Origin of the sequence: Sphingobacterium sp. Lzh-3 (genome assembly GCF_046764375.1) — a bacterium.
Classification (GTDB): Bacteria; Bacteroidota; Bacteroidia; order Sphingobacteriales; family Sphingobacteriaceae; genus Sphingobacterium.
The window spans coordinates 3,457,487-3,515,157 of record NZ_CP177226.1; the positions used below are offsets into that span (position 1 = coordinate 3,457,487).

The following is a 57,671-nucleotide window of genomic DNA, read 5'->3' on the forward strand; positions in this document are numbered from 1 at the left end:
CAATGCGCAACAGCAGCAACAGTAAGCCCATTCCACCACCGACAAAGTAGGCCGTCCGCCAGTCAAATTCTTCCGAGACAAAATAGGCCAATATAGCGCCTAAAACACCGACACCGGCAACCAACATAGTCCCATAACCGCGTTTTGACTTATGCATACTTTCAGAAACCAAGGTAATTCCCGCCCCCAGTTCTCCGGCCAAACCAACGCCCGCTATAAAACGAATAATACCATACATAAGCACATCATGTACAAAACCATTTGCAATATTCGCTACAGAGTATAAAAGAATCGATCCAAAAAGTACTTTTAAACGTCCAAATTTATCCCCTATAATCCCCCAAAGAATTCCACCCAACAACAAACCGCCCATTTGCATATTGAGCACAAATTCACCTTTTACCCGCATTTCTTCCGCAGGGACGCCAATATCAGTGAAGGACTGAATACGAACTATGGAGAAAATAATCAAATCGTAGATATCGACGAAATAGCCCAGTGACGCAATCATAACCAGTAACCATACTTTTCTGCTGGATTGTTTTTCTTTTATTGTTGACATTTTAGGTTTTTTGATCTGTAAAAATACCATAGTGAAGCTATAAAACCAAGATTTCGAAAAATAATCCGACACATTGTTTTATTTTTGCATCATGAGATATAGTCCACTTGCCTTAACATGGCTATTACGTATTTACCCACCATTTCTATTTCAGGGAATCTGGGTTAAAAAAATTAGCCCCGGCTTCCAAGGCGCCAAAGTAAAAATTTATAAGACACCATTCAATATCAATACCAACAAAACATTATTTGGAGGAACGATCTTTTCTGCGGCAGATCCAATATTCCCCATCCTCATTGATCAGTATCTTCAAAAGATTGGTTTTAAGAAAACGGTGGCCTGGTTAAAATCATCACAGATCACCTTTAAGAAACCCGGTAAAACCAGCGTGGAATATTCTGTGCAACTCTCCGAGGAAATCCTTGAAGAATGTGCCCATATTATCCGCACAAAAGGCAAAGTAGTAAAGGATTTTACGCTGGAAATTAAAGATAAGTCTGGCGATCTCTGTGCCACGGTACGTTGTGAAACCTATATTCGTGACTTGAATTTTACATTCCCTTCCAGAAATCGAAATATTGAGCCATAAGAAATTAATATATTTGTCCGATTACCAAAAAACAAAAAACATGAATAAAATCGCGTTTGTAGCTATCGCATCCTTGGCAATAGCAGCATGTGGAACTCAGGGAAATGGTGCAACAGGTGTAAAAGCCCTGCAAGATTCAACTATTAAGATACATGATGAAATTATGCCTCAAATCGCTCATTTCGACCGCGATGCTGTTAAGATAGATTCTATTTTGGCAAATTTAAAAAACCTAAAAACAACCAAGGCTGATTTAGACACCAATTTAACAAGAAAAGAGCTAAGCACATTGAAAGCTAATTTAGAAAGCGCTACAGACCATATGATGGACTGGATGAAAGGATATAACCCGGATTCAACAGATGTTAAATATTTTGAAACAGAGCTTCAAAAAGTAAGTGATATGAAAAAGATATTTGATAGTGTTTCCAAAGAAAGCCAAGACAAATTAAAGAATTTTTAAATCCAAAAATTCAAATAACGCAGTCCGCCCAGCTTTAGATTAACATTAAATTGTTCGTGTAAAGATGGAATCAAGCTTTAACAAACAAAACTATTGAACATATGAGATCCATAACTAAATTTTACTGCGCAGCTGGCCTTATACTCGGTTTATTTTCCTGTAAAAACAACAGCCAGACAAGCTTACCCATCTATGGCGAAAGAGAAGCTGTAGAAAAAACAGTTGATGGAAAACAAATCGTAGATACAGTCTATCATACTATTCCGCCTTTTAAACTGCTCAATCAGGATAGTACAATGATTTCAGCTAAAGATTTTGAGGGTAAAGTATATATCGCCAACTTCTTCTTTACCCATTGTCCAAGTATCTGTCCGACGATGAATCGCAACCTATTAAAGATATACCAGCAATACAAGGATAATGAAGAAGTTCGTTTCCTGTCCCATAGTATAGACTTTAAATACGATCAGCCCTATGTACTGAAAGATTATGCCAATAAATTGGGCGTAACCAATAATCACTGGCAGTTTGTTTCGGGGACTAAAGCAGAAATATATGGTCTAGCCAATCAATACCTGGTTTATACCGCTGAAGATAAAAATGCACCTGGAGGTTACGATCATCAAGGATACCTTGTCTTAATAGATAAGGATAAAAGAATTCGGGGTGCCTACGACGGCACAAACGATGAGCAGGTAAAAAAATTGATGAACGATTTACCTTTACTCTTGAGTGGAGCTAAAAAATAACATGCGCATTCTCTTAACAACAGGTATAACGATCGGGGTTATTTTATCGATCTTAATTGGCTGTCAACAGGAAGTTGATATCAAAACGGCACAATATGCGGTTAATGGTCAAAAGGTATACCGGGCACATTGTCAAAATTGTCATGGAGAGAAAGGCGAAGGATTGGGAAATCTCTATCCTCCCCTAACCGATACCACCTTTCTGCAAACGCACCGTCAGGAGCTTGCTTGTATCATCAAGCACGGAACTTCCGGAGAACTTGAAGTAGCAGGCAAAAAGTTTAATAATACCATGCCCGCTTCAAATCTTTCTGCAATTGATATCGCTTATGTATTAACATATATCAACACCAAGATCAACAAAGGAAAGAATCTTTATCCTTTGGAAGAAGTGGAGAAAAGTTTAAAAAATTGCAAATAGAAAAAAGCGGTGGTTTTATAAAACCACCGCTTTTTTCTATTTGCAACCGCTTCACCTCCTTTAATAAAGATCTTCAGGCCAATTTACAAGCGAAACTCATGCTACAACCTTGATCTCATTGATGGTACCTCCCCTCTATGCATCAAAAAAAATAAAAAGTTGAAAACAATTTCATCTTTTTTTCCTTATTGTATTATTGATTCAAATCGTTTTATATTTATTGATTTATAACAATATTCTGACATTTTGGATCCAAATTAATCGTTAATTTTGCAACCGAATGAACGTTCGATTGATGAATTCCAATGAAAAAATTGCGGCAGTACTTGCCAGCACACTAAAACTTATACAAACAAACGGCTTCCATGGAACGCCGATGAGCAAAATCGCACAAGATTCTGATGTAGCAATAGGAACTATCTACCATTATTTTCCATCGAAAGATGACCTAATCTTTGCACTGTTCAAACATTGTAGAACATTACTGAATGATTACATTTTTGATGGTATAAAAGATGATTTCGATTATAAAGATTCCTTTGTTCATATCTGGCGCAACTTTGTCAAGTTCTATTTAGAAAATGGGCATATCTTCAGTTTTTTTGAACAGTTTTTTTCGTCTCCTTATTATGAGAAAAACAAAGCTGAGATACAAGAACCTGTAGGTGGACAAAATAAAGTTGTTGATTTTTTACAAGAAGGCATTGACCGAAAAATATTGAAACAGGTAGACGTCCATCTTTTGGTGGCCAGTTATATTGGTGTAGCCTTATCGACTGTTCACAGTATCAAATTTAAAGATCTCAAATTCTCTGAACAGAATGTAGAAGATTTAATTGGGATTATTTGGGATGGAGCTATTAATAGAGAAAAAAATAATTAATTACATATATGAAGTTTAATAGAATCGTTTATTCCTTGGCGGCCCTGTCGCTTTTGAGTAATACAGGATTTGCACAACAGCAATCTGAAAACTTGCCGGCAAATGCAACACTTCAGCAGCTGATTGATTACGCCTTACGTAATCAAATCTCTGTAAAACAAGCACAATTGGACGAGGCCATCGGTGAAAAAGATATTGACATCTCCCTTTCAGGTTGGTACCCACAATTGGGTCTAAAAGGAAGTTATAATTATAATGTCATTGTTCCATTAGCAAATATTGGCGGAAATAATATCAAAATGGGGCAGAACAATGCGAGTGCCTTAACGCTTCAAGCAGACCAACAGATCCTTAATCCAGAGCTAATGCAGGCGAAAAAAGCCGCTGAGCTGGTACGTCTCGGTAATAAACAAAATACGGAGAACAAAAAAATAACAGCTGTTGTGGAGGTCAGTAAGGCCTATTATGACATCCTGACGTCTGAAGAGCAGATCAAGATTGTTCGCGAAAATATTGCTCGCCTTCAAAAACAATTGAAAGATGCAAAGTCACAATATGATGTGGGTTTAGTTGATAAAACTGACTATAAGAGAGCGCAAATTGCTTTGGCAAATTCGAATGCTGACGAGAAAAGAACAGTTGAGCTTCGTAAATATAAATACGAATATCTTAAACAATTACTAGCTTTGGATAAAAGCAAAAATTTGACACTTTCATTTGATAATAGCAGTATGGAATCAGAGATTCTACTTGATACAACTGCAGGAATAAGTGTCTCTAATCGAATTGAATTCCAACAATTGGAAACATCGAAAAAGATTCAACAGTTGAGCACACAGTATTATAAATGGACATATTTACCAAGCGTAAGTGCTTTTTATAATTACGCATTCAACTATAGAAATGATAAATTCAGTAAGCTTTATTCCGACAATTTCCCGGGTTCAGTAGCTGGCCTAAATGTTTCTTTTTCAATTTTCGACGGATTTAAACGTAAAAAACAAATCAATAAATCCAGATTGCAGGAAGAAAGAATTGACTGGGATATCAAAAATTTAGAAAACAGCATTAACACAGAATATTCGTTGGCAAAGGCAACCTATAATGCGAATTTAAATGACTGGAAAACAGCTAAAGAAAATGTGGATCTCTCCAAAGAAGTATACGAGACAATCAAACTTCAATATGACGAAGGTATCAAAACTTACCTCGATTTAATGACAGCAGAGACTGATCTCAAAACAACACAGCTCAATTATTTGAATTCCCTTTATGCGCTATTGTCAAGTAAATTGGATGTTCAGAAAGCAGTTGGGGCAATCCACACAAATTAATCAATAAACGGAAACTAATACAAATCATGAATAAAAGACAATTATTATTCGCTTTCTTCCTTGGGACGGCATTAGTATGGACCTCTTGTGGAAATAAAGATGCAAAAAAGCAAGGTGCAGCACAGGCTCAGGCTGAAAAAGTTGTCCCTGTCAGCTTTGGTGTCGCATCACATGAGACTGTTACAGGTACAATCAGCTATCCAGCAACAGTCAAACCGTTGAACGAAGCAGATCTATATGCGGAAGTAAGCGGCTATATCACAAAAATATATGTTTCTGACGGTGCAGTAGTTTCCGCGGGACAAGCTCTTTATGAAATTGATGGAACACGCTACAACGCAGCTGTCCAACAAGCTAAAGCAAGCTTACAGGTCGCACAGACTGATTTGGACCGACAAAAAAGAGATTTAGCACGTTACCAGACATTGGCCGATAAAGACGCGATTGCGAAGCAGGTTTTTGACAATGCAGTATCAAATGTAGCGGCTTCTCAGGCACAGGTAGAGTCGGCTCGTGCGGCATTGGTCACTGCAAATACAAACTTATCACGGTCGACGATCCGCGCTCCTTTCAGTGGTACTGTAGGGATATCACAGGTACGTTTGGGAGCCTTGGTTAACCCAGGCACAACCCTATTGAATACCTTGTCTTCAACCAGCCCAATTGCTGTTGAGTTTCAGGTAAACGAAAAGGATATTGCCAAATTTACCCAATTGCAAAGCAGCCATTCCTCTTCGGACCTTTCTCTTTTATTGCCAAATGGAAGCACTTATGAAGGCAAAGGAACGATCACAACCATTGACCGCGCAGTTGACCCTGCTACCGGAACAATCAAAGTGCGGGCTACTTTCCCGAACAATGCCAACGAATTGCGGGCTGGTATGAATATTACGATGAATGTATCAACAACCTCGGCTACAGAAGAAGTTGTTGTACCTTACAAAGCGGTCTTTGAACAGCTCGGGGTATTTAACCTTTATGCTGTGAATGATAGCAGCAAAGCCGAAATACGTCAAGTAAAATTAGGTATTAAAGCTGGTGATAAAATTGTGATTAAAGAAGGTGTCAAAGACGGTGAAAAGATTATCGTCGACGGTACCATGAATGTCCAAAATGGCGTTAAAGTAGTTGATGCTGCCGTCGCTGCCCAACAGGCTGCCAAAGGAGCACCTCAAGGAAAATAACACCATTAATTTTTAAAGAGAATCTAAAAGATATAGAATGATTTCAGAAGTATTTATTAAGAGGCCAGTTACCGCAATCGTTATTTCGATATTGATTTCAATTATCGGGATCATTGCAGTATCCACGTTGCCAATTAGCCAGTATCCTTCTATTGCACCTCCAACAGTAACGGTTACGGCCAATTACACCGGAGCTGATGCACAGACGGTTGAACAAACCGTGACAACTCTTATCGAGAGTCAGATCAATGGTACACCTGGCATGATTTATATGTCGTCCAATAGTACGTCAAATGGTCAAGCAACAATTACGGTGACATTTGAAGTAGGTACGGATATCGATATTGCGACCTTAGACGTACAAAACCGTGTGGGAATCGCCGAACCAGCCCTTCCCGAAGCTGTGAGACGTCTGGGAATTACAACCCGTAAAGCCAATAACGATATCCTGATGTTGGTTGCTTTAACTTCACCAAAAGGAACAAGATCCGAAAATTTCTTAGCCAACTACAACAACTTATATGTTAAAGATGCACTATTACGTGTGAAAGGAGTCGGTGATGTAACCGCTTTTGGGCAACCATTTTCGATGCGTGTATGGCTAGATGCAAATAAATTGGCTAATCTAAGCATGACTCCGGCCGATGTATCAACAGCAATTGCGGAACAAAACTCCCGCATACCTGGTGGTAGTGTTGGCGGACGTCCACAAGAGTCTTCGACAGTATTTGAATACCCAGTCATTACCGATAGTGACCTTTCAAATCCGGAAGACTTTGAAAACATCGTTGTAAAAACCAACAAAGATGGATCTATCGTACTTTTAAAGGATGTCGCACGTGTTGAACTGGGTCAATTTAATTATGGTACATCATCTACCGTAAATGGTATGACCTCATCTGCGATGATGATTAACCAAACCCCGGGAGGAAATGCCGTAGAATCTGCAGAAGGCATTGTGACAGCATTGGAAAAATTAAAGAAATCTTTTCCAACGGACGTAGATTATACCATCAGTTACGAGACCGTTTCGGTAGTAAATGCCTCAATTTCTTCGGTTATCCATACCCTAGTTGAAGCATTGATCCTGGTAACAGTGGTGGTGTTTTTCTTCCTTCAAAGCTGGAGGGCAACATTAATCCCCGTATTGGCAATTCCGGTATCCATCATCGGTACATTCATCTTCTTCCTGATGTTTGGCTTTTCGGTCAACAACCTGACCATGCTCGCCTTTGTATTGGCCATCGGTATTGTGGTGGATGATGCCATTGTTGTGGTGGAAGCTGTCCAGCACTATATCGACCATTATAAGCTGGATGCAAAAGAAGCGACACGTCGCGCCATGGGCGACATCACCGCGCCGGTTATTGCAATTGCGTTAATTTTGGCAGCCGTATTCGTTCCTGTAGGTTTCATCCCTGGAATGGTCGGTAAATTGTACCAACAATTTGCCATCACGATCGCTGTGTCCGTTATGTTATCTGCATTTATTGCACTTTCGTTAACACCCGCATTATGTTCAATTTTATTAAAGCCTACAGCCGTACATGAAGGTGCAAAAGGATTGAACAAGTTTTTCTATAAGTTTAATATCTGGTTCGAAAAAGTCACCATCAGATATTCGAATGGTGTAAAACAAGCAATCAAAAAAGCACCACTGGTGTTGATTATTCTGTTGTGTATTTTTATCGGAACCGGCTGGATGTTTACAACCAAACCGACAGGGTTTATTCCTTCTGAAGATGGCGGTGCATTTTTTGCAGGTATTACTTTGCCGGAAGGTTCTTCTTCTGCGCGTACAAATGAAGTTCTTAAAGAGATTGAAGCCGATCTACATAAGACTTTCCCTGAAATTAAGTATGTTACTGCGATCTCAGGTATCAATATTCTAAACCGCGCGTTTAAATCCAATGGTGCAACAGTGTTCGTTTCTCTAAAACCTTGGGAAACCCGTACGCGCACAGCAAACGATATCGCCGGTATGATTATGGGAAAATATCAGGGCTATACCAAAGCTCGGGTATTGGCTGTTACACCGCCGGCAATTCCAGGTTTAGGTACATCTGGAGGTTTCTCTTTGCAAGTACAGGATTTACAGACTGTAAATATCAAAGATTTCGAAGCAACGGTCGGCAAATTCTTGATGGCAGCCAACCAACGTCCGGAAATTGGAATGGCTTATACCCTATTTAACACCAACTCTCCAAACTACAAATTGGAAGTAAACCGTGAACAGGCAAAACGCATGGGCGTGCCTATCTCAAGTATTTATTCGACAATATCATCCTATTTGGGTAGTAGCTATGTCAATGATTTTACGAAGTATGGCCGTAGTTACCGTGTCGTGACTCAAGCTGACATTCCGTACCGCATGAATATTGAAGACATCAACAAACTGTATGTCAACAATGTTTCAGGAAACCCGGTACCGATGGGTACGCTGGTCAAGTATGAATTGATGACAATGCCGTCAATCATCAATCACTACAATATTTTTAGAAGTGTAGAGATCAATGGTAGTTCGGCTCCTGGCTACTCATCAGGGGATGCTTTAAAAGCATTACAAGAAGTGGCTGCACAAACATTACCAGAAGGTTTTGATTATCAGTTCTCTGGCCTATCTCTTCAAGAGATGCAATCCGGATCAAAGACCGTTCAAATTTTTGCCTTATGTATCCTGTTTGTGTTCTTGTTGTTAGCTGCCTTATACGAAAGTTGGTCTGTACCTTTCTCCATTTTGTTATCTGTACCATTGGGTGTATTTGGGGCTATATTAACCCTAACATTAATCCCTACATTGGATAATAACATCTATGCACAGATTGGTCTGGTCACCATTATTGGACTTGCTGCTAAGAATGCGATTCTAATCGTAGAGTTTGCTAAGGAGCGGGTTGATATTGGGATGAACCTTTATGAAGCGACATTAGATGCTGTAAAATTGCGTTTACGCCCAATTATCATGACGTCCTTTGCCTTCATCCTGGGGATTATTCCATTGATGCTATCCCATGGAGCTGGAGCTATTTCTCGCCAAACAATCGGTTGGACGGTATTTGGTGGTATGACAGCTGCGACACTCCTGGCAATCTTTATCGTTCCGGTGCTATTCGTCGTGATCACGCGTATGGCATACGGTAAGAAAAAATTGGCTGAATTAGAAGCTAATTTCGATGAAGAGAAAGCGAAAAATTTAAGTTCACACTAATTATACGCTGCCTCTGTGAATATTCAACACGGAGCTAACAGCAAGAAGCCTTTCCTTGTAACAAGGGAAAGGCTTCTTTTTTGCTCGTCCAATTATATTTTTTTATTTTTACCGCTCACTATTAAATATATGTCACCTGAATCACAACGAAAATTTGAATTACTAAACCTTCTTGCCGAATCCTACGACGCACTATTATTTGACGTCGATGGTACCCTGGCAGATAATATGGACGCACATAAACAAGCCTATAAAGCTGCAGCCAAACAATACGGAGTCGAGTTGGACGTCAATTTGATTGATGAAACTGCCGGATGGCCCACTGTGGCTGTTGCTGAGGAAATCAGCAAACGCTATGAGGTAGATTTCGATTATCAAGAATTTTCCACACTAAAGTCTACCATTTTTCGAGACGAGTATGTTTTCAAGACTAAGCCTGTAGATTACGTTGTTGAACATCTAAAATATCAGAAAGGTAAAAAACACATCGCTGCCGTTTCAGGAGGAACCAGAACAACCTTATCCATGACATTAACCACCATCGGTGTATGGGATGATTTGGAAACACTGGTTTGTGCTGGAGATACGGCTGAGGGAAAACCTTCACCACAACCCTTTCTTTTGGCAGCGGCTCAATTGAATATTGCTCCGGAAAGATGTCTGGTCTACGAAGACGGGATTCCAGGAGTTGAAGGTGCGAAAGCCGCAGGAATGGGTTGGGTTCGCGTTGATGAACTTTAATAAATCCCGATTTGCAGACTATAAAAAAAGCCGCAGTAAACTTCAAGCTTACTGCGGCTTTTTTTATAGCATTATGCTATTTAAAAACTAGTAATTATTTTCACTCCCCCGTTGCTATAGTTCAAATCGGATGATTTCAAATTTCCGATTGGAGCTTTATAATAAGGCTCTACAGAAATGGATAATTTTCCAACTTTCTGTTTCCGGCCAACTGAAAAATTAATAAAGCCGTTCACACCTTTATCATCAACATTTTTGTCTTGGGATTTTTGTCTGTACTCCGTATTATTTGTTTCATAGATCGTTGCACGTTCCTGATCTAATACACCGACATAAGACACACCGACAGACGTATAAAAATTCTTATTAATCGCATATCTCACATCTACAGGAATATCAACCGTTAGGATTTTACCTGAAACCCGTTCATTACTTTTCGCATCTTTTGCATCTGCAGTCCGCATAACAAACAAATTGTTGACACTTGATTGAGAAATATAATTCGGCGCATCTGCATTAAAGGAATTTGATCCCATCGCTGGGGTAATAGGTGTATTTCCAGAAACAGCACCATAGTGTTGAATAGATGCCCCCGAACGTAGACTTACTTTGCTTGAAATATTATAGGCAAGTGCAAGCCCACCACCAAGTGTTATACTCTCTGAGGTAGAGGCCGGAGAAACAAAAGCTCCCATCTCCCATTTTTTCTCTTGACTGGCTTTATTTAGGATAACACTATTTCTTGTGCTCCCCTGCTGCATAGCATAGAGTTGCGACAGTTTTGCCGCATCGCGTTGTGTTTGATTACCAGAACTCACAGCGGAATTAGCATGAGCTATCGCTGAACTATTGGACTGAGTGGCGTTATGATCGACCTCGTTTTCATCCAAAATTATATTTGCAGAGAGCTTATTATTTTTCAATTGCATCGACTGCAAATTTGCAATGTCATTGGAAACAGTTAATTCAGTCCCTTGCATCCCCTGTCCTGAATTCAGTCCCGAAAAGTGGTTAGCGATCTGTTGATCCGAATGATCTTTTACTATTGAATAGGTAAAGGGCCTATTTTGTGATAATTGCTGTGACGATAAGCCTTTATCTTGTGTAATGGAAGATAGTGAGCGTTGAATGGATTCTTTCAAATCCTTATTATTTCCTACCACATCTTCATTATCTTGATGGCTTACCGAAGCCACAGCAGGCGAATCCGTAGGTGTATTATTCTTTAAGCCCCAGTACCCCACACCAAAACACAATAATACAGCCGCAGCTGCACTCCAATATTTCCAATTCGAGTGACTACGTGGTGCAACGCCATAGTTTGAGGCAAATTTTTCCCAGGAACCTTCTTTATAAGGTAGTTCATGGTCTTTTAATTGTCCAACGATCTCTTCTATCAATTCCTTTTTCTTATTGTCTTTCATCGTAACAACAATATTTATCTTATTTCTTGAACTACGCCTGTATAATCCAAGTATAATTTTCTAAGTTTTTGTTTCGCTCGTGTCAGATAAGTACGTGAAGTACTGTCTGGTATATTGAGCATTTGCGCTATTTCATCATGTGAATACCCCTCAATTTCATAGAGATTAAAAATAGTTTTTTGAATTTCGGGAAGCTGATCCAATAGACGCATAATCTCATTGACTTCCAAACGGCTGTCCAATTGAACTGCTGGCGTGTGCATATCCCCTTCTCCGAGATCTTCAACCGAATAAAACTGCTTCTTACCTCGCAAAAAATCAATCGAAATATTGGCAGCAATTCTCCCTATCCAAGCTCTAAATGATTTTTCAAGATTTTCATCATCAATATCCCTATTAAATGATTCCAATTTTCGAAATATCCGAACAAAGCTTTCATTAACAAGCTCTTCCGCATCTACATCCTGTTTTACATAACGAATAATAATAGCCATGAGGTAACCATAATACTTTTTATAAACGAAGGCCTTTCCGTCCTCACGATCGCGCAAGCAACGTTCTAAGGCATCATGTAAAGATGATAGCTTCTTGTTATAAAAATATGATTGAATTATACCCACTTAAACCATTTAATTATTAAGTTTCAAACTTAGACAAATTGCCTTTCATATGCAATCAATAGCGCATACTATGTAAACAATTTATCGAATACTCCCCTTCATTATGAACGTTTTTTTCGAGGAGATAGCGAAATTAAAATTATAAAACTCAAAATCAAATAGCCGAATGTCCCCTGTAATAATATCACTATTTAACTATTTTTATCCCATATAACGGAAAGCAATTTCCTTTCGCTACAGCGTTTTCAAAAAAAATCCATAAAAAGAATTGAAAAAAATGGCTATTTTTGCGTGATTTTCACATTTTAAATATTATTCATACCGAATGAGTACTGTATTATCCGAACAGGAACAACTTAGAAGACAAGCGATGCAATCGTTGATGGATATGGGAATTGATCCATTTCCAGCAAACGAATTTGTCGTCAATGCACATGCTGCTGATATTTTAGAAAATTACGATAGAGATAAATTGAATTACAAGAACATTACCATTGCTGGACGTATCATGAGTCGTCGTGTGATGGGTAGTGCTTCATTTTTTGAAATTCAAGACTCTACCGGACGTATTCAAGCTTATATTAAGCGTGACGATGTCTGTCCTGATGAGAATAAAGACCTATACAATGTCGTTTTCAAAAAGCTATTGGATATCGGAGATATCGTTGGTATCAAAGGCTATGTCTTTACAACACAAACCGAGGCTATTGCAGTACACGTAGAAGAACTTACCGTTTTATCCAAATCGCTACGTCCCCTACCTGTCGTTAAATCTGCAGAAGGTAAAACTTTTGATGCCTTTACAGACCCAGAGCAACGCTATAGAATGCGTTACGTGGATTTGATCGTAAATCCAGGTAACAAAGACATATTTATCAAACGTACGAAGCTTTTCAATGCGATGCGTCAGTTCTTTAACGACGCGGGGTATATGGAAGTAGAAACACCTGTCCTACAGTCCATTCCAGGCGGTGCTGCAGCACGTCCGTTTATTACACACCATAATGCTTTAGATATTCCATTATATCTTCGTATCGCCAACGAGCTTTATTTAAAAAGACTAATCGTTGGTGGATTTGATGGTGTATACGAATTTTCTAAAAACTTCCGTAATGAAGGAATGGATCGTACCCACAATCCAGAGTTCACCGCAATGGAAATTTATGTAGCCTATAAAGACTACAACTGGATGATGGACTTTACAGAACGTCTATTAGAACATTGTGCGTTGGCTGTAAACGGAACGACTGAAGCTACCTTCGGCGAACATAAAATTGACTTCAAAGCACCGTATAAACGGATATCGATGACAGATTCCATAAAGGAATTTACTGGATTTGATATTACTGGAAAATCTGAAGAGGAGATCCGTATTGCCGCCAAAGCAATGGGCATCGATGTAAACGAAACCATGGGTAAAGGCAAATTGATCGATGAAATTTTTGGTGCAAAATGTGAAGGAAACTACATACAGCCAACATTCATTACAGATTATCCAAAAGAAATGTCTCCTTTAACGAAGAAGCACAGAGATAATCCTGATTTAACCGAGCGTTTTGAGCTGATGGTTTGTGGAAAAGAGATTGCCAATGCTTATTCAGAGCTTAATGATCCAATTGATCAACGTGAACGATTTGAAGATCAATTGCGCCTTTCTGAGAAAGGTGATGATGAAGCCATGTTTATTGATCAGGATTTCCTTCGTTCATTGGAATATGGAATGCCACCGACCTCTGGACTTGGAATCGGTATGGACCGTTTAATCATGTTCTTGACCGATAATGCATCAATCCAAGAAGTTCTTTTCTTCCCACAAATGCGACCTGAAAAAGTAGCCAAAGTAGCAGAAGTGAAAGATTATGAGGAACAAGGCATTCCTGCAGCCTGGGTTCCCGCCTTACAAAAAATGGGCTTTACAACCATTGAAGCTTTAAAAGAAGCGAATCCGAACAAGGTTTTTAATGATCTTGGTGGTATGCGTAAAAAACTGAAACTAGATATCAATATGCCAACGAAAGACGAAGTATTTGCTTGGTTCAATTAAATCGGTATCTATACTCGCTAAAAAAGCTGCCTCAATAAAATTTGAGGCAGCTTTTTTTTGTTTAGGTCGAACTTATAAAAGCGTTTACAACGGTCCAATACACCCACAAACCACGAGATTCCTCTCTGTCGTATCTCCAATCTTATCAGATCTGTATAATCTTTTCATTATCTTTTATATTATCAGGGGTTTTACAGGGGGTTAACAGGGGGTTAACAGGGGTATAACAGGGGTAAACCCTTGTTAACCCCCTGTTATATCCCTATAAACTTCCTAGTAAATCCCTGTTAACCAAGAAACTGTTAAGCGGGTAGCACGACGCTGTCGAAGGTGATATGACTAAAAAGATTCGCTATGCATTTAAACACAGGATGTAGGATACAATTGTCACCAATATATGACTCCTGCCAATTGTAGACATTTATTATATTTACATATCGTTAACTAAATCAGTTCTTAGCATATGAAGAATATTCTCGCGCTTGATGGTGGTGGTATCCGGGGTATTATTCCTGCAATGGTTCTCGTGGCTCTGGAAGAGAAGTTACAAAAACAGACCATGGATCCCAATGCACGGATTGCCTCCTACTTTGACTTTATTGCAGGTACAAGTAGCGGCGGAATTCTGACAAGTATTCTTTTGTATCCGGAAGAAGGCAATCCCACCCATCCGAAATTTTCTGCGCGGGATGCCTTAAACTTATTTGTTAATCATGGCACTGAAATTTTCAACGCTTCCAAATGGAGACGTTTTCTCGGTGGATTTGGCCTTGTCAGCGAACTCTACTCGTCCAACACATTATCAGACGTTTTGGATGAGTATTTTCAAAATGCAAGGTTGAGCCATCTTATCAAGCCTTGTATCATCACGGCCTATAACATTGAATTACGGAAGAATCATTTTTTCAGACAACAAAAGGCAATTACGCACGGCGAAGCGCGGGATTTCTACCTTAAAGATGTCTGCAAGGCTACATCTGCTGCACCCACATTTTTTCCTGTTGCAGAGATCTATTCCCTTTCAAAAACAAGATATCCTTTGATTGATGGCGGTGTGTTTGCTCAAAACCCCTCCATATGTGGCTTACTTGAAGTTTTAAAGGCTTTTAACAGCACACAGATAAACGACATGTTTATGGTATCCTTAGGAACTGGAATGTCAAAAACAGCTTATAATTACGAACATTTTAAGAAGAAACTTGCTATACAAATCGGTCCCGCTTTAGTTGACATTATGACGAGTGCATCTTCAGAGAGTACCGAATTTTTTATCCGGCAACTCTTTCAGAGTAACGGTAAGCAACAAAATTATCTCCGGATAGAACCGGCCAATCTATCGAGTATCAATGCATCATTAGATGCAGCTTCGCCCAATAATATACAGAAATTGATCTCCTTATCCGATAAAATGATCAGCGAACATGAAGACACATTGGATTATATCGTTGCGCATCTCATTAAAGAAAAGAGTCAAAATAAGAAGAAAAATCCATGGAGCAAGTTGATGGATAAGTTCTAAAAGATTACTTTTACGCATATTTTAAATCTATATGGCATTAAACTACGTTTGGGTTGCATTTTTCTTAATCACATTTGCCGTAGCCCTTGTAAAACTCATCTTTTTCGGAGATACAGAAATCTTCCAACAAATTGTAAACTCCATCTTTGACAGTGCAAAAACAGGTGCAGAAATATCCTTGGGATTGATTGGTATGATGAGCTTTGCACTTGGGATTATGAAAATTGGGGAAAAAGGTGGTATGATCAATATTTTTGCAAAAATCGTAGGCCCTTTTTTCCACAAACTATTTCCTGAAATACCAAAAAATCACCCTGCACTGGGTTCGATTCTTATGAATTTTTCGGCCAATGCACTCGGTTTAGACAACGCGGCGACGCCATTGGGGCTTAAAGCCATGAAAGAACTCCAGGAGCTCAATCCAAATAAGGAAACAGCGACCAATGCTCAGATCATGTTTATTGTGCTCAATGCTTCGAGCTTAACGCTTTTGCCGATTTCAATTATGGCCTATCGGAAGGAAGCCGGAGCGCCAGATCCTTCGGATGTATTTCTGCCGATTCTGATTGCGACCTTCTTTTCCACGCTAGTTGCATTGATTCTCGTTTCCATTTACCAAAAAATTAATTTATTCAACCGTGTTGTACTTGGCTACCTGGGCGCAATGGGATTGTTTATCGGCGGCTTGCTTTATTACTTTTCGGGATTACAACAAGCAGAAATAGAGATATTTAGCAAGGTGTTTGGGAACGTTATCTTATTTAGCTTATTCACTTCTTTCATTGGCTTGGCACTTTTCCGTAAGGTAAATGTTTACGATTCCTTTATTGAAGGAGCCAAAGAAGGCTTTGAGGTTTCTGTTAAAATAATCCCCTACCTCGTTGCAATGCTGGTTGGGATTGCTGTTTTTAGAGCATCCGGAACAATGGATTATATGGTAGCAGGAATTTCCAAGGGGATCGCCCTGTGCGGTTTGGACACATCATTTGTTGACGCCCTACCGGTCGCCTTTATGAAACCTTTGAGCGGCTCCGGCGCGCGTGGACTTATGGTCGATCTGATGAACGCCAAAGGACCAATGGATTTTGCAGCTCGGGTTGCCTGTGTTATTCAGGGATCAACAGAAACCACTTTTTATGTCCTCGCTGTTTATTTTGGAGCAGTAGGTATTAAACGTACGCGACATGCACTACCCTGCGCTCTACTAGCTGAATTGGCCGGTGTGATAGCCGCTATTATTATATCCTATATATTCTTTAAATAACATACAAAACCGATCGAGAAAGGTTCTGTTTTCAGATTTGAGCCGATTCTTTTACATTTAATTATATACTGATGAAAAAAACAATTGCATTAATAGCCCACGACGGCAAAAAACCTGAAATGGTCGCATTTGTCAAAGACCACCAGGAATTATTGGAACGCGCCAATATCATTGCCACAGGTACTACGGGTTCTTATGTTAGACAGACAGGCTTGCCTGTGGAATTGAAATTGAGTGGCCCCATGGGTGGTGATGCACAAATCGCAGCTTTAGCGGCCGAAAGAAAAGTTGATGGTATTATTTTCTTTCGCGATCCACTAGGAAAACACGCCCATGAACCAGATATTCAAATGCTCATGCGTGTATGTGATCTTTATAATGTCCCGTTGGCAACAAACCCTGCAACAGGAAGCCTCATTATTGAAGGGCTACTAGAAGACGTTGAATCATAATTTTAATCGCTTATGGACAATGAAGTAATCGTTTCAATAGGGAAAATCCCCTATACAACGACAGTACAATATGGAAAACATCAACTAACGGTTGATGAACCGACAGACGTAGGCGGTGAAGATCAGGGTATAAACCCAACTCCGCTCTTGCTATCCTCTTTGGGTAGCTGCAAAGCGATTACGGTCAAAATGTATGCTGATCGCAAGAACTGGCTTCTGGAAGAAGTCTTGGTGCGCTTATCCTATGAAGTACAAACAAGTGAGCAGCAGCAAACTACCTATATACAATGCTATATCAGCTTTAAAGGAGATTTAGATGAGGTTCAAAAACAGCGGTTGTTTAAAATTGCTGAAAAGTGTCCTGTCCACAAAATATTATCAAATCCCATTGTCATAACTTCAAATCATTTGTAATGTTTCTTGGGATAACGGGGAACACTATTTATATTTGTCCGCGCAAAAATGATCTTTAAAAACGCGTGTTAGCGGAAAAAGGTGAATTTGCTTCTGACTAGAGATACTTGGAATAAAAATAAAGCAACAATGCAATTGGATCCACAAATAGCAATAGACTCACCTTTTAGATCGATCAAACGTGAAGACTGGAAAAATTTAAATGGAAAAGTATTGCACAACTTCAGTGTCGAAGACCTGGAAAATCTACATGCGCTGAATGAACCTTTGACAAACCAGGAAATAGAAGAAGTCTACTTTCCCTTGAGTCATCTGCTTGAGATTCATATCGATCGTTTCCAAAGTCTCCATCAACGGACAAACCGTTTCTTTGGCAAGGAAGAAAGCAAACTACCTTACATCATTGGTATCGCGGGTTCGGTTGCAGTTGGAAAAAGTACTACAGCTAGGGTTTTACAACGTGTGCTCAGTTTACTACCCTCCAAACCAAAAGTAGATCTGGTGACTACAGATGGCTTTCTTTATCCAAATAAACAACTTATCGACCGCGGCATTCTAAATCGAAAAGGCTTTCCGGAAAGCTATGATGCCAAAAGGTTGATCCATTTTCTTTCTGCGGTGAAGTCAGGTGCCCCAAAAATTGCCGTTCCCGTCTACAGCCACTTGGTCTATGATGTATTGCCCGACGAGCAGCAACAAATCATCGAACAACCCGATATTCTAATTGTGGAAGGAATCAATGTTTTACAAGTGAACTCCCAGCGCCCGCGAAAGGGACACAGCGTGTTCGTTTCCGATTTTTTTGATTATTCAATTTATGTACACGCCAGTGAAAAAAACTTGATTGAATGGTACACCAACCGTTTTGAGTCGCTTCGGGCAACAGCGTTCCAAAATCCAGCATCATTTTTCCATAAATATGCGAATATGACAGCTGACGAAAGCCAGTCCATGGCTGTAAATATCTGGAATGAGATTAATAAACCCAATCTAATCAAGAATATCTTACCTACGCGATATCGTGCAGATCTCATTCTGGAGAAAGGAAGTCACCATTTTGTTAAAAATGTGAAGGTGAGAAAAATTTAACCTTGTATACGCTGAAATTGCAAAATTTCATTCAATATCCGGCTTTGTACCTGTTGATGTATCTTGTTGCTTGACGAAATTGTACTCACCTCAACTTTATACTTGATATAATCTTTAGCAAGGTCGGCAACTTTGATCGTAAAGCCCTGGGAGTGATCTAAATTTGGATTCTTTTGAAATAAAGGACTTAAATATCGTTCCAGTTCCGCCACAGCAACAGCTCGATCAATCGGTAGTTCAAATTTGACAACGATCTTATTGGACTTTTGAGAGGTTTTATTGACCAGAGTGGCCGTAAATACCAAATTATTTGGAATCATAACAGCATCGTCATCTTCATCCCGTACAACTAGATTGGCCAAGGTAATATCGACAATTTTCCCTTGGTACTCGCCTATTTTTATCCGGTCTCCCACAGAAAACTGATCGGAAAACATAATGATCAGACCGGATATCATATTGGTGATATACTCTCTAAAAATAACGGCGATTGCCATCGCAACGATAGTCATACTGGTGATAAAATCCTTCGGATTGATCCCGACTGCGATCATTAAACTCACCAGGATAAAAAAAACATTGCCTACCGTTGCAACCCGCGTAATTCCGAGCACAAAATTACCACGGACAACCTGTTGTTCATTTCGGCTATTGTATAGTTTAACAAGTATAAAATGCCCAATCGAGATCAGGACACTCGCCGTTAAAAAAGTGTTTAGCCCATAGGCGATATCTCTAATGGTCTTCTTTTGTTCGTAAATATCTGCCAAAGGCACGAATGAGGCCGTCAGAGCGATCCATAAAATGATCCTTATAACAAAAGAAATTGAAATTGATTTTGTCATTTTTCACCCTAAATTTAAAGTTGCTTTTGTGTATCCAATTTTAATGCTCCCCACCCAATACTGAAGTTCATCTTTGTCAAGGGGCTATAAACAGGCTTGCTAAGCTAAACAATTTTACTTTACGTAAAAAGCATTATCAGGAAATACCTATCTTTGTCTAAAGACATTACATGCTATTAAATGAAGGAATCCAACGTGCAGACTGAACTTAATGTAACCGGAATGCATTGTGCAAATTGTGCTATTTCAATCCACAAATACCTGGAAAACAACGGAGCAAAAGACATATATGTCGATTTTGCTTCAGATGAAGTGAAATTTTCGGAGATCCCCGTGGAAAAAATACCTGTGCTGGTCAAAGGTATCGAGTCTTTGGGCTACAAAGTTATTGCAGGTAAGGATAAGAAGCCTAGCTTCTGGCGTTCAATTGAATTTAAGTTCCTCATTTGTTTGACCTTTACGCTACCTTTGTGGAGTCATATGTTTACGGATTATCCCTTACTTCATGATCCCTATATTCAGTTAGGCCTGTGCACCCCTGTATATCTTATTGGCTTTTCCTACTTCGGAATCAGCGCGTTCCGATCCCTTTGGAATAAAATGCCTAACATGGATGTCCTTATTTTTGTGGGCTCTACTGCAGCTTTTATTTATAGCCTTATAGGTACGTATTATCATCTTGGACATGATTACCAATTCTACGAAACATGCGCTACGATCATTACATTAGTTTTCTTAGGAAACGTGCTCGAAAAACGGGCGGTAACCAAAACGACATCCGCAATCAAAGATCTGATTAAATATCAGGACGTGCATGCCATCAAGGTCGAAGGCGATCAAGAAATAGAAATACTGGCCAAAGAAGTTAAATCCGGTGATATTCTGAAAGTGAATACGGGAAATCAGATACCTGTCGACGGCGATATTTTGGAAGGACAAGGCTGGGTAGACGAATCCATGTTGACAGGAGAAAGTATGCCCGTTGAGAAGCTAAAGTATGATACTGTCATTGGTGGTACGTTACTGACCGAAGGTAATATCAGCATCGTAGCGACCAAAGTCGGGTCCAAAAGTGTACTCTATCAGATTATTCAGTTAATTAAAGATGCACAAAGTAAAAAACCGCCTATTCAAAAGTTCGGTGATAAGGTAGCTGCTTATTTTGTGCCGATTGTTGTGAGTATCTCTTTTTTTACTTTTTTTATCACCTATTTTATCGCGCAATTACCGCTGCAGCAGTCCTTAATGAATGCTATAGCCACACTTGTTGTATCGTGTCCCTGCGCAATGGGCTTAGCGACTCCTACCGCTGTTATGGTGGGCTTAGGAAGGGCCGCAAAAAAAGGAATACTGATTAAAGGCGGAAGTACGATTGAGGAAATGTCCGAACTCAAACAGATGGTGTTTGACAAAACCGGTACCTTAACGACTGGTGATTTTAATATCAAAGCAATACAGACATTTGGCATTGAACAATCACAAGTTGAATCGATCATAGCCCAGCTCGAAAGCTATTCCAGCCACCCTATTGCCAAATCGATCCGAAAACAACTGAAGGAAATTAAATCCTACCGTATTATCTTCAAGGAGGTCAATGAAATACGGGGAAAAGGCATATTTGCGACAGATACCAATGGAAACAACTATTCCATTTGCAATGCCAAACTTGGGCAAAAAGATTACTCAAACCGTTACGACCTGACATTAACTATCAATGAGGTCGTTATTGCAGGTATCATTCTTGAGGATCAAATAAAACCTTATGCAAAAGAACTTATACAATACCTCAAGGATAGAGGAATACGTCCTGTTCTGTTAAGTGGTGACCGTCAAAGCAAATGTGAACGTACTGCACAGAAGCTCGGTATTGCAGACGTATACTGGGATAAATCTCCCGAAGAAAAGTTAGCAATCTTGTCCAAACTCAAAAAGAATGGTCCTACAGCAATGGTCGGCGACGGCATCAATGACGCACCGGCCCTTACCGCAGCCGATGTGGGGATCTCGCTTGGAGATTCCACACACATTGCTATTCAGTCTGCAAAAGTCGTTTTATTAAACAACGATCTCCGCTCTATCGAGAAGCTACTTAAAATAGGTCATCATACCCTATTGACGATTAAACAAAATCTATTTTGGGCTTTTGCCTACAACGTTATTGCCATACCGCTTGCCGCTCTTGGCTTTCTCGGTCCTATGCTTGCAGCCCTAAGTATGGCCTTTTCGGACTTAATTGTGATCGGTAATTCAATTCGTTTACGCTTTAAAAAATTGAAATAAAAACAATAGCACATCAGTACCAAGACAATCCATAAAAGATTGTCTTTTTTGTGTATATTAGGGCTTGAATCATTCGCTTTTGAGGTTAAATTTTTGTAACTTCGCATGCGTAGCAAGCCAGTTTAGAGGGCTTGCTTACTAGTTTTATTGAAACCAAATTCATATGGCTGAAGAAACAGAAAACGACAACAATCTTGTTCCGGCAAACGACCGGATTATCCCAATCAACATCGAGGATCAGATGAAGTCTGCATACATTGACTATTCCATGTCTGTCATTGTATCAAGAGCACTTCCTGATGCCCGAGATGGCATGAAACCAGTACACAGACGTGTTCTTTATGGCATGCTGGACTTAGGGGTTACCAGTGGCAAGCCTTACAAAAAGTCTGCCCGTATCGTTGGTGATGTATTAGGAAAGTATCACCCACATGGTGATTCATCCGTTTATGACACCATGGTTCGTATGGCTCAAGATTGGAGTTTACGCTACCCTTTGGTAGATGGTCAAGGTAACTACGGTTCCATTGACGGCGATCCACCTGCGGCGATGCGTTATACTGAGGCGAGATTAAAGAAAATTGCCGAGGAAATGCTATCCGATATCAACAAAGATACTGTTGATTTCCAAAATAACTTTGACGATTCCCTACAAGAACCAACAGTCCTTCCTACGCGTATTCCAAACCTTTTGGTAAATGGGGCTTCGGGTATCGCTGTGGGTATGGCTACAAATATGGCTCCACATAACCTTTCTGAGGTTATCGATGGTACAATTGCTTTTATTGATAATCGTGATATTGAGGTACCCGAATTGATGCAGCACATCAAAGGCCCAGACTTCCCTACAGGTGCATTGATCTACGGCTATGCCGGGGTTCAAGATGCTTGTAATACAGGACGTGGCCGTATTGTCATGCGTGCAAAAGCGGAGATTGAAGCAACTAAATCTGGAAGAGAGCAGATTATCGTAACCGAAATTCCCTATCAGGTGAACAAGGCCAATATGATCGAGCGTACAGCCGAACTGGTCAACGAAAAGAAATTGGAAGGTATCTCTGCCATCCGTGATGAATCTGACCGTACGGGTATGCGTATTGTATATGACATCAAACGTGATGCAAATGCAAATGTAGTTTTAAACAATTTGTTTAAATACACAGCGCTACAAACTTCATTTTCAGTAAACAACATTGCTTTAGTTAAAGGAAGGCCAATGCTGTTGAATCTGAAAGATATGATTCATGAGTTTGTGGAGCATAGACATGATGTCATCGTTAGACGTACACGCTATGAACTGGCAGAAGCTGAAAAACGTGCTCATATTCTAGAAGGGTATTTAATTGCCTTAGATCATTTGGATGAAGTCATCAAATTGATCCGTAACTCGGATACACCAGAAGATGCACGCGTTGGATTAATGGAAAAATTTGGACTGTCCGACCTTCAGGCTCGCGCTATCCTTGACATGACATTACGTCGTTTAACAGGACTGGAACGCGATAAGATTAAAGAGGAATATGCCGAATTGATGAAAACAATTGACTACTTGAAATCTGTATTGGAAGACGAAGAACTTCGTATGAAAATCATCAAAGATGAGTTAATTGAGATCAAGGAAAAATATGGTGATGAACGTAGATCTCAGATTGTACACTCTGCTGAAGATATGCGCATGGAAGATTTTATTGATGATGAAGAAATCGTGATCACAATCTCCCACAATAGTTACGTAAAACGTACACCATTATCCGAATACAAACGCCAGGGCCGCGGTGGTCGAGGATCAATTGGCACAAATACACGTGAAGAGGATTTCACAGAGCATATCATTACTGCTTCAGCACACAACTATATGCTGCTATTTACGGAAGCGGGCCGTTGTTTCTGGTTACGTGCATTTGAGATTCCTGAAGGAAGTCGTACCTCGAGAGGTCGTGCTCTTCAAAATATCATCAACGTTCCAAAAGAAGAAAAAATAAAGGCCTTTATCCTTGTGAAGAACCTAAAAGATCAGGAGTATCTCGAAAACAACTTCATCATTATGTGTACCAAAAAAGGTACCATTAAGAAGACGTCTTTGGAAGCCTATTCTCGTCCAAGAGCAAACGGTATCAATGCCATCAATATTAATGAAGGCGATCAATTAATTGAGGCTTGTTTGACTACTGGAAGCAGTGAAATTGTCATGGCACTCCGTTCTGGTCGAGCAATTCGATTCAATGAATCTACTGTACGTCCAATGGGAAGAACAGCAACGGGCGTACGCGGGATCACATTGGCGACTGAAAGTGATGAAGTGATTGGCATGATTAGTGTGAATGATTCGGAAACTACCGTGTTGGTCGTTTCTGAAAAAGGATACGGAAAACGGACAGATATCGAAGATTATCGCGTAACGAATCGTGGTGGTAAAGGTGTGAAAACAATCAACGTCACAGATAAGACAGGCGAACTCGTTGCAATAAAAGGCGTTACAGACAACGAAGATTTAATGATCATCAATAAATCTGGTATCGTTATCCGTATTGCTGTTGAAGAATTAAGAGTAATGGGACGTGCAACGCAAGGTGTAAGACTCATTAATTTAAAAGATAACGACGAGATCGCTTCTATTACGAAAGTCGATCGTGAAGAAGAATCCGAAGAAGAATCTGAACTGACCGAAGAGTCAACAGAAAATGGAGATTCGACTTCTGAAGAAAACACGGACTCAAACGAAGAATAAATAGTCTAATGAAAAACTTACTGATATCATTGTTAATATCTGCAAGTAGTTTAACTGTTGTTGCCCAATCCAATTTGAAAGAGGGCAGCAACAGTTTTGCTTTATATACCAAAACTGGCGAATTTAAAAATCTTGAAAATGCGCGAAAGTTTGCAGACGCTGCCTTCCAATCGAAGAAAGATTCGGCTTCCGTCAACAATAACCTTTTAAGAGCATTGGTATATAGCTCCTTGGCAGTTGCAGATTCAACAAGGAAGCAGCCCTATAAAATGGATCCTATCGACGTATCCATCAAATCACTTAAGCTTCTGGATCAAAAAAAAGCACGTCGAAACTTTCCTGCAGAGATGGACTATATTCGTCAAAATCTTGCTGGAGCCATCTCCTATCAGGGAGCTTTGGCTTTAAAAGATGGCAAATTTGACAAAGCTTATAAAGCTTATCTTCGCATTGATTCACTTGGGTTCAAAAATAGTGATCTGAAATATAATCTTGCTGTACTTTCAGGCAAGAATAAAGATTACATGAACTCGATCAAATATTATGAGGAACTGATCAAGGGTGAGCATCCCAAGCCAAATTACTTTCTTGAATTAGCACATATTTATTCGCTTGGAGGTACTAAACAGGATGTCTTAAACGTTCTTGAAAAAGGACATGCAATATTTCCTGAAAATAAACAGATACTTTTTAGATTAATTGATGTTTATTCAGCTAATCATTCCTATGATGCTATCCTTAATGTCATTGCCGATGCAATCCGTTTGGAGCCCGAAAATGTTGAGCTGAACTATATCGCTGGCTATTCCTATGAAAATGCCAATGATATTAAACGAGCGAAAGAATATTATAACAATGTATTGCGATTGGATCCCAATAATTACGAATCTAACCTTGCATTGGGTTTAATCAATCTGGAGACTTTGTTAAAGGAACCTTCGAACCAAGATATACAAGAACTGACTATCGAATATCTGTTGAAAGCAAATGAGATAAAGCCATATGATATCAATGCACTTAAAGCTTTGGCTAAATATTATAAGCTTATTGATGACGCATCTCAACTGGACAGAGTGAATTTATTATTGAATCAATTAACAGTTAAATAGATATGAATTTAAAATCTCTATTATTATTAGCAGCAATAGGTACTGTATCGACCTCAGTTTCTTTTGCGCAAACCGGTAATATTAAAAAGGCAAAAACTGGCCTGGCAAAATTTCAGGAATTGAAAGATGCTGGCACGGTTCAATTGGGTATCCCCAATCTGAAATCTGCAAAAGAAGCTATTGACGCAGCTGTTGTCAATGACAAAACAAAAGACAATGCTGAAGCATGGACAGTATATGCGTTAGTAAACGCAAATCTATCAACAATAGATAAATCTTCTGAATTGGCAAAGTTGGCTGAGGATGGCATTGCAAAAGCAAAACAATTGGATACAGATGGTGCTAATAAAGCAAATATTAATGTTGCAGAACAAATATTAGGACAATATAACTTCAATTTGGGAGCAGAAGAATATCAGGCTCAAAAATATGCTGATTCCTATAGTTCTTTTACAAAAGCACTGACTTACCTTCCTGGAGATACATTAGTAACTTATTACAGTGGTGTTGCAGCATTATCTAATAAAGATTATAAAAATGCCATTGAAAGGTACAAAGAATTAATTCCAAGAAAAGATTTCTCTTCGCATAAAACAATCATGGTAGACCTACCTAAATTGTACCTATCTATGCAAGATACGACCTCTGCGCTTGAATATGCAAAAAAAGCGGCTGAAGCCTATCCGGATGACAATGCAGCAATGACTCAAAATATCGAGCTAAATCTGATTACAGGCCACGAGAAAGAAACTATTGATGCAATTACCGCACAACTAGCAAAAGACCCGAACAATAAAAGCCTAAATTATTACTTAGGCATCGCTCAATCTTCAGCAAAAAATGATGAAGCAGCGGTTGCGGCGTACAAAAAAGCATTAGAAATCGATCCAAACTTTTTTGAAGCAAATACCAATTTAGCTATCACTTTGATGAACAAAACACGCGAAAAATTAAATGTTGTTAATAACAACAGAAAATTGACGCAAGCCCAATATGATGCAGAATTAAATAAGATTAAAGCAGAATTAAAGCCAGTACTTCCTTACTTGGAGAAAGCAGTTTCTTTGCAACCAAAGAATGTAGATGCTTTAACAAATTTAAAGAACTACTATATTTTTATGCAAGACGAAGCTAAAACTGCTGAAATCAATGCGAAAATAAAAGAAGTAGAATAAAAATGCTTCAATAAATAAAAAGCCCGTATCTCGTGATGCGGGCTTTATTTTATGTACTTTACTGGAATTAAGCCAAAATTGCAATTAATTCAATTTGAAATATCAAGGTGCATTGCCCTCCTTTTCTGGGCATCAACTCTTCTTTTCCATAAGCCAAATTGGGTGGAAGACAAACCTCCCAGATTGATCCAACAGGCATCATGGAAATTGCTTCCTGCCAACCCACGATAAGTTCATTGATGTAGAACGTTTCGGGACGTTTCCGTTTATAGGAACTATCGAACACCGTTCCGTCTAAGAGCTCACCCTTATAATGACAGATGACCTTCGCAGATTTTTTCGGTATTTGCCCTGCCCCTCTTGTTAATACCTTATAATGTAAACCTGATGCACATATAACGACACCTTGTTGATCTGCATACTTTTCCAAAAATATCTTTCCAGCCTCCAGATTTTTTTCTGCAAGGGCAGTTGAATTTAACTTGTTTTTCTTTTTCTGAACCAAAACTAAATTGATTAAAACTCAATATTGCTAATTATTTGTTATATATTCAAAATAACAGCTTTTTCTCCTTTTTACGAAAAAAGACCAAGTTTTTATTCATTATAGCCCATTTTTCACAGTAGTTTTGCATTTAAGGTTTTTTCGAAACTGAATGCCTTACTCACGGGACAGTTTTCTTTAGCCTTTTGCGCTATTGTCTGAAATTCAGATTCGCTTATAGTCGGAACATTCCCTGTTAACTCAAGTTCGGACCGCACAATTGAACCATTTTCGAAAACGATTGTCGATACAGTTGTTAATTCTTCGGGAACAAAACCAGCTTCAGAAAGATAAGCACTCAATTGCATCGTAAAACATCCGGCATGTGCAGCTGCCAATAATTCCTCGGGATTTGTTCCAACTCCATTTTCAAACCGGGTTGAAAACGAATACTGTGTATGATCCAATGCTGTACTGTCTGTAGTCAGACTACCTTTTCCTTCTTTAAGATTGCCATTCCATTGGGCTGTTGCTTTTCTTCTCATGTTTTCTACAATCAATTATTCAATTTAACTTTTCTTATGTCAACTTTTCCTATCAGGCTTCTAGCCTTTCAGATATCCTTTATAGAACAAATAGTCGTTCAAAAAGTTGTATGTTATTTCACAAATTAATGTCGCATTCCACGCAAGTAATACGTTAATTATTTTATTAAAACTAAACTCATGAATAAACTATTGTATCTTTTTATCGTTGTAGCTGCGTTCACTTCATGTAAAACCCGCCAAAATAAGGAGCAGGCATTAATACAAGACTGCCCTGAAGAAAAAATCGTAAACAAAATACCCGGTCCGCCAGTGAAGGGTGAGGCAGAAAAAATTTATTACATCTATCAGGGCAAAAGAGTTTCTCCAAAACAATTTGATCAGCAATGGCTCGAAAAGAATTGTGATATTAAAGAGACAGTTGTTTATTGATTTAATTTCTAAAAATAAGCCCAAAGACGTATTTTTGCCTAAAATTTTTTAAAATGACAGTTTCTCTTCGGGAGGTCAATCAAAAGATTTTAGGCTATGTCTCTTTAACTTTCCTCGGTTATTTCACCATCGGCCTATCGCTTGCAACCCTACCCATTTTTATTCATCAAACTTTAGGATTTAACACAATTGTTGCGGGTTTGGTCATTAGTATTCAATATATTGCTACTTTTCTGCTTCGAGGTTATGCCGGAAAAATTGTTGACACGAAAGGACCAAAAGTTTCTGTTTTACGCAGTATGCTATTTTTTGCCTTGTCGGGTCTCCTACTCCTACTTGTTTTCCTATTTAAATCACAGCCCTTTATCAGTTTAGGACTTCTGTTGATCACCAGACTATTGACCGGAATCGGTGAGGGTTTGGTAGGTGCCAGCCCCATAAATTGGGCGCTGATGGAACTTGGCGATGAACATGCAGCCAAAGCGATCTCGTTCAATGGCATAGCGAGCTATGGGGCATTGGCTATTGGTGCCCCCTTAGGTGTTTTGATGGTGGATCATATCAATTACGAAGCTTTGGCTCTACTGACCAGTGCAGTTGGCCTCCTTGGTTATTTTTATTGTCGCGCTAAAACCCCCTACCAAGTGGCACGAAAAAAGGCTGAAAAAGTGAGTTTTAAACGCGTATTGCTTTTAGTAGCACCTTTTGGAATCTGTCTTGCTTTAGGAGGTCTAGGCTTTGGCAGTATCTCCACTTTTATGACGCTTTACTATGAATATTTCAATTGGCAAAATGGCGCAGCTTGCTTAACTATATTTGGCGTATTCTTCATTTTAACACGGCTTATTTTCAATAAGGTTATTGACCAATATGGCGGACTTAAAGTTGCTTTAGTGAGTCTTTTCGTTGAAACATTAGGTCTCATGGTTATCGCCGTGGCTATTGATCCATTATGGACTCTATTGGGCGCAGCATTAACGGGTTTTGGCTTCTCACTGGTATTTCCAGCGCTTGGTGTCGAAGCCATTAAGCGGGTAGATCAAAGTCAACAAGGCTCTGCTCTCGCTGCTTACGGACTATTTATAGACATTTCACTAGGTATCACAGGCCCTTTAATTGGCTTTGTGGCCAATAATATGGGTATGACAGCGATATACCCATTTAGTACCATTATGGTCTCTATTGGTTTTGCCGTTGTTGGCAACCTACTCTATCAAAAACGGCGGGAGCTGACACCATAGTTTCCTAAACATATAGACATAGCATCAAAGATATACCTACAAAAAGAGCGGATAATGTTTAAACATTATCCGCTCTTTTTGTAGGTATATCCGTTAAAATTAACCTTCAATACTAGGTACACCAACAACCTCATTGGTATCAGCGTTGTAATCGATACCGTCGAAATTAAAACCGAACAAATTGAAAAACTCGTTACGATAACCTTCAATGTCTGAAATTTCGGCTAAATTTTCAGTTGTTGCTTTCTCCCATAATACTGCAACTTCAGCCTGAACATCTTCACGCATTTCTAAGTCATCAACACGGATACGACCTTTGTCATCAAGCAATACCTTTCCGTCAGCGGTATAAAGTCGCTCAGCAAACAAACGTTGCATTTGTTCAATTGTACCTTCATGAATACCTTTTTCCTTCATGACTTTATACAATAAAGAAATGTATAAAGGAACAACTGGAATAGCTGAACTTGATTGCGTAACCAAGGCTTTATTCACCGATACATAGGATACACCATTAATATCGCTCAAAATCGCGTTTATTGCAGGCACTGTTCCTTCTAAATCATCCTTTGCACGACCAATCGTACCATTGCGGTAAATTGGATAAGTAAGTTCAGGACCTATGTAAGAATAGGCAACTGTTTTTGCTCCTTCAGCTAACACACCAGCAGCTTTAAGATCTTCGATCCAAAACTTCCAGTCTTCTCCACCCATAACAGCTACAGTATTCGCAATATCTTCTTCATTTTCAACAGGCTGAATGGTAATGTCTGAAATTACACCCGTATGAAAATCTACCGTTTTGTTGGTAAAAGGTTCTTGGATAGGTTTCAAAACAGAAGCGTGTGCTACGCCAGTTTTTGGATGCGTACGGCGTGGTGATGCCAAACTATAAACCACTAGATCAACCTGACCTAGATCCTTTTTAATAAGTTCAATAGTTTGTTTTTTCACTTCGTCCGAAAAAGCATCGCCATTGATACTTTTGGCATATAATCCCGCCTCATGGGCTTCTTTCTCAAAAGCTGCCGAATTGTACCATCCAGCAGTTCCTGGCTTGCCTTCTGCTGCAGGTTTTTCAAAAAATACACCGATTGTAGCAGCTCCAGAACCAAATGCTGCAGAAATCCGAGATGCAATACCAAATCCAGTAGAAGCACCGATTACCAATACTTTCTTTGGACCATTCGCGATCTCACCTTTGGATTTCACGTATTCAATTTGATTTTTAATGTTTTGCGCAGCCCCTTGTGGATGCGAGGTTAAACAAATAAAACCTCTAGTTCTTGGTTGTATAATCATCTTGATTAATTTTCTTACTACTTGTTTTATTGATTAGGCAAAATAAGGAATTTTAAATGAGAAAATCGCGATAAAAATCAATTAGTTTTTGTTTCATTTCCGTTTGAACGGACATTTGCTTACTTTCACAAAGTTAAGTATACATCGCACTCCTTTTATTTATGCCAATCCAATTTACAATAAAAAAGAATAAAAAAAATGCACTTTTTTTAGGAACGCTAGCTGCATTATTTTTTGCCAGCACCTTCGTTCTAAACCGAATTATGGCAGTCTCCGGTGGAAGTTGGCAATGGACAGCCTCTTTACGTTTTATTTGGATGCTTCCAATCTTACTTATCATTGTTGCCATAAGAGGAAACCTCATCGATTTACTCAAAGAAATCAGATCCAACCTTTGGCAATGGCTTCTTTGGAGTACGATCGGATTCGGGCTATTCTATGCAACACTTACCTATGGCGCAAATTATGGCCCATCTTGGCTCGTAGCTAGTACCTTCGAATTCACCATTATAGCCGGCATGTTTATTGGTCCGCTACTTGATAAAAAAGGCCAACGAAAAAGCATTTCAAAAGCTTCACTCCTCTTCTCCATCCTTATTTTTTTAGGTATTCTTTTGATGCAAATTTCAGAAGCTCAGTCAACTTCCTTAAATACAATGCTATTGGGGACCATCCCAGTGTTGATAGGCGCTATTGCCTATCCCTTAGGTAACCGTAAAATGATGAAAATATCGAACAATAGATTGGATGCTTTTCAACGTACACTCGGCATGACACTCTGTAGTATGCCATTTTGGATTATCCTGAGCCTATTTGGCTATTTAGATAATGGTCTACCCACTGACAGTCAACTCTTGCAAACCTTTTTAGTAGCCATCTGTTCGGGAGTAATTGCCACACTTTTATTTTTCTCAGCTACCGATCTTGTTCATCAGGACCATAAAGCATTGGCAGCTGTAGAGGCAACACAGGCCATGGAAGTCATTTTTACGTTGGTTGGCGAAATTCTTATCCTGCAGGCGGCGCTTCCAAATGTATATTCCTGTATTGGTATTGTCATGGTGGTCATTGGCATGATTCTACATAGTCGCACAAGTTAATAATACCTCACCTTTCATCTGTTTGTAATGTTCTGCTTATTTTACTCAGGTTTAAACTATTGGCCATTGCTGAGAAAATATCATAATAAGTTCCTTTATGTGCGTATAGATCTTCATGTTGCCCTTTCTCCACCACCATTCCCTTTTCCATAACCACAATGGCATTGGAATCGATGATCTGAGAGATACTATGGGAAACGATAATTACTGTACGGTCTTTCTTTATGGCATCCAAACTATTTTTAATCTGTTCGGTCGCGATAGCATCCAAATTAGCTGTAGGTTCGTCGAGAAAAATAATCGGTGGATTTTTTAAAAATAAACGGGCTATGGCGATCCGCTGCTGTTGGCCCCCTGATAGTGACTGCGCATCGGAATCGTAACCTTTGGGCAGATCCATAATCTGTTCATGAATATAGGCTTTCTTGGCTGCTTCAAAGATTTCTTCCCTAGAACTTCCCATCTTACCATATTCGATATTTTCAAAGATAGTCCCTTTAAAAATATGATTACGCTGCAATACCATACCAATATGTCGACGGAGAAACGCTGTATCATACTTTGCCAGATCTACCCCATCCAAAAAAATTTGGCCGCTGCTGGGTTCGTAAAATTTATCCAATAAGTTGATAATCGTGCTTTTTCCCGCCCCACTAAGCCCCACTAAAGCTGTGATTTCATTCGGCTTTATCTCAAAATTCACATCCTTTAAAGCAACGGTTCCATTTGGATATTCAAAAAATACATTCCGTAAGGCCAAATGTCCTTGAATATGTGCTGGCTTATAATCACCCTTTGATTCAATATGCTCGTCAGATTCCAAAATTTCGAAGAAAGATTCTGAATAGATCAGGGCATCGTTTACCTCATCATAAATACGGTGCAACTGACGTATTGGCGCCGAAACGTTATTAAATAACATGATATGAAACATTATAGCACCAATGGTAATCTGACCGGAAAGCACCAGGTAGGCCGTTAAAACAATAATAATAACTACTGCTATCTGTTCGGCAAAATTTTTAATGCTATCATACAGGAAACTGGTTTTCCGGGTTTCCATTTGATTTTCAGTCATCTCATATTGAATCTTCTCATGGCGTTTTGCTTCTTCTGGCTCGCGAACGAATGATTTGATCACTAAAATTGAATCAATCAAACCGATAATTCGGTTATTTTTGGATTCACGATATTTGCGCATTTGCCTTCTAAACCCCGTCAATTTTGACGCTTGGGTCTGACTAATGTAAAGGTATAAAGGAATGACAGCCACCCCAACCAAACCGACATATACATTAGCATAAAACATACAGATCAACGCAATAATCGCATTTGCAAATAAAGGTAGAATATCAATGAAAAAATTCTGCACCAATCGCGTCAACGAACTAATTCCCGCATCTATCCGAGTGGCTAATTTTCCACTTTCGTTGTCAGAAGAGGTATAGAATGCTAATTTATAGGTCAAAATACGATTGACGATAGATTGGGAAAAATCCCGCGCAATATAAATCCGAAGTTTCTCCCCATAAAATTTCTGGCCGAACTGGACAATCGCGTAAACAATCTCCTTAACAAGCAAAATGATACTGATCATTCCGACGATATACATCCCCTTGGACAAAGGTTCTTTAGCGACCATCAAATCGTTAATTTGATCGACAGTATAACGTAAGATAAAAGCATTAATCTGCGCCGCAAAAGACCCCACGACAGTCAAAAGCAAGGTGTAAACTATCAGACGTTTATAGGGTTTGGCAAAGGGAACAATTTTTCTAAATAATTGCGGGATAGTCATTGAAATTGATTTTAACATAGAGGAAACAACTAATTTAGAAACATTGTTTAAATGAAAGCATAAAATCAATGTAATCGCAATGACGTACTAGGACAAAAAAGGCGTATCGTTTCAGGATACGCCTTTTTAATAATTTACGGTAGCCGTAATATTAACCAAAAATTCGGTTTAATACTTTAGCTAACCTTAAGCCACCTTTTAGCATACATTGTTCCATAATATCCTTGTTTTGATAAACATAGGAGTACGATAAATTGGCATTATTGGCTACGTCAGCGTAAATCTTTTCAGCCAATTGATTTGACTCATACAACCAGTTAGCGAGCTCTCCTGCCGCCAGCTGTTCATTCTCTTTTTTGTTGTTCACATCCAAAACAGTTGCAAACTCGGTATAACTATACTTCTCATTGTCTACCAAATCACTATCCCAAACACGATGAATATTTGATTTTTTTCCAAACCAGCTTACTTCGATCTCATTCCCCCCTTGGTCCTCAGCACGGCTTACATGCATAGGTTGATGCGCATCCCCTAAGATATGGATCAAAAAATAAAGATTTTGTTTTTGCTGATCCATAGGGATAGTCTTATCAGCAAAAGATTTTTCGATTCGGATAGCTGTTTTATACAAATTTTCATCCGCTGAATTTTCAAGCCCCAACTGAAACTCTGCCCAAGGTAAATTTGAATTTAAATTGATAAAATGTGAATTACCTAATTTTTTAAACTCGGGATTTGGGTCCGACTTAATGAAATCACCCCAGTTGGCCCAATACGCAAGCTTTTGCTGACCAATGATTTTTCCAATATTCTTTTTGGCTTTTTTAGTCAAATGGCGTTCCGCAATTTCAGCCACGACACGATGCCCTGTTGTCCCCCACGCAAATACCGAAGAAAGCTGAAAACACAATGCCATTGCCAGCAAACCCTTGATCATTTTTTTCATTAGATTGTTGTTTTAAATGATGATGAAGCTCCTACCTGTTAGAAAAACGCCACACGCTCCAACAAACTGGAGTTGAAAAGCGGAATCAGACCTGTAATAACTCATCTTACTATACTGAATGTTAATTATTTGAAAATATCGAACGTATACTTAGCCGATGACCAAAACTCATCCAAAGCAATTATTCGAGGCTTAAAAAAAGAAATGAGCTCGGCCCAGTCATCCTCTTTAAAAATACTGTAACCGGTTAAGCTTGTATAGATCCGACAAATCGGCTTTCCATATTCGTCCATTCCGTCCATATCCCAAATCCACTCTTCTTCAAGAAGATCCTGCAACAATGCTTTAAACTGAAGAAATTGTTCTGCCATTAATGCCCTGAGCCCAGCATCAGGTTGGGACCACTGTATCGCAATACTTACCAGCTTCTTATCCGCATCCATTCTGAAGTATAAATGCTTAATACCTGTCTTGTAGTTAATCCAATTTGCCTTCTCCCCATCTGCCGATGCATGTAAAGCCATAAATTGTCCAAACTTCGTCCAGAATAACTGTTTTAATTGTTTTATCTCTTCCCTTGAATACACCGATACAAATTTTTAGTCAACAAAATTAGTAAAATAGCTCGGTATGTCTAAACCTTATTGGTATCAAAATTGTTGTTTTAACAATAAACATATTCGAAGATGAACATGGATAAGAAAAAATCACTGTTACTATTAACTGGCATAGCACTTGGGGCTGTGGCTTATAACGCCTTTAAACCTGTCGTCTCGCGACCTGATGTCGTGGATCCATTTGATTTGGATAAATATCTTGGAAAATGGTTTGAGATAGCCAGACTCGACTTCTATTGGGAAAAAGGCTTAAGTCAAGTTTCCGCAGAATATAGCAAAAATAAAAATGGCACAATACGTGTCAATAACCAAGGGTACTCCGAAGACAAAGAACGCTGGAAACAGTCTATCGGAAAAGCAAAATTTGTCAACAGCCCCAATGAAGGCGCACTTAAAGTATCGTTCTTTGGTCCTTTCTACAGTGGATATAATATTGTAAAAATAACGCCGGATTATAAATACGCACTCGTTTTTGGTGACAATCTCGACTATATGTGGATTTTGGGCCGTGAGACGGAGATTCCAGATAAAATCAGAAATGAATTTTTAACCTATGCCCTGCAATGTGGCTATGAAACCGGCGATCTTGTATGGACCAAACATTAGTCGAAGATCGGAGCTAATAGCGGGTAGTTTAGCGTCTTGTCCTGTGTCAGTACATCAGCTATTTCCTCAATATCTTCCGGCGTGATTGCATTTCTGATACCTGCATTGTAGAGATTTACAAGGAACAAGGCACCCGCACGTTTTTCGTTGAGCGGCAAAATTGAACTCCCGACATAAAAATTTAATACGGATACTGCATATTCGCCAAATAGGTTAAAACCGAAATCACCATTTTTCTGCAGGCAATAACGCATCATTTTTTCAAAATCAGAACGCAAAGTATCTTTAATTTCAGTAGTCATTGAAAATCTTTTTAGAGGCACAGTTGCTGGAAATAGCACATAGTATCATACATTCCCCTCCTGGCAGGACAAAAATGCAAAAAATATCCCAAACAATGTACCGCTAAGCAGTAGATTGTTTGGGATAAACTATGCGTTATACTGCGACTAGTTTACAATGCTTCTGCATGTTGAGAAACATCCAAACCAAGCTCTTCATCCGTCTCTTCGACGCGCAATGGAGCAATAAGATCGGTGATCTTCAATAGCACAAGTGAACCAACAAAGGCAAAAAATGACACCGCAAATAGTGCGACCATATGGACAAAAAACAACTTCGTTTCGCCAAAAAATAAACCATTGTCCACAACAACAGAATTAATGTTATGATGGGCAAACACACCAGTAAGTACCATACCAACCATGCCACCTACCCCATGACAAGGAAATACATCCAACGTATCGTCGATACTTGTTTTACTTCTCAGATATACAACCAGATTACTAACCAACGCGCCAACCAAGCCGATGATCATCGCATGTGGAATACTGACAAAACCAGCTGCTGGTGTAATCGCAACCAATCCAACAACGGCACCGATACATGCCCCCATTGCTGAAGGTTTCTTTCCACGTATGATATCAACAAATATCCATGCCATAGCGGCCATGGCTGATGCTGTGGTCGTTGTCGCAAAAGCGTAAGCTGCCAAAGAATTTGCTCCACCAGCTGAACCTGCGTTAAATCCAAACCAGCCAAACCACAAGAGTGCTGTACCTAATATCACGTAGCTTATGCGCGCCGGATTATGAATTTGCGTTTTACGTCCTTTTAAATAAATCGCTGCTGCCAATGCTGCCCAACCAGCAGACATGTGCACAACTGTACCACCGGCAAAATCAAGAACACCAAATTTTGCTAATATACCTTCAGGGTGCCAAGTAGCATGTGCCAATGGCATATAAATAAAAATACTGAACAGAATAATGAATAGCATAAATGAATTAAAACGAATACGTTCCGCAAAAGCCCCCGTAATCAATGCTGGTGTGATAATCGCAAACTTCAATTGAAACATCGCAAACAAAACCAAAGGTATAGTGGGAAGCGCTCCCCAAGCAACATTCCCTAATGTACCTTTCATCATAAAAAATGTACGCGGATCACCGACAATACCACCGATATCATCGCCGAAAGCCAAACTGAAGCCAACAATGACCCAGAGGATTGTCATTAAACACATACATATAAAGCTTTGCATCATCGTTGAAATTACATTCTTCTTGCTAACCATACCGCCGTAAAAAAAAGCAAGTCCAGGTGTCATAATCAACACCAATGCAGAAGAAGTTAACAACCAGGCCGTATCTCCCGTATCAAATTCTGCCTTATTTAAATCAGACAAGTCGATGGACGGAAATACAAGTCCCAATACTCCCAAAAGAACTAGAACAATGAGTGGAATAATTTTTTTCATTTGTTTAAACTGATTAGTGTTTTCAATATATTAATAAAATTGTTAAAAAAAATACAAGAACAAAACAAAAACCTACTTTCCCTTATAATTTTTTCAAATATAAAGTCTTTTTGTTAAAAAAATACTATGTTATTTTATTTTTTATGATTTTTTTTACATAATTTCACAAAAACAAACACAAAAACCATAATTACCAATTAATTTTTAAACAAAAACCAATACAAAACAGACAAAACAAGAGAATTAAGCCTTAAAAAAATCAAACAAATCAAACTTAAACCAAAAAAAACATGAAAAAACTTCTAACAACCATCATTTTATCAGTATTTCTAATAAAAATAACCACAGCACAAGAGGAAACCAAAGAAAAAGGGATAGAAATATCCGGATCAGTGGATACTTATTGGAAATATGATTTTCAAAACAAACCTAACATCAACACCTATTTTACCGAAGACAACAACTCCGTCTCTATTGGGATGGTGGATTTGGCTGTAAAAAAGAAGTTTAAAAAAGCATCATTTGTCGGAGAATTATCTTTTGGCCCCAGAGGGCAATATCGATCCATTATGAATGGCGATGGCCAGGCTGGCGACGACAAAAACAGTTTCCATATCCAAAATCTATATGTAGGCTATGATCTAACCGAGAAACTCAATCTTACTGCAGGATTCATGGGAACATTTGTGGGTTTTGAAGTGATATCACCAACCTACAACTTCCATTATTCAACTTCTTATTTATTCGGCGCGGGCCCGTTTCAAGATGCTGGTTTAAAAGCTACGTATAGTTTCTCAGACAAAGTGGCTTTAATGGTCGGACTATTTAACGACTGGAATGTCTATCAAGATATGAACGGAGTTTCCCATGTCGGCTCCCAACTGGCCTATACCCCCAATGATAAAAGCAGCTTTTATCTCAATTTCCTGACAGGATCCTCTGTTGGCGGTAAAACCAATTACAGCTCTGGAACCTTGGTCGATCTCGTTGCTAATTATGACTTCACCTCCAAATTTTTCCTTGGTTTAAATGCTACAAATTATAAAAAGAGAGATGGTGGGGGTTACTCTGGAGTAGCACTTTACCCAAGAATTCATTTTTCAGAACATTTCGGCCTAGGATTACGCGAAGAGTTTTTCCAAACGCATAAAGAGGAAGAAAATGGAATCCCTAGTTCCAACATCCTCGCAACCACCTTGACAGCAGAATACAATTACCATGGATTCAAATTTATTCCCGAAATCAGAATTGACAAAGGAAATACCGAACGATTCATCAAAAACGATCTAAGCCCAACCAAATCTGCAGGACAATTTCTGTTGGCCTGTGTCTACAGTTTCTAAACAACATTGCATTACACATAAAAGAAAAGAGCAGGTTCCAGTGGAATCTGCTCTTTTTTATTATCGCAGCGGTCTAGTTATGCTGCACAAAGCAATTATCGAACACTTACCGAAACATGCCGATCCATAATACGATCAGATTCTGGCGAATCGGCCTTATACTTGGCAAACTGTGAGCCGTAACCCTCTGCACCTATCACCTGTTTGGAAAGCTGCTCTTTACTCAGGTAATCCTTTACAGCCGTTGCCCGCTCAAGCGATAACTTTTTATTAAAATCCTCATTGCCCGTTTTGTCTGTATAGCCACCGATCTTAATATTAGCTGCAGGAAAAGCCTTTAATATCGCTGCAAGATTACTTAGTTGCACCTGACTTTCAGGCAGCACCTCGGCTGTACCTGTTTTGAAATTCAGGTTATCGAAATCAAACCAGGTATTTTTCAGGGAATCTTCACCCATCGATTTATAATCGGATTTTAAAAATTGGACCAAGTGATCCTCTATCCCGCCTTTAAAAGCAGCAAGTTTGACACCGTTAGGTAGGATAACCTCTGTCTGCTCGCGCTCGACCATACTGGAACCCGTTTTCATAGTATCTGACTCTACCGTTGTCTTATTTACACTGGTGTCGGTAGCACCGTCTTGCTTGCTTCCACTACAGCCTTTTCCAAATAAAAACCAAAGCGCAGCCAATACGACCAGGGCGATTAAAATCTTCCACCAACCGCCACCGGAACCGCTTCCAGAACCGGTTTCAGCGCTTGCTGCCCTGGACTCTTCCGCTCTTGGCAATGACAAGGGCTCTTTATGTGCTTCCAGTTCATTTGCCGGATTAATGGATATTGACTTATGACTATCCACCTCCTTAGCAACATCAGCAGGAATTGCATGTTCAGTCGCGGATTCCGTCGGCGCAGAAAAATGTGCACCATCAAAAAGCTTCCCAAAGGCGCCTAAGCCTAACCCAGCGGGAACAGCAGCAGCAAAAGCGGTCTTATTTTCCTCCAAAACATGACCGATACGATCAAAATCCCAATTTTGACCCCTATTTGTTAGACTGGAGAATATCGCGGGCAAAGAAAAATTCATTAATTTCCCAATGGAGCTGCCATCATACCCCAAATAACCGGCAACAGTACTCAAAACAGTATCCAGCCCCCCACCAAATATTGATCCCAATAAACCCTGAGCATTCTCGCCTTTCACAGCAGGATCCCCCGCGGGCTCATCTGCTTTGGTCACAATACCTAGAAGCTCGTGGAAATCAAAATTCGCAAAGTGCTGCTTAGCCCTTTCAAGTATCGCCGAAAACCCACTACCGGAATCGGAATGTTGGCTTAAACCTAAAAACAAGGCAGGAATTGTTACATTCAAACCCTGCTTTACCCCCTCTTTATCCTGATTTAAAACTTGCCCTATCTGAGCGACCGCCTCTTCGTCAAAAAAGTCCTTCGCCCCTTTTAAAAGCTGATTTTCCATAATCTTTGTTTATTTATAGTTTATATAAAACTCTAACAAACAAAGGTTTAATTTGTTTACTCTACACGATTTAACGATCAAAATCACCCGAAAGCCATTTTGGTAGAACAAACTCGGATGCCAGATGTGCCCATTGGTAACTTTGCCAATCAGCTCTACTGATCCACAGCACTTCTTCCAGTTCTTCATAAGGCTCAAATGCATGACGCTCTGCCAGTTTAATTAAATAGATATAGCCCACGACCACCGTATTTACCTCATTTACAGCCTGTGTACTGTGACTACCGATAAAGCTTATTTCCATGCTGCTCACATCATACCGAAGCTCCTCTTTCAGTTCACGAATTAAGGTCTGCTCACGGCTTTCTTCCGGCCCTACCTTCCCCCCAGGTAGCTGAAAATAGCTAGACCCTTTTTTACGTACCATTAGCAAATCTCCTTCCGGAGCAAGCATCACCGCCGAGCAAATAACAATTTTGTCCATATCATTTATTTCAGATCACAAAACTAACTTTTTATCCATCATCGAAGAAATATCTCCCCCGCGTCCAAGACAGCTCCTTAAAATAAAATTTTACTCCAATAAACACCTCATCATTAAAAATCTGTTACAGTTCACAAAACGAATAGTAAGGTTTAACAGCAAATCTATTTCCTTCAACTGCAATAAAATTGCAAATAATAAACTAATTATCTAAGTTTAAGGTATAAAACGATAATCTATACTTCCATATATGAATCGAAGATTAACCTGTTTAATACTAAGCATATTGTTTCTATTGCCGGGATGCCAGCAGGACAAGAAAAACACAGCAAAAACCAATCAGCAAACTGAGCAGCAAAAACCTACTCCACCTAAAGAGCAGGTTGAGCAGAAAAAAATATTTACCGCTAAGGATATTATCTTAAAAAAAGAGCTGCTTTACAACAAATACACCCTGGAAGACAGCTATCCTTACAAAGACACCACACGCAGTTTTCAATGGGAAAAGATCAAAGAACGCCTGGCCTTTATCGAAAATTTTCAACAGACACCATCGCTATATGGGGTTCTACAGAATTATCAAAATGAAAAAGGCGAAGCCCCAACAATACAGGACTATAAACGGGACTCTTATAAACGCGTATCCGACAGTTTCAACGTCGAACGCTATCAAGCGGCACCACTCTACGATCTTACCAGCGCTAAAGCTGTTCGTTACGGTCGGGACGGCTGGCTCGTCCGCATACAAGGCCCCGACAGCATCGCTCGAATCCCGATTGAAGGTATTTCATTCGAAGGAAAATATACGGTTCCCAAAAGATATCTGCGTATTATTAGCGACACCGTGCAGTTCAAGATCATCAATATCGTCGATGTGAGGAACCAAAATATCTGCACCTTGGAAAAAGTCGGAAACGAATGGCTTATCCGAAGCATGAATCCTGTGACGAGTGGTCGGCACAAACCTCCCCATGCCCAGGAAACTCCAACAGGCCTTTTTGTTGTCCAGGAACACAAATCCAAGATGTTTTATTATGAAGACGGCACCAAAACTTACGCCGGATTCGCGCCTTATGCCACCCGATTTACCGCCGGAGCCTATATACATGGAGTTCCAGTCAACAATCCCAATGGCAGCATTATCGAATATAGTGAGAGCCTAGGCACAACACCCAAGTCGCATATGTGCGTCAGAAATGCGTCATCTCACGCTCAATTTGTCTATAAACGGTCAAAAGACCTCGCTTCACTGGTCGTTGTTATTGATTAACAATATTTAACATTCTGTAAATCAAATATGTATTAACTTTAATAATTAATTTTGTAAACATCTACACAGAAAAGGGAGAAGAATGGGAAATACGTTTATGTTTCTTTTGATGGCACTCAATACAGCATTGTCCTCACAAGAAGAATTAAAAACAACAGATCAACAAACCACCAGCACTCATCGTATCAATGTCGAACGTCAACGCACCGAAGTTGACTCGTTGTATGATGAAATGAATCTAGGCAAAGTATTAAAATACGAAGCGTTTCGTCAAGCAATGGAAGGCAGAAAAGAACTTCCGATCCATAACAAGGACATCATGACCGTCATTGACTTTTCATTGGCATCAACGGAAAAAAGGCTTGTTGTACTCGACCTTGCGCACAAAAAAGTACTTTTCAACACACTGGTTGCGCATGGAAAAAATAGCGGAGAAAACTATGCCGTCAATTTTTCAAATCAACAGGAGTCACTTAAAAGTTCTTTAGGGTTCTTCACAACAGAAAACACGTACAACGGCGAGAATGGCTACTCCTTGGTATTAAATGGTCTTGAAGAAGGTATAAATGACAATGCAAAAGCAAGATACGTTGTGATGCATGGCGCCGATTACTGTAGCACAGGAACAATAGCAAGTTTAGGCAGACTCGGTAAAAGCTACGGCTGCCCCGCAGTACCAAGGGAATTTGCAGGCCCGATCATTAACACCATCAAAGATGGAACCTTGTTGTTTATTTATGCCGACAACTCCGAATATCTCGCAAAGACACACTTGATTCATCAACCTAATATATTGATGGCGCAATTTCAAAAAAGACCGCCTGCATTTGATCACGAAGGCTAATAAATAAAAAAAGCCTGATGGAAATACTTCATCAGGCTTTTTTTATTTATAAATTGTCTTTCGATATACCGCTACCGGACCAACACGACCCTAAGATTTATGCTTTTTCTTAAACTTCAACATCCAATTGTAAATTGCATCATCATGGAACAATCGCTCCACACTTCCATGGGTTCCCCCTTTTATCACATTTAAGCTCACATTTGCATCCGGATCTTCTCTTTTGATCGCATTCATAATTTTTCTGGACTCCGAAATTGGCACTGCACGATCAGCGGTACCATGATGAAGCCATATCGGCACCTGCGTCAGGTTAGATGCATACTGACTCGATCCGCCGCCACATATTGCTACTGCAGCAGCCACCCTTTCGGGATATTTACCAGCCACATCCATGGTGCCATAGCCCCCCATACTCATGCCGCAAACGTAAATACGGTCGGGGTCAGCATTGTAATGTTCAATAACATAGTCAACAATTTCGATTACTTTGTCCGGATCCCATCCTCCCCGGGACTGTGGCGCAACAATTATCCCAGGCACCTCCTGCCCTCTGTTGATGGCATACAATACACCATAACGCTTTACACGATCTAAATTTGTCCCGGACAAACTTCTTCCATGCAAAAACACAAATACAGGCTGTTTTTCAGATTCCAACGAATCCGGTGCGGCATCTTTCAATAAAAAAGGATAAGCAGTTTCTCCTTTTATAGCGTGTATTTCCTGCGCGTTTACGCGCATCAACAGCATAAAGAAAAAACAGCTATACAGGTAAACTTTTCGCATATTTTTTGTCTGTGACTATCTAGCTTAATTTTGGAGCACTAAAAATACAATTAAATGACTTTTATGACACACATTTAACATGTTTTAACATTTCAATTGCGACAACATTACACTTTAGCACAAAGCAAAGATTACATACCATATTGGCCCCAAACTGATCATTTGGAAGATTCCATCCAATTATAATTGCATTTCATGCCAAATTTATCTTAGTTTGTAACATTGCGCAAAATATCCAAGCTCTCACATGAAAATATTGCATACCGCCGATTGGCATTTAGGAAAACGATTGGACAGTTTCTCCCGGATAGATGAACAAGTACTGGTCATGAATGAAATCGTTGATATCGCAGACCGGGAAAACGTGGATCTCGTGATCATCGCAGGGGATCTGTTCGATGCCTTCAATCCCGGTGTGGAAGCCATCGAGCTATTCTACCGAACAATCAAGCGTCTTACCAGGAATGGCATACGCCCAGTACTAGCAATCGCGGGCAATCACGATTCACCCCATTTGATTGACGCGCCCGATCCTTTGGCACGAGCGTCGGGCATCATCCTAATTGGGCATCCGCATGCTGTGGTTACCCCTTTCACAACAGATGGTTTCACCGTATTAAAGTCAGATACGGGCTTCATTGAGTTGAGCTTACCGCAATTTGACTATCCGATTCGTATTCTTCATACAGCCTATGCCAACGAAATACGCTTAAAACAATATCTAGGCGAAGAGAAAGAAAGTAAATTAAATGAGGTCTTAGCAGCAAATTGGCAAAAAATAGCCAATACCTATTGCGATGATAAAGGTGTGAATATATTGACAGCGCATCTTTACATGAATAAATTTGGCAGTCCACTTTTAGAGGAGCCTGACGGCGAAAAACCGGTCAAAATTGGCAATGCAGACTTAATCTATTCAGAGGCCATCCCACCACAGGTCCAATACACCGCATTAGGGCATCTCCACGGGTATAAAAATATCGGTTCTGCCGAAAAACCGGTGGTTTATGCATCTTCACCCCTATGTTATAGTTTTTCGGAGGCTGGGCAAGCTAAATACGTTGCGCTGGTCAATGTATCGGCCGGCGAGCAAGCAAGGGTTGAGCGCATTCCACTAACTCAGGGCAAACCGCTGATCCGAAAATCGTTCGACGATATTGAACAGTGCATATCCTGGTTGTCTGAAAACCCCGATGCTTTGGTGGAGCTCACACTGAAATCAGAAACCTTCTTAAAAGCCGAAGACCGCAAGCGAATTTATCAGAGCCATTCGGGAATAATCTATCTCATTCCGCTCGTTAAACAAGATGAGCAAGCGCTTCTGGACAAAAAAGAAATCAATCTTACACAAGACATGTCGACCTTATTCAACGATTATTTCAAATCCAAGAATAGCAATCAGGCGCCCAATGACGACATCCTTGACCTTTTTCGCGAAATCCTAAACTCTTAATCCATGATTCCATTAAAGCTAACTCTAGAGGGGATATACTCTTATCAAGAACGTCAGACGATCGATTTTACCGCGCTTTCTCAAGCGGGGCTTTTTGGTATCTTCGGTGCTGTAGGCTCCGGTAAATCATCAATATTGGAAGCGATTACCTACGCCTTATTTGGAGAAACGGAACGTCTGAATGCACGGGATAAACGCGCCTATAACATGATGAATCTCAAGTCCAATCGATCTTATATCGAGCTTGATTTTGTCAATTTTGAAGACCGTACATTTAGAATTACCCGCGAATTTAAACGCAATTCCAAAAATTTCGATGATGTAAAATCCCCCACCGTTGTACTCTACGAAAAAATAAATGAAGAATGGGTACCACTGGAAAGCAGCAATACACAGCATATCATTGGATTAAGCTATGAGAACTTTAAAAGAACAATCATCATTCCCCAAGGGCAGTTCAAAGAGTTTATAGAACTTGGCGCCAAGGAACGGACGGATATGATGAAAGAGATTTTTCAACTGCATCGATTTGACCTGCAGGATAAAGTTTCCAACCTCTATAAAAAAAATCAGTCCGAACTGGATCACCTCAACGGTCAATTAATAGGTTTTGACGAGGTTACAAGCGAACAGATAGAAACGACCGAAACAAATCTCCAACTAGCAGTCGAGTCCTTTGTCGCCATTGAATCGTCGTACAAGTCGCATCATGAAAAGTTCTTAAGGCTCAAAAAACTCAAAGAGGATGTCTTAGAGCTTCGTACGGTGAAGGCGCTCTTTCAGCAATTGCTAGAACAAAAAGGTGAAAAAGAGACCTTACGATTAAAGTTAAACCGCTTTGAGGAAGCGCAAACTAACTTTCTACATATTCTTAATTCCAAGGAAAAATTAGCCCAAGAAGGCCTAATTGCACATAAAAGAGTAGAAACCGAAAAACAGAGACAGGCCGAAATTCAGCAGCTGATGCAGGAGCATTCCTCAAATCTCAATCTGTTGAAATCACAATACGAACTGCTACCGCAACGTCGTGTCCAGGAACTGGACCTTGAATTGATAAGCCAATTGATTACGTTTTCAAATGAAATTAAGAGTTTACAGGATCGCGCACAGAAGGGGCGTAATTTTGTGCAGGAAACAAGAGCGCAACAACGACATTTTAAAGCCAAAATCCAAGAGACAGAAATTCAGATCGCTAGGCTAAAGCAATCAAAGCCTTCGGCCCATGAACTCATGGAACTGGGCCAGTGGTACACCAAACAGCAGGGCATCCAACAACAGGAAGACGATCTGAACAAGCAGGCCATTGATTTAGAAACAAGTATAACTGTGCTGAAGCAGGAACTCCAGGCCATTCATCCGGACCTCGAAAAATTCCGATCAAATCACCTCCTTGTAGCCAGTGCCCTCGCGCAAAAACTCCAGACTCTCCAAGATGAAAAATCACATCTTCTCCTGCAGCAAAGGTTGACCCAATATGCAGAAAACCTTAAAGCAGGATCCCCATGCCCACTATGTGGAGCATTGGAACATCCGGCTATCAATCAAGGACAGGATATTTCTCAGGAAGTTGCCGCCAATGAAAAATTGATTGCCGAGACAAATGAAAATCTTAAGCATCAACAGGACCAACAATTCCAAGTCGAAAAGCTCCAGCTGCGCTTACAGTCATTAAATGATCAGCAACAAGATCTAAACACGAAAATTCAGCTGAATGCCAATAACAAAATTGCGCATGCTCAGCAATTTACATGGATCGGTTATAGCGCTACGGATGAATCCAGCTACACATCAAATAAGCAGGAACTTGCCCGGATCGAAACACAGATAACAACAGTGGAGCAACAGCTTGGTGAGCACCAGGCTACACTCGCTTCCGTTGAGGAAAAGCTGGAGAAATACAATAAAGCACTGCATCAGTTTGAACGTGATGAAGCAAGCAAACAGGCCCAGATTAATCAAAATATGGGGAACCTGAAAGCGCTGCGCTGGTCTGATTATGAGATGCGGGAATCCGAAGCAGTTGAAAAGGAATATATTGCACTGAAAAGATCAAATCTGGATATTGAGCGCGATTACATTACTTCAAGCGAACGATTAAATGAGTTAAACAGTCAATTTGCAGCACAATACAGCTTGGTACAGACGATTGTTGAACAGCTTACAGATATCCGTCGTGAAAGTCAAGAAACCGATGCTACAATCCAGCAGCTACTTGTGGCTTCACCCTTTGAAACTTTGGCAGAGATCCGGCAAATTCTTGCCGAGAATTTGTCTGTCATACAGATCCGACAAGAGCTTGAACAATTTCAAATCCAGTTTGAAACTGTGAAGGCACAGATCAGTCAGTTGGAAAAGAAACTCGTCGACCAGGTATTTGACGAGAACGAATTTCTTGCACAAGAAAAAATCTTGGAAGAGAGCGCCCAACAATTGAAAGCGAGCACTGAAGCTGTTGCCCGACTTCAGCAGGAGCGCGATCAGCTAAAAATCGCCTATGCAAAAAAGGAAAATCTCCTGCAACAACAGGTAAAACTAAACTTACGCCATGACAATTTGAAGCAACTTTTTAATCTCTTTAAAGGTGCGGGTTTTGTACAATATGTTTCTTCGATTTACCTAAGGCAGCTGTGTGATCATGCAAATATTCGTTTCCATCGCATGACCCGAAATCAGCTTAGCCTACAGCTGAACGACAACAATGAATTTGAAATTATAGATTATTTAAATGAGGGAAAAAGTCGCAGTGTAAAAACATTATCCGGTGGACAGGCATTTCAGGTATCCCTAAGTTTGGCTTTGGCCTTGGCCGAAAGTGTACAGTCAAATTCGCGTGCGGCCAAAAACTTCTTTTTTATCGATGAAGGTTTTGGAACACAAGATATCACTTCTGTTAATATCGTTTTCGAAACGCTATTAGATTTACATAAGGAAAACCGGATCGTCGGCATTATTTCACATGTTGAAGAACTCAAAGAACGCATTCCAGTGTCCCTTTCGATAGAAAAGGACGAAGAACAGGGTAGCCAAATTTTTATCAATTAATTCCGTTTTTATTTTGTAAATTAGTTATAGCGGTCCCGCTGAAAAAGCCTGATCGCTATAACCAACAAAAACAAAAGATTATGGGCTTATTTTCAAACAACAAAAAAGGAAAAGGGTCTCATCCTTTTTTTCATAAAGCGACCAAAGCAGAAGTCAACACGACCTTTTCAGCTAAAGATTCCAGTCCATTAAGGACAACGCAATCCATGCTTTTTGTCAAACAATACGATATCCTAACGATCTTAAGGGAGGTTTTAATGCCGCAGAATCAAAACTAAATTCGCATAAAAAGGCTTATCTTTCCATCCAAAAGTGAACAATTGGTTTGGAGTGGCTGGATGCAAAATAGCGTCATTGCCATTCTCATGGAGCCTCCTCATCCAACTGATCCGGGGATAAAAAAAAGAAATTCAAAAAATCATTGAAATTATAAAAAAGGAAGTTTAATTTAACAAGATAAAACTTTTCTAAAAAAATATTGTCATACGATAAATAACAATCGATAGACAGTATATTTGTCAGCTATATGAAGTACAAACAAATCAACAATAATTCCATCAATCAAATCATGCTAATCGTCATCATTCTGGCGATATGTATATTGATCTTTACAAGCTTATTTTACTACCTACCCGGTTTTCTGGGAGCAGTTACCTTATATGTTCTTTTTAGAAAAATCAACTTTAAGTTGACGGAAGAAAAAAAATGGAATAAATCTTTCGCCAGTATTTTATTGATATTATTGACCATCATATTCTTGGTAGGACCACTCTATCTGTTAATCAACTACATGGTACCTCAGGTAACAGAAGTCATTAGCAACAAAGACGATCTGATGCACAAGTTTGACTCGATCAAAACCTACTTTAAAGACAGCCCTTATTTAAGCAATATTGATCTTTCAGATACTGCCCTAATGGGAGCGCTTCAAAATGCAGCTAAATTCATACCCAATATTCTGAATTCCGTTGCAGAAGTGGGAGTCAATATATTGGTTGCTTTGTTTGTTTTGTATTTCATGTTGGTTAGCAGCAAAAAATTAGAACAAACCATCTATCAAGCGATCCCTTTCACCATGGCCAGTAAAGCCGAATTGTGGAAAGAGTTTGACATGATGGTAAAATCCAATGCAATCGGCATCCCGATTTTGGCCATGTGCCAAGGTATTGTAGCCGGTCTTGGCTATTGGTTCTTTGGCCTGGAAAGCCCTATCTTTCTAGGGATACTCACCGCTGTTTCCACTATAATTCCTATTTTGGGAACGATGGTGGTTTATCTACCGGCAGCGCTTTTTCTACTTGCGAATGGGCAGTCTGGAAATGCAATAGGTCTTGCCTTATACGGGATCATTATCATCGGGAGTATTGATAATGTACTTCGGTTTACCATATTGAAAAAGTTGGGCGATGTACATCCATTAATAACCGTGTTCGGTGTATTGTTAGGTTTAAATCTATTTGGTATGCTGGGATTGATCTTCGGTCCGCTCATTTTATCCTGCGTTAGCGTACTCCTGAAAGTCTACAGTATTGAATTTGGACGAAGTACGCCTGAAATCATTCAATCTACCTCATTGACAGACACAAAGTCCACTCATGACAGCCCTGATATTATAGAATAAGGGCACTTCAATAGGTTAAGTTGATTTGATAACAAATGCATCAATATCCAGTAAACTGTCATAAATGAGATTCAACGATTGATAATCCCTTTTTTTTCATAGTTTTGAATCATTAATACAATTGATTGTTCAATGCTTTCTACGCAGAATTTGACGATTTATTAAGCATAAATATTAAAACGATAAAATCACTAAAACTGATTTAAAAGCAAACGTATTCTATGAATAAAAAGATAATCTTAGGAGTGACAGTGGCATTGGCTGCCGGAATTCTTTCCTCATGTAACAACAACAAACCGAAAACAGATCATACTTCAAATACGACCCAGGAAGCCAGCGCTGAAAGCCATGATCATGCAGGTCACGATCATGCAGGCCACGACCATAGTCAAGCTGCACCAACGCAATCTTCCGACCCTGCAGCCATTCTCCCTAATTTCACATTTTATCAGCTTCGTTCGGGCATCCGTGTTACGCAGGAAAACGTTGCCAAAGACAAGAATACCGTTTTTATTCTATTTGATCCAGGATGTAGTCATTGTCAACATGAAGCTACGGAGCTAGAAAAGAATATTGATCGTCTAAAAGACGTCAATATCTATTATATTTCCATGAATGACCCAGCATTAGTATTAGGTTTTTTTGACACATTCGCTCCTAAACTATCCAAAGCATCTAACGTAGAGGTATTGATTGATAAAGACCAAACGTTTATACAAACAATCCATGTACCCTCACAATTTCCGGCAAATTATGTGTATGGTGCGGATGGAAAGCTAAAAGCACATTGGGAAGGTGAAAAAAATATTAACGAAGCAATAAGCCAATTTCATAAATAATCTGAAATGCTAAACATAGCAATCAATGGATTCGGACGTATCGGTAGAAATACACTACGTAATATCTTTTTAAGAGGGGCTTTCGATGAATTGAATGTCATCGCTATCAATGATCTGACAGACACCAAGACGTTGGCCCATCTATTTAAATATGATTCTGTACATGGTCCTTTTCCTGGTACTGTGACCCACGATGACAAACATATTATTGTCAATGATCTTTCCATCTTGGTCACCAATGAAAAAGATCCTGCGGCATTGCCTTGGAGGGCGCTTCAAATTGATGTCGTCATAGAATCTACGGGGTACTTTACCAGTCGTGACAAAGCGTCGCTGCACTTGGAAGCTGGTGCAAAAAAAGTGATTATTTCCGCACCGGCACAAGATAAAGACATTCCAACAGTGGTATTGGGCATTAATGATCGTGTCATTGATCTATCTGCTTCGATTTTATCCAATGCCTCCTGTACAACAAACAATGTTGCTCCCCTAGTTAAAATATTGGATGAAAATTGGGGCATCAAAGATGGCTATATTACCACGGTTCACTCCATGACTGGAGACCAGAATCTTCACGACGCACCACATAAAGATTTAAGGAGAGCGCGAGCAGCATCGTCGGCGATCATTCCAACAACCACTGGTGCTGCTAAGGCGATAACCAATGTCTTTCCACATTTGCAGCATAAATTAGGGGGCGCAGGCATACGTGTACCTGTACTCAATGGCTCATTGACGGACTTTACCTGTACACTTGAGAAAGAAACCACGGTAGAAGAAATTAATAAAGCGTTCAAAGCTGCAGCAGAAAACGACTTAAAAAATGTATTATTTTATACAGAAGACCCCATAGTTTCGGTAGATATCATCAATAACCCCTATTCATGTGTATTTGATGCCCAGTTAACCTCGGTAGTGGGTGGTCTGGTCAAGGTTGTGGGCTGGTATGACAATGAATTTGGTTATTCTAATCGTTTGGTTGACCTCCTGATCAAGATCGACAAGCTTGTATAATCTAGCCACCCCTGCAGCATCTTACCATTGGTTCCGGTATAAAAAAAAGCGTCCTTGCCAGCTATAGTTGACAAGGACGCTTTTTTCTTCACGTCTTAATTTTACATTTCCCCTTCTACGCCTAAGCCAAACAACGCAAAATCATATTTGACCGGATCCAACGGATCTAGTAGGCGTAGATTGGCCGTTAATTCCTGGGCTGTTTTCCAATTCACTTTATCCAATGTAATTAGACCAAATTTACGGGCAACGCGCTCAACATGGACATCGCACGGACAGATTAGATCTTTTGGGGACAGACGGTGCCAAATCCCAAAGTCTACCCCTTTTGTATCTTTTCTGACCATCCAGCGTAAAAACATATTGATCCGCTTGACGGTTGACTTCTGTGCTGGACTACTAATGTGTTTCCGTGTGCGAACAGGATAATCAGGCAACGAAAAGAAATAGGTTTTAAAGGCATTCAGTGCCATTTCTAAGTCGACCTCTTCCCTGCTCTCCTGCCCTACGAGAAAAGCATCTTCCAAAGATTCGAAATGCTGATAGTGGTGCTTAAAAAAAGAAACAAAATAAAGAATATCGGTATCATTGAACGTACGGTGTTTAAATCCCAGTAAGGTTTTTAAATCCTGCTCTTGGTGATTGATGATATAATCGTATGGCGAACCATCCATTCGAGCCACCAGCTCGTTGCATTTATTGATAATCGTCTTTCTTTGCCCCCAAGCCATAATGGAAGCCAAGAATCCCATGATTTCAATGTCCTGCTTCGTTGAAAATTGATGCGGAATAGATATGGGATCATTTGGAATAAAACCAGGTTGATTATATTCATCAACTTTCTTATCCAAGAAATCTTTCAGATCAAAATCAACTGCCATGCTAATCCTTATCTTCCTGTCTGCAATATGCCTTTACAAATCTTTGCAATCAAGCCTGGACCTTCGTAGATAAAACCGGTATAAACTTGAATGAGACTGGCTCCTGCATCTAACTTCTCTATGGCATCTTTCGCCGAATGAATCCCCCCTACACCAATGATAGGAAATGCCTTGTTGGACTTTTCACTTAGGTAGCGAATAACTTCTGTTGAACGCTTGGTCAAAGGACGTCCACTTACCCCGCCCGCTTCATTAATCAGTTCCTGCTGACTCTTTAGGCCTTCTCTTGAAATTGTTGTATTCGTTGCGATGACGCCTGCAATTTGTGTCTCCAATACGATCTCGACGATATCATCCAATTGACTATCCGTCAAATCAGGTGCTATTTTAAGCAGAATTGGCTTCGGAGCTGTTTTAGCGACATTGAGGCTTTGTAAAGTATTTAATAGATGTTTTAAAGGTTCCTTTTCCTGCAAATCGCGTAAGCCCGGTGTATTCGGGGAGCTCACATTGACCACAAAATAATCCACGTAGTCAAATAATGCATTGAAGCAATAAATGTAGTCATTGACAGCTTCCTCATTAGGCGTCACCTTATTCTTACCGATATTCCCCCCTATTAACAATCCTTTTCGATCCTTTAGATTTTTCAATCTTGTGGCGGCAACGTCTGCCCCTTGATTATTAAATCCCATTCTATTGATCAAAGCTTCATCGGAAACAAGTCGGAACATCCTGGGTTTATCGTTTCCCGGTTGCGGCTTAGGAGTTACCGTTCCAATTTCGATAAAACCAAATCCCAAATTAGTCATATCTGCAATATATTCCGCATTTTTATCAAAGCCAGCAGCAAGGCCCACAGGATTTTTAAATTTCAATCCAAAGACTTCGCGTTCCAAACGTGGATCTTCCACGGTAAAAAAAGCGTTCAATAATTGTTTGGCGCCCCAAATTTTTGAGAAAACATTCAATCCACCGGTCACTTTATGGTGAGCCGTCTCCGGATTCATTGTAAAGAATATAGGTTTGACTAATTTATACATAATCGCAAAGTTACTCAAAGAAGAAGAAATATTCATTACTTTTGTACTTTTGCAGTTGAAATGATATCAATAAATAATTTAACATTTGAAATAGGATCTCGCGCTTTATATGACGAAGCAAACTGGCATATCAAACCAGGAGATAAAGTTGGCTTGATCGGTGCCAATGGTACAGGTAAATCAACTTTACTTCGCCTTATTGTCGGTCAATATACGCCCACATCAGGAACGATTTCCATGGCGAAGGACCTTAAGATTGGTTATTTAAACCAGGACTTATTGTCGTACCATTCTGACAAAAGCATTTTGCATGTTGCCATGGAAGCTTTTGAACGCCAAAATCAATTACATGCCGAAATCGAGGACTTACTCCACAAACTAGAAACAGATTATTCGGATGACATCCTGAATAAACTAAGCGATAAACAAGTAGAATTTGAGGCCTTAGATGGTTATAACATCGAATTTAAGGCCCATGAAATCCTTGCTGGTCTAGGTTTTTCAGAAGAAGAACAAAAAAGACCATTGGCAACTTTCTCTGGAGGATGGCGTATGCGGGTTATGCTTGCCCGCATCTTATTGCAAACTCCGGATATTCTGTTACTGGATGAGCCGACCAACCACATGGACTTACCTTCCATCAAATGGCTGGAGAACTATCTGCAAGCATTTGATGGCGCCATTGTGATTGTTTCCCACGATCGATATTTCCTTGACCGCATCATCAAGAAAACAGTAGAATCACGTAAAGGAAAATTAACACTTTATGCAGGTAATTACAGTTTTTATCTTGAAGAGAAGGAATTACGGAATGAATTGCAGGCCAATCAGTTTAAAAACCAGCAAGCCAAGATAAAACAGGAAGAACGTTTAATTGAGCGTTTCCGTGCTAAGGCTTCCAAAGCCAAAATGGCGCAGTCGCGGATCAAAGCGTTGGATCGCTTGGAGAGAATTGACGATGTTGACGATGACAATCCGACGGTAAACTTCAGCTTTAAATTTTCAAAACCTTCAGGTCGTCACGTTGTGACGTTGGAAAATATTTCCAAGTCCTACCCTAACCTGGAGATCTTAAAAAATACCTCAGCAATTATAGAAAAGGGTGATAAGATTGCACTAATTGGTGCCAATGGTAAAGGTAAATCTACCCTCTTACGTATCGTGGCCAATGCGGATCACGAGTTTGAAGGAAAGGCAGAACAGGGACACAACGTGTCGCAAACATTTTTTGCACAACATCAGCTGGAAGCCTTACACCTGGAAAATTCCATCCTTGCCGAGTTACAAACTTTTGCACCGAAGCATACAGAGACCGAATTGCGCTCCATTCTTGGATGTTTTCTATTCACCGGAGACGATGCTTTCAAAAAGATCAAAGTACTTTCCGGAGGTGAGAAATCACGTGTGGCTCTTGCAAAAGCATTAACCGCAGACGCGAACTTCTTAGCGCTTGATGAACCTACCAACCACTTGGATATGCAGTCTGTCAACATTCTGATCCAGGCTTTGCAGCAATACGAAGGTACATTCATCGTTGTATCCCACGACCGGTATTTCTTGGACAATGTGGCGAACAAAATCTGGTACATTGAAGACAAACAGATCAAGGAGTACCCAGGTACTTACCAGGAATATGAAGAATGGGCTGCAAAACGCGTTGTGAAGACGGAGGTAAAAACCGAGAAAAAAGTCAAGGAAGAACCCAAAGTAAAGAAGGAGAAACATCCACTTACGGAAGATAAGACACGTTTGTTGAGCAAGAAAAATAAGGAGCTAACGTCTTTTGAACAAAAAATTGAGGAGCAGGAAATTTTAGTCAAAAACTTAGAATCGAAGCTTGCGGACGAAGCGGTTTATTCGGATGCGACTAAGTTACAGGAAACTACACGTTCTTACAACTCAGCAAAGGCATTATTGACACAATTCCAGGAGAGTTGGGAGCAGTTGGCGGAAGAAATCATGGATTTGGAAAATGATTAATTTTTTTGGCTTAAAATCAGCTTATTAAGCATTAGAGCGTGATTTTAAGCCAAAATTATTTGCAGGAATAGGATTAAAGCCCTACTTTTGCATCACTTCAAACAAGGAACGGCAGTTCAAAAATAAAGAAGTAAGATTCCGTAGCTCAGCTGGTAGAGCAATACACTTTTAATGTATGGGTCCTGGGTTCGAATCCCAGCGGGATCACAGAAAAAAGCTAATCGCAAGATTAGTTTTTTTTGTTTATATGAATTGTAAGTGACAAAGACTGGACGATTATGTTATCTATTCTCACTCAATGACTTTAACCTTTTAATTCCGTTCAAAATACCTCCTCTAATCATATTTCCATATCCGTCATCAGATAATTTGTCCGTGAACGAAAGTGCTGATTGGTAATTTTTTTCTGCATTTTCAACATCGCCTAGATCCTCATAGCATTTGGCAATATTCAAGTAAAGCGACGGGAATGCCCCGCTGACATCGTTGTCCTTTATTTCTTGAGCCAAATGTAAGGCCGTCTCATCCCATTTCAATTTGTCTGCAACACTCTTCTGATGTCTTGCTATATAATGGGCTGCTATAAATCTTTCAACGTCATTTATTGCTTCATTCCAAGCTTGAGTAAATAATTTGCTTGCTTCTTCCGGTTTACCCTCGATGTCCATACCTTGGGCACAAAGTTTAACGACGTGGTTATCTGGATCTAAATACATATTGATTATTTTTAAAAATGTAACTAATCAAATTTAAAACATTCCAACTTTAGACGCGTTGATGTATGTCAAAAAATCATTTCGATTTAAGCCTACTCAACGTTTCTTGTGTAATATCAAGATAAGAGGCAAGTATTCTGTTTGAAAGCCGTTGGATATAGATTGGTTCTTCACTCATGAGTTTGTCATAGCGCTGTTTAGCCGAAAGTGTTATACGATTCTCCATCTTCTGATTCTGGCATAAATAAGTACTTTCCAAAAATTGCCGGTAATATTTTTCCCACAGCGGGATATCTGACAATAACTGATAAAAATCTTTATGGTTTATTGCATATAGTTCTGAATTTTCGAGCGTTTCGACGAATTCAGTTGACTTTTTTTGCGATATAAAGCTAGAGATTGAGGTAATAATAGCATTTTCGAATGCGATATGTCTCGTTTTTTCCTGCCCCCGCGCGGTTACAAAGTATGTTCTAATACTACCGCGATGAACAAAATATAAATCTTTACAAGTCTCTCCCTCTGACAGCAACAGGGTATTCTTTTTTAAATGCTGTAGTCTGAAGCATCTGCTTATCTGGTCTATGTGCTCATCGGCAATACGCGTATTGTTTTTAAGATAATATTGTATTTTTCCCATCAAATGAACTGTTGCTATGTTATCTATATCCGATTAAGACTCAAAGTTAGAAAAACAAGGATATGATGAATAAAATTGCGATGTAAAATCTTCATTTGATCATCGTTATTTAGCATATCGGATATTTAATTAGCTTTTCTTGTTTAACAACATTACCTTAGATATTGACAGCGTAGTTCATAAAATAAATTTAAAAATGAGAATTGCCCTATTTGGCACGCACAAAGTAGGTAAAACCACCTTAGCAGAAGAGCTTCTAGAAAAGCTTCCCGGATATACACTGGAAGTAGAACCCTACTATCAGCTG

The 57,671-nt window shown here is 39.6% G+C and carries 53 protein-coding genes and 1 tRNA gene (2 of these 54 running past the window's edge); 35 read left to right on the forward strand and 19 right to left on the reverse strand.

Annotated elements, in window-relative coordinates; genetic code table 11:
- A protein-coding gene (locus ACLCDV_RS14550; protein WP_120334433.1) for an MFS transporter crosses the window boundary here: on the reverse strand, positions 1-562 show its start. It extends 671 nt beyond the left edge of the window; only the first 562 of its 1,233 coding nucleotides appear in the window; its start codon is at positions 560-562; the stop codon falls past the left edge of the window.
- 91 nt (positions 563-653) lie between these two features.
- Between ACLCDV_RS14550 and ACLCDV_RS14555 the strand changes: the two genes are divergently transcribed.
- From ACLCDV_RS14555 to ACLCDV_RS14595, 9 genes are all read left to right on the forward strand, one after another.
- A complete protein-coding gene (locus ACLCDV_RS14555) occupies positions 654-1,151 on the forward strand; it encodes a PaaI family thioesterase (RefSeq protein WP_070563819.1) in 498 nt (165 codons plus the stop codon).
- A gap of 40 nt (positions 1,152-1,191) precedes the next feature.
- On the forward strand, positions 1,192-1,614 hold the full coding sequence (locus ACLCDV_RS14560) for a transposase (RefSeq protein WP_088161681.1): 423 nt from the start codon (positions 1,192-1,194) through the stop codon (positions 1,612-1,614).
- A 101-nt stretch (positions 1,615-1,715) separates the two neighbouring features.
- Positions 1,716-2,363, forward strand: coding sequence for an SCO family protein (locus ACLCDV_RS14565; RefSeq protein ID WP_336836554.1), 648 nt, complete (start codon positions 1,716-1,718; stop codon positions 2,361-2,363).
- A gap of 1 nt (position 2,364) precedes the next feature.
- A complete protein-coding gene (locus ACLCDV_RS14570) occupies positions 2,365-2,784 on the forward strand; it encodes a c-type cytochrome (protein WP_411971491.1) in 420 nt (139 codons plus the stop codon).
- Positions 2,785-3,079: 295 nt separating this feature from the next.
- Positions 3,080-3,667 (forward strand): TetR/AcrR family transcriptional regulator, encoded by a 588-nt coding sequence (locus tag ACLCDV_RS14575; RefSeq protein ID WP_286735110.1) that lies wholly within the window; start codon positions 3,080-3,082, stop codon positions 3,665-3,667.
- Between the two features lie 8 nt (positions 3,668-3,675).
- Positions 3,676-5,001: a TolC family protein gene (locus tag ACLCDV_RS14580; protein ID WP_075992752.1), complete on the forward strand. Its 1,326-nt coding sequence runs from the start codon at positions 3,676-3,678 to the stop codon at positions 4,999-5,001.
- A gap of 26 nt (positions 5,002-5,027) precedes the next feature.
- The gene (locus ACLCDV_RS14585; protein ID WP_075992753.1) at positions 5,028-6,185 is read left to right on the forward strand and encodes an efflux RND transporter periplasmic adaptor subunit; all 1,158 of its coding nucleotides are present in this window, start codon (positions 5,028-5,030) and stop codon (positions 6,183-6,185) included.
- 37 nt (positions 6,186-6,222) lie between these two features.
- Positions 6,223-9,393 carry a multidrug efflux RND transporter permease subunit gene (locus tag ACLCDV_RS14590; RefSeq protein ID WP_333575021.1) on the forward strand — a complete coding sequence of 1,057 codons (3,171 nt, stop codon included), beginning with the start codon at positions 6,223-6,225 and terminating at the stop codon, positions 9,391-9,393.
- 129 nt (positions 9,394-9,522) lie between these two features.
- Positions 9,523-10,134 (forward strand): HAD-IA family hydrolase, encoded by a 612-nt coding sequence (locus ACLCDV_RS14595; RefSeq protein ID WP_317666279.1) that lies wholly within the window; start codon positions 9,523-9,525, stop codon positions 10,132-10,134.
- 80 nt (positions 10,135-10,214) lie between these two features.
- Here ACLCDV_RS14595 and ACLCDV_RS14600 read toward each other — a convergent pair whose 3' ends face one another.
- Positions 10,215-11,558: a hypothetical protein gene (locus tag ACLCDV_RS14600; protein ID WP_317666278.1), complete on the reverse strand. Its 1,344-nt coding sequence runs from the start codon at positions 11,556-11,558 to the stop codon at positions 10,215-10,217.
- Between the two features lie 14 nt (positions 11,559-11,572).
- Entirely contained in the window at positions 11,573-12,178 is a 606-nt protein-coding gene (locus tag ACLCDV_RS14605) for an RNA polymerase sigma factor (protein ID WP_317666276.1), read from the reverse strand.
- Between the two features lie 325 nt (positions 12,179-12,503).
- Here ACLCDV_RS14605 and lysS point away from each other — a divergent pair, with 325 nt between their 5' ends.
- The 6 genes from lysS (at position 12,504) to coaA (ending at position 18,960) form a co-directional block, all read left to right on the forward strand.
- Entirely contained in the window at positions 12,504-14,222 is a 1,719-nt protein-coding gene (gene lysS, locus ACLCDV_RS14610) for a lysine--tRNA ligase (RefSeq protein ID WP_411971492.1), read from the forward strand.
- Positions 14,223-14,685: 463 nt separating this feature from the next.
- The gene (locus ACLCDV_RS14615; protein ID WP_411971493.1) at positions 14,686-15,741 is read left to right on the forward strand and encodes a patatin-like phospholipase family protein; all 1,056 of its coding nucleotides are present in this window, start codon (positions 14,686-14,688) and stop codon (positions 15,739-15,741) included.
- A 31-nt stretch (positions 15,742-15,772) separates the two neighbouring features.
- Complete coding sequence (locus ACLCDV_RS14620) at positions 15,773-17,005, forward strand: nucleoside recognition domain-containing protein (protein WP_317666270.1); 1,233 nt, start codon at positions 15,773-15,775, stop codon at positions 17,003-17,005.
- A gap of 71 nt (positions 17,006-17,076) precedes the next feature.
- Complete coding sequence (locus ACLCDV_RS14625; protein ID WP_046673562.1) at positions 17,077-17,457, forward strand: methylglyoxal synthase; 381 nt, start codon at positions 17,077-17,079, stop codon at positions 17,455-17,457.
- 12 nt (positions 17,458-17,469) lie between these two features.
- A complete protein-coding gene (locus ACLCDV_RS14630) occupies positions 17,470-17,871 on the forward strand; it encodes an OsmC family protein (RefSeq protein ID WP_317666267.1) in 402 nt (133 codons plus the stop codon).
- Between the two features lie 129 nt (positions 17,872-18,000).
- Positions 18,001-18,960: a type I pantothenate kinase gene (coaA, locus tag ACLCDV_RS14635; RefSeq protein ID WP_317666266.1), complete on the forward strand. Its 960-nt coding sequence runs from the start codon at positions 18,001-18,003 to the stop codon at positions 18,958-18,960.
- Here the strand turns inward: coaA and ACLCDV_RS14640 are convergent.
- Positions 18,957-19,805 carry a mechanosensitive ion channel family protein gene (locus ACLCDV_RS14640; RefSeq protein WP_317666265.1) on the reverse strand — a complete coding sequence of 283 codons (849 nt, stop codon included), beginning with the start codon at positions 19,803-19,805 and terminating at the stop codon, positions 18,957-18,959. The two genes, coaA and ACLCDV_RS14640, sit on opposite strands and share 4 nt — an antisense overlap.
- A 180-nt stretch (positions 19,806-19,985) precedes the next feature.
- Between ACLCDV_RS14640 and ACLCDV_RS14645 the strand changes: the two genes are divergently transcribed.
- The 4 genes from ACLCDV_RS14645 (at position 19,986) to ACLCDV_RS14660 (ending at position 27,097) form a co-directional block, all read left to right on the forward strand.
- Positions 19,986-22,085, forward strand: coding sequence for a heavy metal translocating P-type ATPase (locus ACLCDV_RS14645; RefSeq protein WP_411971494.1), 2,100 nt, complete (start codon positions 19,986-19,988; stop codon positions 22,083-22,085).
- 163 nt (positions 22,086-22,248) lie between these two features.
- Positions 22,249-24,813 (forward strand): DNA gyrase subunit A, encoded by a 2,565-nt coding sequence (gyrA, locus tag ACLCDV_RS14650; RefSeq protein ID WP_317666263.1) that lies wholly within the window; start codon positions 22,249-22,251, stop codon positions 24,811-24,813.
- Between the two features lie 8 nt (positions 24,814-24,821).
- Entirely contained in the window at positions 24,822-25,922 is a 1,101-nt protein-coding gene (locus ACLCDV_RS14655) for a hypothetical protein (RefSeq protein WP_317666262.1), read from the forward strand.
- 2 nt (positions 25,923-25,924) lie between these two features.
- Entirely contained in the window at positions 25,925-27,097 is a 1,173-nt protein-coding gene (locus ACLCDV_RS14660; RefSeq protein WP_411971495.1) for a tetratricopeptide repeat protein, read from the forward strand.
- 67 nt (positions 27,098-27,164) lie between these two features.
- Here the strand turns inward: ACLCDV_RS14660 and ACLCDV_RS14665 are convergent, their stop codons facing one another.
- Together ACLCDV_RS14665 and ACLCDV_RS14670 are read right to left on the reverse strand one after the other, a co-directional pair.
- The gene (locus ACLCDV_RS14665; RefSeq protein ID WP_411971496.1) at positions 27,165-27,602 is read right to left on the reverse strand and encodes an FKBP-type peptidyl-prolyl cis-trans isomerase; all 438 of its coding nucleotides are present in this window, start codon (positions 27,600-27,602) and stop codon (positions 27,165-27,167) included.
- Between the two features lie 113 nt (positions 27,603-27,715).
- Entirely contained in the window at positions 27,716-28,126 is a 411-nt protein-coding gene (locus ACLCDV_RS14670; RefSeq protein ID WP_317666259.1) for an OsmC family protein, read from the reverse strand.
- Positions 28,127-28,306: 180 nt separating this feature from the next.
- Between ACLCDV_RS14670 and ACLCDV_RS14675 the strand changes: the two genes are divergently transcribed.
- Positions 28,307-28,558 (forward strand): hypothetical protein, encoded by a 252-nt coding sequence (locus ACLCDV_RS14675; protein ID WP_317666257.1) that lies wholly within the window; start codon positions 28,307-28,309, stop codon positions 28,556-28,558.
- Positions 28,559-28,611: 53 nt separating this feature from the next.
- Entirely contained in the window at positions 28,612-29,799 is a 1,188-nt protein-coding gene (locus ACLCDV_RS14680; protein ID WP_411971497.1) for an MFS transporter, read from the forward strand.
- A 99-nt stretch (positions 29,800-29,898) separates the two neighbouring features.
- Here the strand turns inward: ACLCDV_RS14680 and fabV are convergent, their stop codons facing one another.
- A complete protein-coding gene (gene fabV / locus ACLCDV_RS14685) occupies positions 29,899-31,101 on the reverse strand; it encodes an enoyl-ACP reductase FabV (protein ID WP_411971498.1) in 1,203 nt (400 codons plus the stop codon).
- A gap of 161 nt (positions 31,102-31,262) precedes the next feature.
- Here fabV and ACLCDV_RS14690 point away from each other — a divergent pair, with 161 nt between their 5' ends.
- Positions 31,263-32,201 (forward strand): multidrug resistance efflux transporter family protein, encoded by a 939-nt coding sequence (locus ACLCDV_RS14690; protein ID WP_411971499.1) that lies wholly within the window; start codon positions 31,263-31,265, stop codon positions 32,199-32,201.
- 7 nt (positions 32,202-32,208) lie between these two features.
- On the opposite strand, the gene ACLCDV_RS14695 is transcribed toward ACLCDV_RS14690, so the two are convergent.
- From ACLCDV_RS14695 to ACLCDV_RS14705, 3 genes are all read right to left on the reverse strand, one after another.
- Positions 32,209-33,999, reverse strand: a complete 1,791-nt coding sequence (locus ACLCDV_RS14695) for an ABC transporter ATP-binding protein (protein ID WP_411971500.1) — start codon at positions 33,997-33,999, stop codon at positions 32,209-32,211.
- Between the two features lie 151 nt (positions 34,000-34,150).
- Positions 34,151-34,945: a S1/P1 nuclease gene (locus ACLCDV_RS14700; protein ID WP_411971501.1), complete on the reverse strand. Its 795-nt coding sequence runs from the start codon at positions 34,943-34,945 to the stop codon at positions 34,151-34,153.
- A gap of 125 nt (positions 34,946-35,070) precedes the next feature.
- A complete protein-coding gene (locus tag ACLCDV_RS14705) occupies positions 35,071-35,532 on the reverse strand; it encodes a DUF4268 domain-containing protein (RefSeq protein ID WP_411971502.1) in 462 nt (153 codons plus the stop codon).
- A 99-nt stretch (positions 35,533-35,631) separates the two neighbouring features.
- Between ACLCDV_RS14705 and ACLCDV_RS14710 the strand changes: the two genes are divergently transcribed.
- Positions 35,632-36,168 carry a lipocalin family protein gene (locus ACLCDV_RS14710; RefSeq protein ID WP_240199576.1) on the forward strand — a complete coding sequence of 179 codons (537 nt, stop codon included), beginning with the start codon at positions 35,632-35,634 and terminating at the stop codon, positions 36,166-36,168.
- On the opposite strand, the gene ACLCDV_RS14715 is transcribed toward ACLCDV_RS14710, so the two are convergent.
- Together ACLCDV_RS14715 and ACLCDV_RS14720 are read right to left on the reverse strand one after the other, a co-directional pair.
- A complete protein-coding gene (locus ACLCDV_RS14715; RefSeq protein ID WP_411971503.1) occupies positions 36,165-36,470 on the reverse strand; it encodes a hypothetical protein in 306 nt (101 codons plus the stop codon). The two genes, ACLCDV_RS14710 and ACLCDV_RS14715, sit on opposite strands and share 4 nt — an antisense overlap.
- Before the next feature lie 152 nt (positions 36,471-36,622).
- A complete protein-coding gene (locus ACLCDV_RS14720) occupies positions 36,623-37,927 on the reverse strand; it encodes an ammonium transporter (protein ID WP_343566783.1) in 1,305 nt (434 codons plus the stop codon).
- Positions 37,928-38,217: 290 nt separating this feature from the next.
- Here ACLCDV_RS14720 and ACLCDV_RS14725 point away from each other — a divergent pair, with 290 nt between their 5' ends.
- A complete protein-coding gene (locus tag ACLCDV_RS14725) occupies positions 38,218-39,270 on the forward strand; it encodes an outer membrane beta-barrel protein (RefSeq protein ID WP_411971504.1) in 1,053 nt (350 codons plus the stop codon).
- 95 nt (positions 39,271-39,365) lie between these two features.
- Here ACLCDV_RS14725 and ACLCDV_RS14730 read toward each other — a convergent pair whose 3' ends face one another.
- Both ACLCDV_RS14730 and ACLCDV_RS14735 read right to left on the reverse strand, forming a co-directional pair.
- Complete coding sequence (locus ACLCDV_RS14730) at positions 39,366-40,748, reverse strand: OmpA family protein (protein WP_411971505.1); 1,383 nt, start codon at positions 40,746-40,748, stop codon at positions 39,366-39,368.
- A gap of 70 nt (positions 40,749-40,818) precedes the next feature.
- Complete coding sequence (locus tag ACLCDV_RS14735) at positions 40,819-41,232, reverse strand: NUDIX hydrolase (protein WP_286848123.1); 414 nt, start codon at positions 41,230-41,232, stop codon at positions 40,819-40,821.
- Between the two features lie 250 nt (positions 41,233-41,482).
- On the opposite strand from ACLCDV_RS14735, the gene ACLCDV_RS14740 reads away from it, so the two are divergent.
- Together ACLCDV_RS14740 and ACLCDV_RS14745 are read left to right on the forward strand one after the other, a co-directional pair.
- Positions 41,483-42,502 carry a L,D-transpeptidase gene (locus ACLCDV_RS14740; RefSeq protein WP_411971506.1) on the forward strand — a complete coding sequence of 340 codons (1,020 nt, stop codon included), beginning with the start codon at positions 41,483-41,485 and terminating at the stop codon, positions 42,500-42,502.
- 82 nt (positions 42,503-42,584) lie between these two features.
- Entirely contained in the window at positions 42,585-43,346 is a 762-nt protein-coding gene (locus tag ACLCDV_RS14745; RefSeq protein ID WP_236590333.1) for a murein L,D-transpeptidase catalytic domain family protein, read from the forward strand.
- Between the two features lie 90 nt (positions 43,347-43,436).
- On the opposite strand, the gene ACLCDV_RS14750 is transcribed toward ACLCDV_RS14745, so the two are convergent.
- Entirely contained in the window at positions 43,437-44,135 is a 699-nt protein-coding gene (locus ACLCDV_RS14750) for a prolyl oligopeptidase family serine peptidase (RefSeq protein WP_411971507.1), read from the reverse strand.
- Positions 44,136-44,382: 247 nt separating this feature from the next.
- Between ACLCDV_RS14750 and ACLCDV_RS14755 the strand changes: the two genes are divergently transcribed.
- The 6 genes from ACLCDV_RS14755 (at position 44,383) to gap (ending at position 52,104) form a co-directional block, all read left to right on the forward strand.
- A complete protein-coding gene (locus ACLCDV_RS14755; protein ID WP_411971508.1) occupies positions 44,383-45,588 on the forward strand; it encodes a metallophosphoesterase family protein in 1,206 nt (401 codons plus the stop codon).
- Positions 45,589-45,591: 3 nt separating this feature from the next.
- Positions 45,592-48,630: an AAA family ATPase gene (locus tag ACLCDV_RS14760; RefSeq protein WP_411971509.1), complete on the forward strand. Its 3,039-nt coding sequence runs from the start codon at positions 45,592-45,594 to the stop codon at positions 48,628-48,630.
- An 80-nt stretch (positions 48,631-48,710) separates the two neighbouring features.
- Positions 48,711-48,908, forward strand: coding sequence for a hypothetical protein (locus ACLCDV_RS14765; protein ID WP_201668249.1), 198 nt, complete (start codon positions 48,711-48,713; stop codon positions 48,906-48,908).
- A 248-nt stretch (positions 48,909-49,156) separates the two neighbouring features.
- Complete coding sequence (locus ACLCDV_RS14770) at positions 49,157-50,251, forward strand: AI-2E family transporter (RefSeq protein ID WP_336836603.1); 1,095 nt, start codon at positions 49,157-49,159, stop codon at positions 50,249-50,251.
- A 221-nt stretch (positions 50,252-50,472) separates the two neighbouring features.
- Positions 50,473-51,090 (forward strand): TlpA family protein disulfide reductase, encoded by a 618-nt coding sequence (locus ACLCDV_RS14775; RefSeq protein ID WP_411971510.1) that lies wholly within the window; start codon positions 50,473-50,475, stop codon positions 51,088-51,090.
- A gap of 6 nt (positions 51,091-51,096) precedes the next feature.
- Positions 51,097-52,104, forward strand: coding sequence for a type I glyceraldehyde-3-phosphate dehydrogenase (gap, locus tag ACLCDV_RS14780; RefSeq protein ID WP_313188585.1), 1,008 nt, complete (start codon positions 51,097-51,099; stop codon positions 52,102-52,104).
- 101 nt (positions 52,105-52,205) lie between these two features.
- On the opposite strand, the gene ACLCDV_RS14785 is transcribed toward gap, so the two are convergent.
- Both ACLCDV_RS14785 and ACLCDV_RS14790 read right to left on the reverse strand, forming a co-directional pair.
- A complete protein-coding gene (locus tag ACLCDV_RS14785) occupies positions 52,206-52,985 on the reverse strand; it encodes a TIGR02757 family protein (RefSeq protein ID WP_333575006.1) in 780 nt (259 codons plus the stop codon).
- Positions 52,986-52,993: 8 nt separating this feature from the next.
- Positions 52,994-54,028, reverse strand: coding sequence for a quinone-dependent dihydroorotate dehydrogenase (locus ACLCDV_RS14790; protein WP_088163570.1), 1,035 nt, complete (start codon positions 54,026-54,028; stop codon positions 52,994-52,996).
- Positions 54,029-54,088: 60 nt separating this feature from the next.
- Between ACLCDV_RS14790 and ACLCDV_RS14795 the strand changes: the two genes are divergently transcribed.
- On the forward strand, positions 54,089-56,008 hold the full coding sequence (locus tag ACLCDV_RS14795; RefSeq protein WP_317666224.1) for an ABC-F family ATP-binding cassette domain-containing protein: 1,920 nt from the start codon (positions 54,089-54,091) through the stop codon (positions 56,006-56,008).
- Between the two features lie 134 nt (positions 56,009-56,142).
- A tRNA-Lys gene (locus ACLCDV_RS14800) sits at positions 56,143-56,215 on the forward strand.
- Positions 56,216-56,289: 74 nt separating this feature from the next.
- On the opposite strand, the gene ACLCDV_RS14805 is transcribed toward ACLCDV_RS14800, so the two are convergent.
- Positions 56,290-56,724: a hypothetical protein gene (locus ACLCDV_RS14805; protein WP_317666223.1), complete on the reverse strand. Its 435-nt coding sequence runs from the start codon at positions 56,722-56,724 to the stop codon at positions 56,290-56,292.
- 76 nt (positions 56,725-56,800) lie between these two features.
- Positions 56,801-57,364, reverse strand: a complete 564-nt coding sequence (locus ACLCDV_RS14810; protein WP_317666221.1) for a Crp/Fnr family transcriptional regulator — start codon at positions 57,362-57,364, stop codon at positions 56,801-56,803.
- Between the two features lie 196 nt (positions 57,365-57,560).
- On the opposite strand from ACLCDV_RS14810, the gene ACLCDV_RS14815 reads away from it, so the two are divergent.
- Positions 57,561-57,671: the start of an AAA family ATPase gene (locus tag ACLCDV_RS14815; protein ID WP_411971511.1), read on the forward strand. Its footprint extends 402 nt past the window's final position; 111 of the gene's 513 nt are visible here — the first part of the coding sequence; the start codon lies at positions 57,561-57,563; its stop codon lies beyond the right edge, outside the window.

Bases quoted from the DNA above. Each gene is read 5' to 3' on its own strand.
- ACLCDV_RS14785 (WP_333575006.1), bottom strand. From the start codon at position 52,985: ATGGCAGTTGATTTTGATCTGAAAGATTTCTTGGATAAGAAAGTTGAT.
- ACLCDV_RS14765 (WP_201668249.1), top strand. From the start codon at position 48,711: ATGGGCTTATTTTCAAACAACAAAAAAGGAAAAGGGTCTCATCCTTTT.
- ACLCDV_RS14640 (WP_317666265.1), bottom strand. From the start codon at position 19,805: ATGACAAAATCAATTTCAATTTCTTTTGTTATAAGGATCATTTTATGG.
- ACLCDV_RS14795 (WP_317666224.1), top strand. From the start codon at position 54,089: ATGATATCAATAAATAATTTAACATTTGAAATAGGATCTCGCGCTTTA.
- ACLCDV_RS14710 (WP_240199576.1), top strand. From the start codon at position 35,632: ATGAACATGGATAAGAAAAAATCACTGTTACTATTAACTGGCATAGCA.
- ACLCDV_RS14725 (WP_411971504.1), top strand. From the start codon at position 38,218: ATGAAAAAACTTCTAACAACCATCATTTTATCAGTATTTCTAATAAAA.
- gyrA (WP_317666263.1), top strand. From the start codon at position 22,249: ATGGCTGAAGAAACAGAAAACGACAACAATCTTGTTCCGGCAAACGAC.
- ACLCDV_RS14745 (WP_236590333.1), top strand. From the start codon at position 42,585: ATGGGAAATACGTTTATGTTTCTTTTGATGGCACTCAATACAGCATTG.
- ACLCDV_RS14690 (WP_411971499.1), top strand. From the start codon at position 31,263: ATGCCAATCCAATTTACAATAAAAAAGAATAAAAAAAATGCACTTTTT.
- ACLCDV_RS14810 (WP_317666221.1), bottom strand. From the start codon at position 57,364: ATGGGAAAAATACAATATTATCTTAAAAACAATACGCGTATTGCCGAT.
- gap (WP_313188585.1), top strand. From the start codon at position 51,097: ATGCTAAACATAGCAATCAATGGATTCGGACGTATCGGTAGAAATACA.
- ACLCDV_RS14580 (WP_075992752.1), top strand. From the start codon at position 3,676: ATGAAGTTTAATAGAATCGTTTATTCCTTGGCGGCCCTGTCGCTTTTG.
- ACLCDV_RS14565 (WP_336836554.1), top strand. From the start codon at position 1,716: ATGAGATCCATAACTAAATTTTACTGCGCAGCTGGCCTTATACTCGGT.
- ACLCDV_RS14620 (WP_317666270.1), top strand. From the start codon at position 15,773: ATGGCATTAAACTACGTTTGGGTTGCATTTTTCTTAATCACATTTGCC.
- ACLCDV_RS14760 (WP_411971509.1), top strand. From the start codon at position 45,592: ATGATTCCATTAAAGCTAACTCTAGAGGGGATATACTCTTATCAAGAA.
- ACLCDV_RS14615 (WP_411971493.1), top strand. From the start codon at position 14,686: ATGAAGAATATTCTCGCGCTTGATGGTGGTGGTATCCGGGGTATTATT.
- ACLCDV_RS14630 (WP_317666267.1), top strand. From the start codon at position 17,470: ATGGACAATGAAGTAATCGTTTCAATAGGGAAAATCCCCTATACAACG.
- ACLCDV_RS14585 (WP_075992753.1), top strand. From the start codon at position 5,028: ATGAATAAAAGACAATTATTATTCGCTTTCTTCCTTGGGACGGCATTA.
- ACLCDV_RS14775 (WP_411971510.1), top strand. From the start codon at position 50,473: ATGAATAAAAAGATAATCTTAGGAGTGACAGTGGCATTGGCTGCCGGA.
- coaA (WP_317666266.1), top strand. From the start codon at position 18,001: ATGCAATTGGATCCACAAATAGCAATAGACTCACCTTTTAGATCGATC.
- ACLCDV_RS14755 (WP_411971508.1), top strand. From the start codon at position 44,383: ATGAAAATATTGCATACCGCCGATTGGCATTTAGGAAAACGATTGGAC.
- ACLCDV_RS14575 (WP_286735110.1), top strand. From the start codon at position 3,080: ATGAATTCCAATGAAAAAATTGCGGCAGTACTTGCCAGCACACTAAAA.
- ACLCDV_RS14695 (WP_411971500.1), bottom strand. From the start codon at position 33,999: ATGACTATCCCGCAATTATTTAGAAAAATTGTTCCCTTTGCCAAACCC.
- ACLCDV_RS14720 (WP_343566783.1), bottom strand. From the start codon at position 37,927: ATGAAAAAAATTATTCCACTCATTGTTCTAGTTCTTTTGGGAGTATTG.
- ACLCDV_RS14590 (WP_333575021.1), top strand. From the start codon at position 6,223: ATGATTTCAGAAGTATTTATTAAGAGGCCAGTTACCGCAATCGTTATT.
- ACLCDV_RS14595 (WP_317666279.1), top strand. From the start codon at position 9,523: ATGTCACCTGAATCACAACGAAAATTTGAATTACTAAACCTTCTTGCC.
- ACLCDV_RS14570 (WP_411971491.1), top strand. From the start codon at position 2,365: ATGCGCATTCTCTTAACAACAGGTATAACGATCGGGGTTATTTTATCG.
- ACLCDV_RS14770 (WP_336836603.1), top strand. From the start codon at position 49,157: ATGAAGTACAAACAAATCAACAATAATTCCATCAATCAAATCATGCTA.
- ACLCDV_RS14600 (WP_317666278.1), bottom strand. From the start codon at position 11,558: ATGAAAGACAATAAGAAAAAGGAATTGATAGAAGAGATCGTTGGACAA.
- ACLCDV_RS14645 (WP_411971494.1), top strand. From the start codon at position 19,986: ATGAAGGAATCCAACGTGCAGACTGAACTTAATGTAACCGGAATGCAT.
- ACLCDV_RS14670 (WP_317666259.1), bottom strand. From the start codon at position 28,126: ATGAGAAGAAAAGCAACAGCCCAATGGAATGGCAATCTTAAAGAAGGA.
- ACLCDV_RS14675 (WP_317666257.1), top strand. From the start codon at position 28,307: ATGAATAAACTATTGTATCTTTTTATCGTTGTAGCTGCGTTCACTTCA.
- ACLCDV_RS14715 (WP_411971503.1), bottom strand. From the start codon at position 36,470: ATGACTACTGAAATTAAAGATACTTTGCGTTCTGATTTTGAAAAAATG.
- ACLCDV_RS14655 (WP_317666262.1), top strand. From the start codon at position 24,822: ATGAAAAACTTACTGATATCATTGTTAATATCTGCAAGTAGTTTAACT.
- ACLCDV_RS14660 (WP_411971495.1), top strand. From the start codon at position 25,925: ATGAATTTAAAATCTCTATTATTATTAGCAGCAATAGGTACTGTATCG.
- ACLCDV_RS14625 (WP_046673562.1), top strand. From the start codon at position 17,077: ATGAAAAAAACAATTGCATTAATAGCCCACGACGGCAAAAAACCTGAA.
- ACLCDV_RS14560 (WP_088161681.1), top strand. From the start codon at position 1,192: ATGAATAAAATCGCGTTTGTAGCTATCGCATCCTTGGCAATAGCAGCA.
- ACLCDV_RS14735 (WP_286848123.1), bottom strand. From the start codon at position 41,232: ATGGACAAAATTGTTATTTGCTCGGCGGTGATGCTTGCTCCGGAAGGA.
- ACLCDV_RS14750 (WP_411971507.1), bottom strand. From the start codon at position 44,135: ATGCGAAAAGTTTACCTGTATAGCTGTTTTTTCTTTATGCTGTTGATG.
- ACLCDV_RS14700 (WP_411971501.1), bottom strand. From the start codon at position 34,945: ATGAAAAAAATGATCAAGGGTTTGCTGGCAATGGCATTGTGTTTTCAG.
- fabV (WP_411971498.1), bottom strand. From the start codon at position 31,101: ATGATTATACAACCAAGAACTAGAGGTTTTATTTGTTTAACCTCGCAT.
- ACLCDV_RS14555 (WP_070563819.1), top strand. From the start codon at position 654: ATGAGATATAGTCCACTTGCCTTAACATGGCTATTACGTATTTACCCA.
- ACLCDV_RS14740 (WP_411971506.1), top strand. From the start codon at position 41,483: ATGAATCGAAGATTAACCTGTTTAATACTAAGCATATTGTTTCTATTG.
- lysS (WP_411971492.1), top strand. From the start codon at position 12,504: ATGAGTACTGTATTATCCGAACAGGAACAACTTAGAAGACAAGCGATG.
- ACLCDV_RS14730 (WP_411971505.1), bottom strand. From the start codon at position 40,748: ATGGAAAATCAGCTTTTAAAAGGGGCGAAGGACTTTTTTGACGAAGAG.
- ACLCDV_RS14680 (WP_411971497.1), top strand. From the start codon at position 28,612: ATGACAGTTTCTCTTCGGGAGGTCAATCAAAAGATTTTAGGCTATGTC.
- ACLCDV_RS14805 (WP_317666223.1), bottom strand. From the start codon at position 56,724: ATGTATTTAGATCCAGATAACCACGTCGTTAAACTTTGTGCCCAAGGT.
- ACLCDV_RS14790 (WP_088163570.1), bottom strand. From the start codon at position 54,028: ATGTATAAATTAGTCAAACCTATATTCTTTACAATGAATCCGGAGACG.